Origin of the sequence: Pararhizobium polonicum (genome assembly GCF_001687365.1) — a bacterium.
Classification (GTDB): Bacteria; Pseudomonadota; Alphaproteobacteria; order Rhizobiales; family Rhizobiaceae; genus Pararhizobium; species Pararhizobium polonicum.
Genome location: NZ_LGLV01000009.1, coordinates 114,252 through 171,922, shown reverse-complemented (window position 1 = coordinate 171,922; position 57,671 = coordinate 114,252). Strand labels below are relative to the sequence as shown.

The window sequence follows — 57,671 nt, the reverse complement described above, 5'->3', positions numbered from 1 at the left end:
GAAGCGACATAGCCGCCGATCTTGTCCGGCGCCGTGCCCGGAGTGCGGATCAGCTCCAGCGACTTTCCGTGCAGCTTCGCAAAACCATCCGGGTCCTTCATATAGGGCCGCAGGTCGGCCGTGTATCTGAGAAGATCGGTGGCCGTTATCTTCGCCACGTCCGGGCCCTTGCCGACGGACAGCTGAAGCGGCAGCTGCTCCATCATCTGGGCGTAGCCCGCCGTGACGAAATTGACGGTGATATCCTTGTTCTCCGCCTCGAACTGGTCGACCAGCTTCTCCATCGTGGCGATATAATTCGGATCGTCGTCACTGAAGGCAAAGGTGATCGTTTCGGCGAATGCCGGCACGGCAGCCGTGCTCAAAGCGAGCGCAAAGGCGGTAATTTTCAGGGTTTTCAAGATCATGCATTCCTCCCGTTTTGGATATTTCCCGCTTCAATGAAATAATTTTCATAATCATGACCATTAAATTTCATTGCCTCTGTCGGATTTAATGGCTATTTCTGCCGATAAGTCAATAAAAATGAAATGAGAAATGAGGAGGTCGCAGGGAGTGATGAAAAGAATTTCATTAGAATTTCCTGAAGACGAAATCGAGCATGACGGGCTTGCGGCCGGAGCGACGCTCTGGCCGGTTGCGCCCGGCGAAGCGCTGAACCGCTGGCATGTCAGCGCAGCGGAGACCGAGTATTTCCCGGGAACGGCCCGGCCGATGCCGGACGCGATCGATTATCGCTTTATCAACGGATGGGTTGCCACCGGTGACCTGCCCTGCCGCGAAGCCTTGCGTGCACGGCTTCTGACCCGCGATATCCGGCTGCCGTCGTCCATCGATTTTTCCAATATCTATCTCGGGGGCGAAGACCCCCGCGTCGATTTTTCCACCTTCTGTTTCCGCCCGCTTCTCATTCGCCGCTGGATGCGCTGCATCGTCACCGCGCCGGCGGCACAGACTATCCGCCTTGCCGCCGAAACCTGCGGCGGCCTGCATGTCTGGCTCAACGGGACGAAAGTGCTGGCGCACGAGCCCTATGATCGCAACATCGCCCATTCCGCAACGTTTTCCGCCGATCTGCCGCAGGGCGAAAGCATTCTCACCGTATTTCTCGAAGACCTGCACGAGCGCGATACCAGCTGCTTCTTCAAACTGACGCTGCTGGACGGAACGGGCATCACCGCCGGCATCGAGGCCGAGATCGACAGTCATTCCATGCGCGAGGTCGAGGCCACGCTGAACGGCCTGCGGACCGACCGGCTGTTCTATGAAAAGGGCACGGTGCGGGTGATTGCCGACTATCTGCCCGATCGTCCGGTGGACATCGAGCTCGGACCCGATTGGCATCCGTCCGAAACGGTGACGATGAACGTGCTGCCGGATGGCGTGGGCAAGACGGCCGAGCCGATCCGCTTCACGATTTCCAAGGACAGCCCGGTGGCGGACCTGTTCAACGTCGACGGTCTGAGGGCCGGCTGCATCTCGCTGACATTCGTCGTTCAGATCGCCGGCGTGCGGATCGAGCGCGGGCTCGGCACCTCCATCCTGCCGCCACCGCTGTCGCTCGATCAGGGCCATATCGCTGATCGCAAACGGGCGGCACTCGACGTCATGGCCGCCGGCGGCAAGAACGAGCCGTCGCGAGCCCTTGTCCTGCTGGCGCTTGAAAAAGCGCCGGAGCAGGCATTGCAGTTGATCGAGGCCGCACTGCCGCCGGTGATCGAGCGCCATGATTGCGCCGATTTCTGGCTACTGCCGCTGCTGTGGGCCTACCGCAAGCATGCCGGCACCCAGTTGCCGGACGAAACATGGCAGAGACTGCGCGGCATCATCCTCGATTTCCGCTACTGGCTGGATGAGCCGGGCAACGACGTGATGTGGTACTGGAGCGAGAACCATGTCCTCTGCTTCCATATTGCCCAATACCTGGCGGGCGACCTGTTTCCCGACGATGTCTTTCCCAACAGCGGCAAGACCGGTGCCCAGCACCGGGCGCAGGCCGAGGCACGGCTGCATCGCTGGTTCGATGCGGTCGACGCGCACGGTCTGGCCGAATGGAACTCCGCCGCCTATTACCCGATCGACTTCCTCGGCCTGTTCACGCTGTTCGAAAACACCGACGATCCAAAACTGAAGGAACGGACCCGCGGCTTGCTGGACGAGATTTTCGTCATGACCGCGCTGCATACGCTGGAAAGCGTTCCGTCCGGATCTCAGGGACGCGTTTACGAAAAGGAACTGTTCGCCGGACCGGCAACCGAGCTTGCCTCGGTCGCTGCAATCGCCTTTGGCGGCCGCTGGTATGCCGGGCACGACCGCGCGGCCGCGCTCTTTGCCCTGTCGGACTACGAGCCGCCAGCGCTTGCCACCGGCCTTGCCTTCCCGCCCAAAGGCAAGCGGCTTACGGCGCGCTATACCCAGGGCCTGAACATGAATGCCAAGCTGTCGCTCTGGAAATGCGCCGACGCGCAATTGTCCAGCGTCGCGGAATACAAGACCGGCGAGCTCGGACATCAGCAGCATATGGCCGATATTCAGCTTTCCGGGCACATGCTGGCGCGCTTCTTCGTCAATCATCCGGGCGACCTCAAGGTCTGGGGCGGCAGCCGTCCGTCCTACTGGGCCGGCAACGGCATCAATCCGCGCGTCGCCCAATATGACAATGTGGCGATGATGCTGTTCGACCTGACGTGCCAGCCCCATTCCATCCGGTTTACCCATGTCTTCGTCCCCGTCGAACTGTGCGACGAGGTCATCGTCGACACGCACTGGATTTTTGCGCGGGTTGCGGACGGCTATGTCTGCATCCACGGGACCTCGGCGCTGGAACGGCTCGATCAGGGCCTGTTCGCCGGTATGGAATGGCGCATGCATGCGGAAAAAGCCGGCTGGCTGATGATTGCCGGCAGCGCGCAGACGCATGGCGGCTTTTCCGCCTTCCGGGAAAGCTGCCTTTCCCTTGCGCCGCATTTCGACGCGGACGCGGTGAGCCTGACGCTCGACCATCCGGATGGTGCCCTGGTGCTGCCGTTCGGGGGGGACCTGCGATGCGCCGGCACCCCCATGCCTTTCGAGCCGCTTTCCATCGTGCCGCAGATCGGCATCGATGGTGGTGCGCTTCATTCCTGGACGAAATTGAAGGAGCTTTCCGCATGATCCCGGCCGCGGATATCACATCAGCCATTTCGCAGATTTCCCGAGGCTTTCGCCGCCTGAAGGGTATCGGCGACACAGCCGGCGCCGATACCGGCGAGATCGTCTTCGACGAATGGGACTGGGAGGTCGGCGTCGGGCTCTACGGCTATTTCCGCGATGCCGAGGAGCGCGACGATCAGGCCGCCTTCGACAGACTGATCCGCTGGTACGAAAACCAGCTCGCCCGCGGTCTGCCGCGCCGCCAGGTCAATTCCACCTCGCCGATGCTGGTGTTTTCGCTGCTGGCCGAAAAGTTCGGGCGCGAGGATTGGAAGGCGATCGTCCACGACTGGGCGCTGTGGATTTTCGAGGAGATGCCCCGCACCGAAGAGGGCGGCTACCAGCACCTCGTCAAGGAACGCGACAATGAGGGACAGCTCTGGGACGACACCCTGTTCATGGCGGTGCTGTTCATGACGACGGCCGGCCGGCTGTGCGGACGGCCCGACTGGATCGAGGATGCGCATTACCAATATCTCTGCCACATCCGCTTTCTGGGCGATCCGCCGAGCGGGCTGTTCTTTCACGGCTGGACTTTTCTTGGGCGGCACAATTATGCGCGCGCGCTGTGGGCAAGGGGCAATGCCTGGATCACCATCGCCATTCCGGAACTCTTCCGCATCGCCCCGCCGCAGGGTGCGGTTGCGCGCTATCTGAAAGAGGTCTACCGCACGCAGGTTCGTGTCCTGCAGACGCTGCAGAACGAGCAAGGCATGTTCCATACGCTGCTGGACGATGCGGGCAGCCCGATCGAGGCCTCCGCCACCGCCGGTATCGGCTACGGCATCCTTGCCGGCATCCGCGAAGGGTTGATCGACGAGAGCTTCCGGGTCACGGCCGAGCGTTCGCTCAGCGCCATCCTGTCGCGGATCGACGAAACCGGCCTTTTGATGGATGTTTCGGACGGCACGCCGATGGGCGAGGATCTCGACTTCTACCGTCGCATCAAAAATCTGCCGACGCCTTATGGTCAGGCGCTCGGAGGATTGTTCCTGATGGAATCGAGACGGCAGGCGTGCTGACGGAGAGGACGCGCGCGATCACGGCAGCGCGTCCATCACGGAAATTGGGAGGAAAGAACAATGACCGCAATATCCATGAAGGATCTGCGCAAATCCTACGGATCGCTGGAAGTCATCCATGGCATCGATATCGAGGTGCAGTCCGGCGAGTTCATCGCTCTTGTCGGTCCGTCGGGCTGCGGCAAATCCACATTGCTCCGGATGATCTCCGGCCTTGAGCCGATCTCGGCCGGGCAGATGAGCTTTGACGACCAGCGCGTCAACGATCTTTCGCCGGCCCAGCGCCAGATCGCCATGGTGTTCCAGTCCTATGCGCTCTACCCGCATATGAGCGTGCGCAAGAACCTGTCCTTCGGGCTGGAAAACCTGCGGATGGAAAAGGCGGAGATCAATCGCCGGGTGGACGCCGCGGCCAAAATGCTGGCGATCGACGGCTATCTCGACCGCAAGCCCAAGGCGCTCTCCGGCGGACAGCGCCAGCGTGTCGCGATCGGCCGGGCGATCGTGCGCCAACCGCGCGTCTTCCTGTTCGACGAGCCGCTCTCCAATCTCGATGCGAAGCTGCGCGTCCAGACCCGCTCGGAAATCACCAAGCTGCACAAGCAGCTGAAGACGACGATGATCTACGTCACCCATGATCAGGTCGAAGCGATGACCATGGCGCAGAAAATCGTCGTTCTCAACAAGGGCAAGGTCGAGCAGATCGGCCGGCCGCTCGATCTCTTCGAAAGACCCGCCAATCTCTTCGTCGCCGGCTTCATCGGCTCGCCGCGCATGAATATCTATCCGGGCAAGGTCGTTTCGTCCGGTGGCGATGGCGTGACGCTCGACAGCCCCCATCTCGGCCGCTTCACCGTACCGGGCATGGACGCCGACGTTCAGGCCGGCAGCGATGTCGCGATCGGCCTGCGGCCGTCCCATCTCAAGCTCAGGCCCACGACACCCGGCACAGGTGGCGGCACCATGGTGGTCGAACAGGTCGAAAGCATGGGGCACGAAACCTTCGTCTATGGCCGCACCAGCCAGAGCGATGAATTGACGATCGTCCACGTGCCGGGCCATTTCGAAGCGGAAACAGGTACAACCCTTGCCTTCACATTCGATCCCGCCTTCGCCCATCTCTTCTCCGCCGCAGATGGCCGGTCGCTCAAGGGAGCGCGGATATGAGTGCGCCGGCCAGCGTCGCACCTCCCGCCGTTGCGCGCAGCGAGCGTGTCGGGGACGGGCTCGACGCGGTGATGCGGGTGGTGGAAATGCCGATGGCGGCGCTGCAGCGGCTCCTCGGTGCGGCACGCATGCCCTATGTCTTCATCTTGCCGAACATGGTGCTGTTCACCATTTTCGTCTTCGTGCCCGTTGGGCTGGCCATCGCCTACGCGTTCACCGGCGGCACCAATCTGCTGATCTGGGACCGGCCTTTCGTCGGGCTTGAGAACTTCAAGGCGCTGCTCGATTGCGGCAGCTATCTGACCCCCTCCACCTGCCGCTACAATCTGTTCTGGACCGCCGTCCACAATACCTGGTGGTACACCCTCCTCAATACGCTCGGCACCCTGTTCTTCGCCCTGGTGACGGCGCTGGTGCTCAACCGGCTGACGCGCGGGCGCGGTTTTTTCCGGGCGGTCTTTTTCTATCCGGTGCTCCTGTCACCCGTCGTCGTCGGCCTCATCTGGCAATGGTTTTTGGCGCGTGAAGGCCTGCTCAACAGCTTCCTGATGGAATGGTTCGATACGCGGATCATCTTTCTGCTGGAAGTCGCCTGGTCGCGCATCTGGGTCGTGTATGTCTCCATCTGGTTCCACATGGGCTTCTTCATGCTGATTATCCTTGCCGGATTGCAGGCGATCCCGCGCGATATCTACGAGGCGGCCGAGATCGACGGAACCTCGCAATGGCGGCAGTTCTGGTGCCTGACCCTGCCGCTGCTGATGCCCAATCTCCTCGTCGTCACCGTGCTGCTGCTCATCCGCTCGGTCCAGGTCTTCGACGAAGCCTGGGTGCTGACCAATGGCGGCGGACCGGGAACCGCGAATACCTTCATCGTGCAGTTCATCTACCAGACGGCCTTCTCCCCGGACCTGCGGCTTTACGGCCTGGCGTCCGCCGCTTCCGTCCTGATGGGGATCGCCCTGCTCCTCCTCACACTCTCGCAGCTCTGGCTCGCCAAGAAAGCGCAGGTCTGACATGATTGCCTTTCTCACCCGCACCCGCCATCCCGGCCGGTTTGACCTCTCCGACTGGCTCGCCTGGGGCTGGGCCATTCTCGGCACGCTGGTCGTTGCCATCCCCATCGCCTGGGCCGTCATCTCCTCGCTGAAGACGGAAGCGGAGATCAATTCCTTTCCGCCGGCACTTGTGCCGCGTGCCGCCCAGACAATCACCGTCGAAGGCCAGGCAAAGCCCTTGTCGGTATGGATCAGGACGGCGCCCGATGGCAGCGAACAGACAGTCGCGCTGGTGCGCCGTGTCGGGCTGTCGGCGACGGTGCTCGATCCCACCAAACCGGAAGAGACCTTCCGCGTTCCGGTCGCCGAGCTGCGCCAGCTCAAGGAATTCCACTTGCAATTCTCGAATTATACCGAGCCGATGAAGCAGTTCAATTTCCTGCGCTATCTCTGGAACACCGTGTTCGTCACCGTGGTCGCCACGATCCTGACGCTGCTTCTCAATTCGATGGCGGCTTTCGCGCTGTCGAAATACCGCTTTGCCGGCCGCAACGCCATGTTCGCGCTCATCCTGTCGACCATGATGATCCCGCTGTCGGTGATCATGGTGCCGGCCTTCATGGTGATCGTCGGCTTGAACCTCGCCGACAATCTGTGGGGCGTGATCCTGTCGACCGTCTCGACGCCCACCGGCGTGTTCCTGCTGCGGCAATATATGCTGACCATTCCGGACGACCTGATCGAGGCCGCCCGGGTGGATGCGGCATCGGAGTTCCGCATCTACCGGCGGATCGTGCTGCCGCTCTGCGCGCCGGCGCTCGCTGTGCTCGCCATCTTCTCGGTCATCTGGCGCTGGAACGATTTCCTCTGGCCGCTGATCGTTCTGTCCAGCCCGGAAAACTACACGCTGCAGATCGGATTGAGCGCTCTGCAAGGTCAGTTCAACGTGCAATGGCACTATATTCTGGCGATGACGGTCGTTACCTTGCTGCCGGTAACCGTGGTATTCCTCTTCCTGCAGAAATATATCACCGAAGGCGTTGCCAGCAGCGGAGTGAAATGACCTCGTGAGCATCAAGAAGATAGCCGAACAGAGCGGCGTTTCCCTGAGCACGGTCAGCCACGTGCTGAACGGCACGGCGAAGATCTCCGACGCGGTGCGCGACCGCGTCATGACGATCGCACGCGAAAGCGGCTATCTCGATTCGCGCCTGCGCCGCGCCATGCAGCCGACGCTGAAATCCGTCATGCTGGTGGCGTCGGCCGACAGGCTGCCGCAGAACGACACCAACTATGTCTCCTGGACCATTCTGGAAAGCCTGCGCAAGGAATGCGCCGCGCGCGGCATCCAGATCAAGCCGCTGGTGACGGAGGGAAGCCGGCTGATGCCGGGGCCGGTGCTGAGCCGGATCAAGGAGACCCCGTCCGATGGGATCATCGTCTATTTCGACGAAAACCCGGAACTGCTCGAAGCCGTGTCGCGGCTTGACCGTCCGGCCCTGCTCCTTGCGGGACAGGACCCGACCATGCGGGTCGGCTCCGTCGGTATCGGCAACCGTTATGGTGCGCGGCTCGGCGTCCAGCACCTGCTCGATCTTGGACACCGCAATATCGCGCTGGTCGGATGGACGGGGCGATACACGATCCGCCAGCGGCAGGACGGCTATAACGAGGCGATCCGCGACCACGAGGCGATCGGCGCGCGCGGCTCCATCATCATGATCGACAGTTTCGAGCCGGAAGAAGCAGCGCGCAGCATGCGCCGCTGGCTGGAGGAAAACGGCGGCCTCGGAGACCTGACGGCGATGTTCTGTCTTGCCGACAACATCGCCATCGGGGTGATCCAGGCCTTGAAGGAGCGCGGCTACCGGGTCCCGCAGGATGTCTCGGTGCTTGGTTTCGACGATATCCTGCGCGGCCAGATGATGGACCCGCCGCTTTCCACCGTCCATGCACCACTCGCCCAGATCGGCCGCATGGCGCTCGATGAAATGGAATATTGCCTGCGGACCCTCGGCGAGCATCTGCCCGCGCGCCGCGTGGAACTGGGCTGCACCATCGTCGAGCGGGGATCGTGCGCACCGATCGGCACGGCCCGGTAACCGCCGACCGACATGAAGCCGTCACCTCAGCCATCCGGCCATGATCTCCCGCGTGATAAATCTGTGGAACAATGGGACCAGTCCGGCCGGTCACACTCCAGAGAGGAACGCTGCCCGCTACACTTCGGATCGGTAAATCAGGATGGCCGATGGCCCCGGCATAACACCCGGAGCTGAGGAGGAGTTTCATGCAGAGCGCACTGACAATATTTGCAGGCAGGTGTGGCGATCGCAATCCACGCGCGATGGCCGGTGCGTCCGTCATCGGGGAACGGATAGCGGAGCGGCTGGGGATTGCTCCTGCGCTGATCGGCACTCCGGAACCGCCGCTGGCAACGGGCTGGCGCGAAGAACTCGATGCCGCCCTTCCTGCCCTGCACCGCTTCGCGCAGCATCTGGATTCCGTCATCGGCAAGGGCCTGCGTCCCGTTACGACAGCGGGGCGGTGCGCCGCGTCGCTGGCAACATTGCCGGTCATTGCCCGGCACTTCCCGGATGCCGCCGTGGTGTGGTTCGACGCCCACGCCGACAGCAATGTTCCGGAATCCTCCGATACCGGCTATCTGGGAGGACTGGTTCTCACCGGCGCCGCCGGCCTGTGGCCAACCGGCCTGGGTGACGCATTGAGACTGGACAACGTGATCCTGGTCGGCACCCGGGATCTCGATCCGTTCGAGCGGAATCTGATGGAACGCGGAACACTGAAGCTCGTTCCTCCCGGCAAGACCCTGCCGGACGCCCTTCGCAAAGCCATCGGTGAGCGCCCCGTCTACATCCATCTCGACTGCGACGTTCTGATGCCCGGCCTGGTGCCAAGCGACTATCAGGTCGAGGGAGGCCTGTCGCTTGCGGAATTGCGCAATGCCTTCGAGATTCTCGCCGGAAACGACGTCGTCGGTCTTGAGATTGCCGAATATGAAGACCGATGGGCAGCAACCGGCAAGCCAGGCCATCCCGACGGTTTGATGGACGCGATCGATCCCGTCTTGCAGCAGTTTCGGAATTCCGAACAGACGTCGCCAGCCGAATTGCCGGAGCCAGGCGCATCGGCCGGGACAGACACCTAGCCGCCTTCCGTTCTGGAAGGGACGCCTCATCCATCGCTTCGAATGACAAGCCCGCGGCACACCATGCGCCGCGGGCTTGCCGGTGATCGGATACGCCTCAGTAGATCGTCAGCGCGGGAATGTAGCTGACGGCGATCAGCAGCAGCATGGCCATCGCGAAGAACGGCCAGAGTTCGCGGGTGGTCGCCCCAAGCGGCGCTTTGGCAATGGACGTCGAGATGAACAGGGTCGTTCCGATCGGTGGCGTATAAAGGCCGATGCCGAGGTTGATGACCATGATGATGCCGAGCTGTACCCGGTCCAGCCCGATCGCATCGGCCAGCGGCACGAAGATCGGCCCCAGCAGCAGGATGGACGGCGGCAGGTCCAGAGGCATGCCGACGATCAGCATCAGGATGTTCATCATCAGGATGATGACGATCGGATTGGAGATGTTGTCCGCAACCCATGTCGCCACATGTTGCGGCGTCTGGTCGAAGGTCAGGACCCAGCCGACGGCAGCACTTCCCATGATCACGAGCATGACCACCCCGGTGGCCGTACCCGCCTCCACGAAGTTGTCGCAGAAACGCTTCCAGGTGAGATCGCGGTAGAAAAACAGGCTGAGGATCAGCGAATAGACCACCGAGAGTACCGCCACTTCCGTTGGCGTGGCAAAGCCGAAGCGCAGGCCGAGAATGATCAGCACCGGCAAAAGCAGGGCCGGCATGCTCTTCATCGCAAGCCCGGCCAGATCGCGCTTGCGGACACGTTCATCCTTTGTCGCATAGCCGCGCTTCACCGAGATCGCCCAGCAGACGAAGACAAAGCCGATTGCCATGAGGATGCCGGGCAAGATCCCCGCAAGGAACAGATTGGCGACGCTGACGCCGCTGACCAGCGAATAGAGGATCAGCGGAATGGACGGCGGAATCAGCACGTCGATCACCGCGGATGTCGCATTGTTGGCGGCACAGAGCGGGGCGGGATAGCCCTGCCGCTTCTGCCAGGGGATAAGCACGGAACCGAGCGCACTGGCATTGGCGACGGCCGACCCGGAAACGCCGCCGAACACCACGGAAGAGATGACGGTTGTCGAAAGCGCCCCGCCCCGCCAGCGCTGCATGGATTTCGACGCCAGCTCCAGCAACTGTTGACCGAGCGTGCCGCCCAGCATCAACGTTCCAGCCAGCATGAAGAACGGCAGGGCGAGCATCGGAAAGGACTGGGTCTGATCATAGACCTGCTGGGCGACGATCGACAGCGGCACGTAGCCGTTGAAGAGAATGCCCGCACCGGCAGCGATGATCAGGCCATAGCCCACCGGCACGGCCAGCATCATGAGGACACAGAAGGTGACGACCATAATGAGGGTCATAGCGGCATCTCCTGAGTATCGGCAGCGGGGCGGGCAGCCCAACCGTTGACGGCGACGCGCAGCACGGCCGTGGCGGTCACGATGGCGACGAGCAGGCCGCCGGTGGCGATCGAATAATAGCCGATGCTGTTGGGCAGCCCGAGGACCGGACTGTGCTCGATCCCGGCGATGTCGGCAACGATCAGCGCCTGTCGTGCCAGCACCAGAAAGGATGCAAGCGTGATCAGGTTTGCCAGAAGGAAGACCTTCACCTTGCCCGGCTCGTCGACCTTGCCATAGATCCACTCGACGGCCATGTGAGAGCCCAGTTGAGCCGCCAGAACAATGCCCGCGATGATGAACCACGGAAAGATCAACGTCGGCAGTTCCTGGGCGAAATCGAACCCGCCGGACGCGAAGGTGTAGCGCGCCACGACATTGGCAGTCATCACGACGGTCAGCACGATGCCGGACAGGATGATCGCCCACCTGCATAGCCGTGATACCAGTCCATCAATCCGATCCGCTGCTGAAAGCAATCCCCCGGTCATCGTTCCTCCTCCAAAATCACGCATTCCCCATGCCGCCCGGTCAAGCAGCCTACTCGCATTGGCATGGTTTCATGGAAACCGGAATGGCGCATTGCCGGCATGCGGCGATGCGCCATTCCCTGTGGGTCAGCTTTGAGCCGCAGCCTCGATTTGCGACACGAATTCGCCAAAGGGCTTCTGCTTCCAGTTTTCGAGAACCGGGCGGGTGGCCGCGACAAAGGCGGCACGGTCCACGTCGGCGATCTCGATTGCAGCGTTCGACTTGAAGGCCGCCAAGGTGTCGGTCGCTTTCTGGGCGGAGAGGCTGCGCTGCAGATCGCCTGCCTCCTGCGCCGCCGCCTTCACGGCCTCGAGATCGGCGCCGAGACGCGCTTCGGCGATCTTCGACATCAGGAAAGGCGTGGACTCCCACTTGTGCGCGGTCAGGCTGATATACTTGTTGACCTCGTAGAGCTTGGAGCTCTCGATATTGGCAAGCGGATTTTCCTGTCCGTCCACGACGCCCTGCTGGAGTGCGATATAGAGTTCGCCAAAGGCGATCTGCTCGGTGCTGGCACCCAGCGCGCGAAAGATGTCGATGGTCATCGGATCGGCCGGTGTGCGGATCTTCAGCCCGTTGAGATCGGCCGGCGTGATGACCGCCTTCTTCGAATTGGACAGGTGCCGGATGCCGTTGTCCCACCAGTTCAGCGCAACGATGCCGACGGCGGCGAACCGTTCGTCAAGCGCCTTGCCGACATCCCCGCCCAGAACCTTGATCGCGTGATCGGCGCTCTCGAACATGAAAGGCAGGCCGAGCGCCGCGATCTCCGGCACAACCGCGGAGACGGGGCCCTGGCTATTGGCGGTAAAGTCAAGCGCACCGGTGCGCAGGCTGGTGAGCATGGCGGCGTCGCTGCCGAGCGTTTCGGAGCCCGCGACATTGACCGCAACGCGGCCCTCGGTTTTGGCCGCGACCAGCTCGGCGAACTTCGCCGCCGCAAGCGTGCGCGGATTGCCGGGCGCAGCACCGTGGCCAAGGGTCAGCGTGGTTGCGGCGCGCGCATGCCGGATGCCGCTGAGAACGGCAGGCGCGGCAAGCGCCACGCCGGTCATCGTCAGGAACGTCCGCCTTTTCAAGGATAGTGTCATGTCTTCCTCCCGTTGATCGAATGTGCCCGAAGGCAGCTGGTTCAGTCCGGTGCCCGGCGATCGTCTCCTCTTGATCGACCGGATACCGCTCGTCTCGTTCACACAGGATCGTTTCACGGATCCGATGCGTTCAATCTCAATCCTCGTTCAGCCACCCCTTGGTGCGCTCGCAAATCCGCTCCACGGAAATCCCGTAGCGATCGTGAAGCGTCGGCAGGGCGCCCGCGTCGAGGAAAGCATCGGGCAGAGCCACGTGCCGCAGGCGCGGCGCGCGGCCGTTTTTCAGCAGTGCCAGCGCGACCGCCTCGCCGAGACCGCCGATTTCCGAATGATTTTCCGCGACGATCAGCAGCCGGTCCATCCGATCGGCTTCGGCCAGGATGGTCTCGACATCAAGGGGCTTGATGGTCGGCGAATGCAGGACCGCACAGGAAATTCCGTCCTTGTCCAGGCGTTTTGCGGCTTCGAGAACGCGCATGGTGAGAATGCCCGAGGAAATGAAGAGAACATCTGCACCATCGCGAAGGCGCTTCGCCTTGCCGAGTTCGAACTGGTAGTCGTATTCGTCGAGCACCACCGGGACCTGGCCACGCAGCAGCCGCAGATAAACCGGGCCCGGATATTCGGCAATAGCCGGTACTGCGCCTTCGATGTCGATCGCGTCGCATGGATCGATGATCGTCATGTTTGGCATGGCACGGAATATGGCGATGTCGTCGGTCGCCTGATGGCTGGGGCCATAGCCGGTCGTCAGCCCGGGCAGGGCGCAGACAATCTTCACCGGCAGGTTTTCCTCGGCGATCGCCATCGCGATGAAATCATAGGCGCGGCGGGCGGCGAAAACCGCATAGGTGGTGGCAAATGGCATGAAACCTTCGCGCGCCAGACCGGCTGCCGTGCTCATGAGCAGCTGCTCGGCCATGCCCATCTGATAGAAGCGGTCCGGATAGGCCTTGGCGAAAATATGGAGGTCCGTGTACTTGCCGAGATCGGCAGTGAGCCCGACGATGTCAGGCCGGCTTTCTGCAAGCTTGACCAGGCCATGACCGAACGGCGCAGGGCGGGTCGCCTGCCCCTCCGCGGCGATCGAGGCGATCATGGCCGAGGTGGTCAGCCGCTTCTTCGGCGCATCGGCGGTGACAGGGGTCGGTTTCGTACTCATGTGGGTCGTCCTGCTTCCAAGGCGTCCAGCGCCAGCGTCCATTCATGGGGCTCGACGCGGATGAAGTGCGTAACCTCCCGGCTTTCGAGGAAGGGAACGCCGCTGCCCATGCGGGTATCGAAGATGATCGCCCGCGGCCGGTCGTCCTCGATCGCCATGGCGATATCGAAGGCGTTGCGAACGGCATCGATATCGTTGCCGTCGACACGCTGCACATGCCAGCCAAAGGCTGAAAACTTGTCCGTTACCGGCTCCGACGACAGCATCTCGCGCGACGGACCGTCTGCCTGCTGGTTGTTGAAGTCGACGAGGTTGATGAGGTTGCCGAGACGATGATGGGCAGCCCCCATCGCGGCTTCCCAGGTCGATCCCTCGCCCAGTTCCCCATCCGACATCAGGTTGAAGATGAAGCGGTCCGATTGCTTCCGCTTCAGCCCTAGCGCCATGCCGACGGCGATACCGAGGCCGTGGCCGAGAGAGCCGCCGGTGATCTCCATGCCGGGCGTATAGGACGCCATTCCGGACATCGGCAGACGGGAATCGTCGCAGCCATAGGTCTCCAGCTCGTCCTCCGGCACGATACCGGCCTCGATCAGCGCAGCGTAGAGGGCGATCGCATAATGCCCGATGGAGAGCAGGAAGCGATCGCGCCCTTCCCAGTGCGGATCGTCCGCCCGGTAGCGCATGGCGTGAAAATACGAAACAGCCAGAACGTCGGCGATGCCGAGCGCCTGACCGACATAACCCTGCCCCTGGACCTCGCCCATCAGCACGGCATTGCGCCGGATGCGGTAAGCGCGGTCCGCGAGGGACATGTTGGCCTTGAGCGCCGTGTCGGGCGTCGGTGTCATGATGCGTTTCCCTGTGAGATCCGGAATGGCGGCGTCAGTGGATGAGCATGCCGCCATTCACGTCGATGACCGCGCCGGTGACATAGCCGGAAAGATCGGAGGCGAGGAACAGATAGATGTTCGCCACATCGCGGGCATCGCCGAGACGATTGAGCGGAATACCCTTGAGGATGTCCGTGCGCATCTCGTCGGTGAGCTTGCCGCCGGTGATATCGGTCTGGATCAGGCCCGGGGTCACCGCATTGACGCGGATGCCATCGACGCCGAACTCGCGGGCCATGGCCTTTGAGAGACCGAGAACGCCCGCCTTGGCAGCCGAATAATGCGGGCCGCCGAAGATGCCGCCGCCGCGCTGCGCGGAAACCGAGGACATGCAGGCGATCGAGCCGCCGCCAGCGGCCTTCATGCCGGGGATGATCGCCTGGCTGAGATAGAGAACGCCGGTCATGTTGACGGCAACGATCCGCTCCCAGTCGGCACCCGAAATCTCAAGCGTCTTGACTGGCTGGGTGATGCCGGCATTGTTGATGAGGATGTCGATCTTGCCGAATTTTTCGATGATCCTGGCAGCGGCTGCGCCGCAGGAGGCGCGATCGGTCACGTCGCAGGCGATGCCGAGATGAGCGCCGCCTTCGACGGTGGCAAGGGATGCGGCAGCATCCGCGCTCGCGCCCTCGTCGAGATCGAGAATGGCGACGCGGGCGCCATGCTCCGCGAAAAGTTCAGCCGTGGCGCGGCCGATACCGCGCCTGCTCGCCGCCCCGGAAATGACGGCGGTCTTGCCCTTCAGCAACATGTATTCTCTCCTCCCCGGACATGATCGTGTCCGGCTCATGTCTGGCCGGCGCCTTCCCGGCGTGTCGGCCGCAGCGCCGATGTGGCGGTTGCAGGCGGCATATTGCAAAGTCGGCCCGGGTGCTTCAAACGCGAAGTTTACACGTGTCGGTGAATCTGTTTCACTAATCCCATGTTGAATGGAATTTCACTCTCCTCGATTCGCGCCTTTGAATCCGCTGCCCGCCTGGGGTCGTTCCGCGCCGCGGCCGATGAACTTCATCTGTCCGCCAGCGCCGTCAGTCACGCGATCGTCAAGCTCGAGCGGGCGTTGGGCAATCCGCTGTTTGAGCGGACATCGCGAACCGTCCGGCTGACGATCGCCGGACAGACGTTCCTGTCCTATGCATCCAGCGCCTTCGAGGATCTGCGCCGCGGGATCGAGGTCGTCTCCTCCAACCGGTCGCACCTGCTGCGCCTGCACTGCGCACCAAGCTTCGCAGCCCAGGTGCTGTCGCCCTGCCTCCCGCATTTCTTCGCGGCCAATCCGGGGATCGAGGTGCGTATCGCCGCCAGCACGAATTACGTCCGCTTTGTCGATGGTGAATTTGACGCCGACATCATCTACGGGGAGCCGCAGGGAGATGATCTTGTCGTCATTCCGCTCGGGCGTGAAACCGTGACGCCGCTTTGCGCGCCGGAACTGGCAGAACGGATCAGATCGCCGCGCGATCTTCTCGGGCTTGTCCTGATCCGCAGCGACAACAAGCGTCTGCGCTGGCCGGACTGGTTCGAGGCGAACGGCCTCGGTGCTCCCCCATTGCAGAGCATGAGCTTCGACAGAAGCTTCCTGGCGATCGACGCCGCCGCCAATGGCATGGGCGTGACGCTCGAATCGACCCGCCTTGCCCATCGCGAGCTGAAATCCGGCAGGCTCGTTGCCCCGCTGACCGGCGTCGCGCAGGACCTCTCGTATATCGGTCATTACCTGGCCTTCCCGAAATCGGGCAGCCAGAGACGCCTGGCGCGGCGGTTTGCGGACTGGCTTCTCGGCGAACTCGGCGAAGCTGCAGCGGAGACCTCTGCTCTCGCCCAGGTAAAATCATGAAATTCATTCACCGGTTCTTTAGTTTTTTCCGCTTGTCGTCCTGCCCGTTCCCGTAACATCTGGAGACAGGAAAGAGGCTGCGCTTCCCCGGTCGGAAAACGCAGCGGGAGGAAGACAAGACATGACAGAGCGGATCATTTCCGCGTCCGGCGCGCCCTATGACGGGCATGGCCGCGACATCATGCTGGACAGCATGGCCCGGGTTGGATTCACCCATATCGAGCCGGCCTTCATCGTCGGCTATACCGAGACCTTCGACGAAACCGCCTTCACGCCGGCAGAGGCGAGAGCCTGGCGAAACGCGATTGCCGCGGCGGGCCTGAGCTGTCACGCCCTGTCGTCCCATATCGATCTCGGGGCGGACAACGCTGTTAAGATTTTCACCGGCCGAATGGAATTCGCCGCCGCCATCGGCGCGAAGGTGATCGCCACCAACGCCGCACCCAGGGCACGCGCCGCCAGTTTCCTGCGCAACATCGAAGCGCTGCTGAAGCGGGCGCAAGCGCTCGACATCCTGATCGCGCTGGAAAACCCCGGTGACGGCAGCAGCAACCTCATCGATACCGCGGCCGACGGCGCCGCACTCGTCGCCCGGATCGGATCGCCCCATCTCGGCCTCAACTACGATGCAGCCAATACCGCCTCGCATCGTCCGTCGCTCGGCGACTTCGCCGCGGATGGCATCTTGGCCATTCCGGCTTGCGTGCACGCCCATATCAAGGACGTTCGAAGAACGCCGGAAGGCTGGTTCTTCACGCCGATCGGCGAAGGCGACATCGGCTGCGCCCGGATTCTGGCAGCCATGGCCGCGCGTCCGGATCTGCCTGTCAGCATCGAACTGCCCATGAGGCTTCATCGCGACAGCCGGGCGCAACCCGTGCGGCGCTCCGCTCCGGTTCCACTCCATGACATCGAAGACGGGTTGCGGCGCTCATTGGGCGCCGTCAAGGCGGGGCTTGCCAGCGGAAGCCAGCATTGAACCGCGGGAAGGTGGAAGGGCAGTTGTCATGCAACGTTTCGTCCACAATCCGGACGAAGTGGTGGAAGACACGCTCGCACGCGTGCTCATCCGGACAGCATCCAGCTCCGCGCCAAAAGCGGGCAAATTTCCGCCTTTTTGACGGAACAGAGCTTGTCTTTGCCAAATCGCTCGCTCACCGCTAGAAGCGGGGCAAGAGCAACCGGGACGCCGCCTTGAAGACCATTGCCATCGATTTCGAAACTGCCAACGAACAGCGTGGCAGCGCCTGCTCCGTGGGGCTGGCCTGGATCGAGGACGGCCGGGTCGTTCGGGTCGAGGAGCGGCTGATCCGTCCGAGCAACATGCGCTTTTCATCCTTCAACATCGCCATCCACGGTATCCGCCCGGAGCATGTCGAGGATGCCGGTGAGTTTCCCGAGGTGATGGACGAATTTACCGACGACTTTCGCGGCGCCACCATGATCGCCCACAATGCCGCCTTCGACTTCAGCGTCTGGCGCTCCTGTCTCGATCTCTACCGGCAGGCCTATCCGGAGCTTTCCTATCTCTGCTCGGTGAAGATGGCGCAAAAGGTCTGGCCCCATCTCGGATCGCACAAGCTCAATGTTCTCGCCAGCCATCTCGGCCTGACCTTCGCGCATCACAACGCCGCCGAGGACGCGGCGATCTGTGCCGAGGCGGCGATTGCGATGTCCCGCTCGCTACGCGTTTCGCATGTCCGCGACATTCCGCTGATGATCGGCATGCGGCCCGGCCGGCTGTTTTCCGGCGGCTATGACGCCTGCACCTGCCGAAAGGCATGAGGAAGTAGCAAGAGCGGCATCATACGGCGCCCCGCACCACATCGCCCATTTCGGCCAGTTCGTCGATCCAGGACCCGAGGGCTGATGCCGCCGCATGGGTCTGCGCGACGATCTCCGGCACCAAATCTATATCCGGAAGGCTGCCCAGCCCCAGCGGCCCCATGGCGAACAGTCCCTGAAACAGATCCGGCGCGGCCAGGGCGCGGCCGAAGCGATCGACGAGAATCCCAAGCTCGACTTCGTCGCGCCGCGCAAGGCCAGTGCGCAGCACCGAACGGAACAGGGGAGAATCAATGTCCGTCGGCCGGAAGCGGCAGTCTATCGTGCGATCGGCGGGGAGAACCTCAAGACCGGCGGCAGTCGCAAGAAGCACGCCGTTGATTGCGATGCGTTCGACTTTTCCCTTGCGCACCGTAATGGCGCCGCTGGCGAGCGCCTCATGCAGACGCCGGTAATGCTCCGGCGGCAGGCGATTGCGATGGCTGTCGTAGATGGCTTTCACATGCCGCTTGAACCGGCGGCGCTCTTCCGGCGTCAATCCTTCCCACAGATCGCGGGCGCGCAGGCGAAAACCGTTCATGATGCCCTGCCAGCCGGACCCTTCGGCATCGGCCGTATTGGCAGCCTCACGCAGGAAACGGAACGCGCCGCGAAGCGTGCCCGGCAGCGGCCGATCCGACGTGACGGGCCCGACGGCCGCGCGCGCATGCGACTGCGGCAGGAAACCGGATGCGGAGATCAGCGTGACATGAGACGCTTCGCCCGCCGCCAGCAGCCGGAGCGCCCGGTCGACGGCGTGAACCCCGCCACCGATCACCACCGTATCGCGAACCGCGCTCAGCGTCGACGGCTCGTCCGCCCCGTCGCGCAACCCGTAGCCGGTCGCCAGAAAGACGGCATCGAAGCGCGTTCGCTGCTGATCACCGAAGAAAATCGAAAGGCCGCGGCCCGGGTGCCTGTCGATCGCCGTGACGCTTTCCGGGCAGACCTGGACGATGACATCCGTCCGCCTTCTCAGGACCTCGGAGAAACGCTGATAGACATAGGCGCTGAAGATCTCTCCCGGCACGAACGACTGTTCGACGTTCAGCTCCGCCGGGTCCTGGCGATTGCGCCATGCCTCATCCGTTTCCAGCCATTGACGGAAATCATCCCGCGCCTGCGGATCGACGGAAAGGTCCCGCACCCGGCTGTTGAGGACCGTCGTTGCGGACTGGCTGACGCTCTCACCGCCATCGATCTTCGGCTGTGGATCGAACATCACCAGATGGAAAGGCCGGTCGAAGCCCTTGAGCAGAGCGATCGCCGTCATGATGCCGGTGAACCCACGGCCGACGATCGCGATCTTTGCAAGAGGGCCGGTATCCGCGCGTTGCGACGAATCGGAAAGATGGGGCGGGAAAAGCGTCATGCGTCGGTTCCTTTCTTGCGGGAAGCCAGGCGGTGTTGCATCAGCCGAACGAACCGGTTCGGCCATGACGGCATAATTCTCTACTAAAATAATAGAAATTAGCGTCCCGAAAGCAAGGGCTATTTTTCGAGCCGAATTTCGCCCGCTGCCGGCGGGAGCGTCTTATCCTCACCGCCGTGACCTCAGATCGGCAGACCTGCCGGCCGCCGCACTTTCGAGCATGGCCGGGATCTGTCAAACGATGCTGATGTGCCTGTCGATGGTTGCGATCGCCGTCCTGATCGGGGCTCAAGGCCTTGGCGAGGAGGTCGTGAAATCACTTCAATACGCAGCCCGGAGCCAAGGCCTGCTGGCCGGTTTTGCGCCCCTCACCTGCGCCATCGTGCTTGACCGTATCGTTCAGGGGGCAACAGAAAAATCCGGACAATGTTTGGGCTCAGGCCCCTATTCATCAAACCCCGTCAAATTGGAAAAAGGATTGATCAACAGGGCCTGAGCCTAGAAAGGTGAACTGAACAACGTCGATCGGCGAGCGGTCATCTCGACATCAGCGCCAGTGGCCACAGCACGATTTGCGGGAAGATCACGAGCAGGACAAGGACCGCAATCTGGGCGACCATGAAGGGCACAACCCCCTTGATGACACCGGTCATCGGAACCCGTGCCACGCCGCAGACGACGTTCAGCACCGTGCCGACTGGAGGTGTTACCAGCCCGATCGCATTGTTCATGATGAACAGCACGCCGAAATAGACGGGATCTATTCCTGCCTCCCGGACGATCGGCATCAACACCGGGGTCAGGATCAGCACCGTTGGCGTGAAGTCCATTGCCGTACCAACGATCAGTACGATCACCATGAGGATTGTCATCAGGAGGATCTTGTTCTCCATGAACGGCTGAACCATGTCGGCCAGTTGCTGCGGGATGTTCGCGGTGGTGATGAGCCAGGCGGAAACACCGGCGGCGGCGACGAGGAACATGACGACAGCCGTGGTTTCCGCTGCGCGATACATAAGTCCGAACAGATCGGACAGCTTGATCTCGCGATAGACAAAGACACCGACGAACAGTGAATAGACCGCCGCGATCACCGCCGCTTCGGTCGGCGTAAACGCGCCGATCTTCAAGCCGCCGATGACGACCACGGGCATGACAAGCGCCCACAACGCCTTGCGCGTCTCGCTCAGCCGCTCGGCAAGGGTTCGCCTGGGCTCAACTCTCGGCTTGTCCCGCCCGATACTCCAGCGCCAGGCCAGCATGATGGCAAGACCCATCAGCAGTCCCGGCACGATGCCGGCCAGGAAGAGTTTGGTGATCGATACGCCGCCGGCGACGCCAAAGATGATCATGCCGACCGACGGCGGGAGCACCGGAGCGATGATACCGCCGCACGAGATGAGCCCGCACGAACGATTGATATCGTAGCCCGCATTCCGCATCAGCGGGATCAGGACTGATGCAAGCGCCGCCGCGTCGGCGACCGCCGAGCCCGAAAGCGATGCCATGACGATCGCGGCCAGGACCGCAACATAACCGAGGCCGCCACGAATATGACCGATCCACGCCATGGCCATCGTAATGATGCGCCGGGTCATTCCACCGGCATTCATCAATTCGCCGGCCAGCATGAAGAAGGGAACGGCGAGCAGCGGGAAGCTGTTGGCGCCGTCCCACATGTTCTGGATGACGATCTGCGGGTCGGGAATGCCCATGTAGAACATCATCACAAGTCCGCATCCGATCAGTGCGAACGCAATGGGCATGCCCAGCGCCATCAGGCCCAGAAGCGACCCTATGAAGACAAAAACGATCATGATCAGCGTCCCTTTTGCTCGTCGGCCGCGCGTGCTGCCTGTAGCCCCTCGTCAAGGCCTTCCTCGTGAACGTCGATCAGTTCTTCATCGGCAATATCCCCCATGGCCAGCCGCACGAGGTTCGACAGGCAGATCAAAGCGATCGCCGCACCGGTGACGTAGCTGACCCCATAGACCCACAGCATGCTGATCTGCGCGACCGGAGATTCCGTGATTTTCAGGATGTCGTGCTGAAGCCAGGTGCCGTAGAAGATGAAAACGGCACAGACGAGCATCACCACCTGGCTGATTGCCCAGCACACCTTTCGTCCAAGGACCGGCAGTGCCTGCACGACGATGTCGACACCCAGATGGCTACGCCTGTGCAGGCCGATGATTCCTCCGAGAAAAGTCATCCACACGAACGCAAATCGTGGAAGCTCCTCCGAGATGTCGATCCCGGTATTGAAAAACAAACGCAGGACGACATTGCCAAAAACCATCACAAGCATCGTCGCCATGCAGAGTACAAGGATGACCTCAATGGCGCGGTAGAACCCGCCGACTCCTGCATCCAGAAATGCGCGCATTTTCCTCTCCCCAGCGAGACCGGTTGCCGCATTCGATGCGCGGCTCCCCTCGCAGATTTCACAGGCCTCGCTCAGAACACTGCGGCGACGAGCCGGCATTCGGCCGGCTCGTTGCTGACAACAACGTTTATTTTCTGTGCTTCGCGATCTCGGCATAGAACTGATCGACGAATTCATTGCCAATCACGTCCTTGTTCTTGGCGACGACCGGTTCGATCGCCTTGCGGATCGCATCGAGTTCCGCCGGCGGCATCACCGTCGCCTCCATGCCCTCGGCCTCGAGCTTCTTGAGAGCTTCGGCGGCATCACGCAATTCGGCCTCCCGCTGGAAGGTGCGCGTCTTCTCCGCTGCAGCCTGGATGGCGTTCTGCTGGTCCGGCGTCAGCGAGTCATAGAACCTCTTGGAAGCCAGTAGCGCCACGGGCGTGTAGACGTGGTTGGATGCGGTAAGGTACTTCTGCACCTCGAACATCTTGTTCGCATACATGTCCACGAAAGGGTGCTCGTAGCCGTCGAGAGCCCGTGTCTCGAGCGCCGTATAGACCTCGGTGAACGCCATGGGCACGGCGTTCATGCCAAGTGCCTTGAAGCTTGCGAGAGCCATGGGGCTTTGCATCACCCGGACTTTCAGTCCCTTCATGTCGGCAAGCGATGCCACCGGGTGTTTGCTGTTCGACAGATTGCGGAACGCTCCACCGGCCCAGACAAGGCCATGAATATTCATATCGGCAAGGTTGTCGAGCAGACGCTTTCCTTGCGGACTATCGAGCACTTCCGCAGCCTCGGCGTCGGTCGCAAACAGGAAAGGAACGTCAAAAATCTGAAGTTCCTTCTCGTGGGTCGCGATCGGAGCAAGCGCGCCCATGTAAAGGTCGATGGTTCCCGACTGAAGCGCCATCAGCATCTTCTCTTCGGATCCGATCGCGGAATTGCCGAAGACGTCGACTTTCACGCTGCCACCGGTTGCCTTCGCCACTTCCTCGGCGAAGTATTTCATCGCTGCCGAGCGCGGATGGGTATCGGCAAACCCATGGCCGAGTTTTGCCACCTTGGCGTCCTCAGCCAAAGTCGGTGTAGCCGGCACGACGGCCAGTGCGATCGCCGCGCATATGCCGAAACCGATTGCACGACGCGTCATGCGCGGCGTGTCTCCCGCGCCGACGCGCAGCGCCAGATATTGTTTTCCCGCGCGAAATGCGCGCTTCATCGATCCGAGTTTCATGTCATTCCTCCCTTGGTTTCGTTGGAACTTGTCATGCTCCCCCGAAGCGCGACAAAGTGATTTCGTAGGCGCGCTCCTCGCGCGCCTACAACACGGAAATCATCCCGCCATCGGCATAGACGATCTGGCCATTGACGTAGTCGGATGCGGCGGACGCGAAATAGATGACGGTTCCCGCCAGTTCCTCCGGCCGGCCCCAGCGCCGGGCCGGCGTGCGTGCCTTGACCCAAGCGTCGAATTCCGGGTTGGCGAGCAAGGCCTCGTTCATGTCCGTGATCATGTAACCGGGGCCGATCGCGTTGGCCTGGATGCCCTTTTCGGCCCATTCGGCCGCCATGGCCTTGGTCAGCATCTTGATACCGCCTTTGGCGACCGTGTAGGGCGCGACCGTCGCCCGGGCGAGTTCGGAGGTCAGCGATCCGATATTGATGATCTTGCCGGAACCACGTTCCGCCATCCGCTTTGCCGCCTCCCGGCCGACGAGGAAAGCCGAGGTGAGATTGGTATCGATCACGCGACGCCAGTCGGCGGTCGCCAGCTCAAGCATCGGCTTGCGAAACTGGATCCCGGCATTGTTGACGAGGATGTCCACCCGGATGCCATCCCGATCGAACGTCTCGAAGGCCGCAACGACGGCGGCTTCGTCGGTCACGTCGAATGCTAAGGTCAACACATCGCGGCCGGCCAATCGCATTGCTGCGGCGGCCTCTTCGAGGCGCGTGGTATCGACACCGTTGAGGATCACCCGGGCGCCGGCATCTGCCAGCCCCTCTGCAAAGGCCCGCCCCAGCCCGCGAGACGAACCCGTCACCAGAGCAGTCTTGCCGCTGAGATCGAATAGTGAAACGCTCATAACGATTTCCCTCCTCAGAGTTCGGTCACACGGACCGTGAGATCCGCGCGTTCGAAGAAGGAAGGCTGCAGCTCCGTACCGAGACCGGGGCCTTCCATCGGATAGACGAAGCCGCCTTCGATGCGCGGCACCTCCGTTACAAGCTCGCGATACCAGCCCTTGTAGAAGGCGCGCACGCTTTCCTGAATGAGCGTGTTGGGTTGCGAGAAGCTCATGTGGATGGCGGCAGCGAAGCCGACCGGGCCGATGCAGTCATGCGGCGCGAAGGGCCGGTGATAGGTCTCCGCCATGGCCGCGATCTTGCGGCCTTCGGTCAGTCCGCCCGTCCAGCAGAGGTCGGCCATGACGACATGGGCGGCGTCCCGGTCGAGATAATCCTTGTAGGCAAAACGGGTACCGAGCGTTTCGGAAGCGCAGGTCCACACGTCGGTGGAATGCGCGTATTCGGCGAGCGCCTGCGGCGAGTTCATCCGGATCGGATCTTCGTACCAGGTCGGCTTGAAGGGTTCGAGCGCCCGCGCAATCTGCTTGGCGACCGGCAGGTTCCAGAGCGAATGGAACTCGACCATGATATCCATCTGGTCGCCGACGGCCTTGCGGATCAACTCGAACGGCCGGATCGCCGTCCTCATCTGATCCGCCGTGATGAACAGGCCGCGGTTTTCCATCGCCGGCGGATCGAACGGCCAGATCTTCATCGCCCGGATACCGTTCGACAGGAGATCCTCCGCAAGTTCGCCCGCCCGGTTCATGAAGCCGTCGAGATCCTCGTAAGGCCCCGCTTCCCCGCCGAGGTTCCAGGTGTCCACGGGCTTGATCTTCTTCGTCCGGACATAGCGGCTTCCGGCGCACGTATTGTAGACGCGCATCTTCTCCACGCAGAGGCCGCCCAGCATCTGGTGGACCGGTTGTCCGCACACCTTGCCGAACAGATCCCACAGCGCGATATCGATTGCGGAAGCCGCCCGATGTTCGGCCCCCGTCGAGGCATGCCCCATCGGGAGGTTCAGCATTTCCCTGTGAAGGGCCTCGATGTGAAGCGGGTTGCGGCCCACGAGCCGGCTCGCCAGCGTATCGTGAATATGGGCTTCTACCGCGGCTGCCCCATAAAAAGTCTCTCCCAGACCGGTGATGCCCTGATCCGTCTCGACATGCACCCAGAGAACATTGGAGAACTCATCGGCACGAAAAGTCTTGATTGCAGTAATCTTCATCGTCGCTTCCGTTCGATCGGCCGGGCTTTCGCCAGGCGCCGCCACTACGGTCGGAAAGATGCGAGGACAAAAGAAAGCCATCGACCGCATGCCCAGGCATGCAGCCCTGTGACCTCCATCAAAGTCCTGCTGACGGCTCCTCCCAGCCGATTTTTCTGGCGGAACTTCTGACAACCTTTTATAATGGTGTCAACTGAAATTGTGAAAGTAGTGCCCTGAAATGGATAAAGCTGTAGTACAGGTTGACGAGCAAGATGCAGGCCTCGTCGAACGGGCCATCGCCGGCATCCGTGCGTACATGCGTGAAAACCAGCTCCGGCCGGGCAGCCTCATGCCGAGCGAAACCGCCATGGCCGCCAAGCTCGACGTTTCGAGGACCGTGGCACGGGAAGCCTTTCGCGCGCTTGCCGCGCTCGGAATTATTGAGGTCAGCATAGGGCGCCGCGCGCGTGTCGCCGCACCGGATGCAGTGCCGCTCAGCATGATTCTCGATCATACCGTAACGATGAAGCAGCTCAGCGTTCAGCAGGTACTGGATGTTCGCCGTACACTTGAGCTTCGTACGGTAAACCTCGCGTCTCTGCGCAGGACGGATGCACAGGCGCTGGAACTTCTCCGGATAGTGGAAGATATGTTCCACACACTCGAAGCGCCGGAAACGCTCATGGAACTCGACATCCGTTTCCATGAACTGATCGCCCAGGCTTCGGGCAACTCCCTCTACGGGATCATCGTCGGTTCGTTCCGCGTCATTACGCAACAAACCTGGCATATCGGTTGGCGCAGCCGCGCCACTTTGGAGAACCGCACTGAAAACATCCGCTGCCACCAGAGGATCGCCGAGGCGATCAGCCTCCAAAATCCGGAGATGGCGGAGACTGCCATGGCCGAACATTTCGACTCGGCCATCAGCGTCCTGCTTCGGGCAGGCGTTAATTGACGCAGGCAAGATACGCGTATTGTCTGCCGCCCAGCCCCGACGCCGTCCGTCTCGGGATTGCTTCATCCTGGCCCCGCTTGCAAAGCAAGGGTGCCTATGCGCCGGCTGCCGCTCGGCAATCACCCCATGCTGTTCCGGCCCCGATCAGACATGGTTTTATGATCATGCAACGGTGGAAGCTTTCCATCAACGGAGCCTCGCGTTGAGATCCCGCGGCCCACTTTCGAAATGAGTTTTCAGGATGACGTCACGCAGATCGTCGCCGGTAATGGGCTTGTGGAGCAGGCGATAACCACTCGCGGAGACTTCGCTCAGGCGTGAGGGCGAAGTGTCGCCTGTCACGATGATGGCCGGGACGGAACGACCCAGATAGTCACAAAGCGCGCGGATCGCCTCCAAACCCGTCGTTCCGTCTTCGAGGCGATAGTCTGCGATCACCAGGTCGACCCGCGCTTTCCCTGCCTCTTGCGCAGCGCTGTGAACGCGGCACGCTTCGGCGGCCGAGCGGCCGGCATAGATCCGGTGACCTTCGAGGGCAAGAAGCTGACGGATCGCGTCCAGGATATCCAGTTCGTCGTCTACGACCATGATACCCAGCGAAACCCCGGCAGGGGATGTTTCGTGTGCCGCCGCCTTCGGCTCTGTTCTCTTCGTCAAGGGAACGGTGATGGAGAACATCGATCCGCGCCCTTCCACCGAGACCAGTTTCAATGGGTGACCGAGCAATTCGGCCGTTCGGCGAACGATTGCAAGACCCAGGCCAAGACCCTGTGTTCGGTCCCGCGCCGGGTTTTTCAATTGGACGAATTCCTCAAAGACGGCTTTCTGCTGACCGGACGGAATACCGATCCCCGTATCCCAAACCTGAATTTCGACCGAGCTTCCGCGCCGACGGCAGCCAAGCAGAACCCGCCCATCCCTGGTGTATCGAAAGGCATTCGACAGAAGATTGTCGAGAATGCGTTTCAGCATCATGGGATCGCTATCGACCCAATGATCGCTTTCCACCACAGACCATTCGAGACCTTGCCCCTTCGCCGCGGCGGCAAACTCGCCGTGAAAATTGCGGAACAGTTCGTCAAGCGAGACCGGTTCCCTTGCAACCGTTACGACACCGGCATCAAGCCGCGACATGTCGAGGAGTGCATTCAGAAGGCCGCTCAGGTTGGCGACAATCGACTTGGCGCGGCTTGCGAGATCGCGGGCATCCTTGGCTGGAACATTTCCGCGCTGCCCGAGGACTGCAAGCGCGGAGATGAACAGGCTGAGCGCATGGATGGGCTGGCGCAAATCGTGGCTGGCGGCAGCAAGGAACCGCGTTTTGGCGTGGTCCGCAGCCTGCGCCCGATCGCGTTCCTGTTCCAGACGGCCGATCAGTGAGACATTTTCCGAACGCAGCCTCACCGTTTCGGACAGCATGCGGTATGTGACACGGCCGTAGTAGAGGTTAACGCCAGCAAGGCAGGCAAGGAAGAAAAGATAGATATTATATATTTCTCCTTCCGCGGTGAAGCAGCGCAAGGCGACCGGAACCAGCATGGCCGCGAGAGAGCCTGGAAGAGCTGGCGGAAATGCCGCAAGCGAAGATACCGATCCGCAGGCAAGGCCCGTCAGCACGATCATCGTGAACGAAAACAGATGAGGCTCACCGGGCAAAAAGCCCATCAAACCGAGCGAGCCCCAAAGCAGGCCCGATACCCATGAGAACGCCGTTGCACGCCAAGCCCATCGCGAGGCGGAAGCCATCTCATCCGCCCGCTTGAAAAAAAGAAACGCGAGTACGGCCCGCCCCGCCGTCACCACGTACATCACACCGATCCATGCAAGCAGCCAGCCCGCAGGCACGGCGTCGCGGAAGATGTAGACGACGGGAAGGGGAATTATGAAATTGACGAACAGCACCGCATAGGACTGGCGGTACAAGAGGTCAACGAGAGCTTCCTGTATTTTATCGTCCTGCATCACGCCCCTCAAAGCTCGGATAGATGTCGCTCACCCCACGCCGATGCATAACAGCTTGAATTCCCGGCGGCACGCTTCTCATAACCGGCGGCACGCTTCTCATAAAAGGATCATCGAAGAATCGCCGTCGATACAGTAATGGTGAAAGCATGAAACGCCCACTGACCGCCATTCTTGCCGACGACCATGCCATTATCCGCGAAGGCCTGAAGCTGCTCATCTCGGTGATGGAAAATGTGTCTGTTATCGCCGAGGCAGCGGATGGCGAGGCTCTGCTGGGGCATGTGCGCGGCACGCGCGCCGACCTGCTGATCCTCGATCTCGGCATGCCCGGAGTTGCCGGAATCCAGTTCATCTCCGATATAAGGGCCCTTGCGCCTCGATTGAAAATTCTGGTGCTGACGGCCAATATCGAGCCGAGAACGGTGCGGGCTGCGCTGGAGGCCGGCGCCAGCGCCTATCTGACCAAGGACGGCGACCCGGAGGAACTTGGCGCGGCCATCGAAGCGGTGAAGAACGGCGGAACCTATCTGGCTCAGACCGTCCGCTTCGCGATCAGCGAACCGGCCCGAAACAGCAGGCCGCCAGCGGCGCAGGACATGCTGTCGCCCATCCCGCTGACGCGGCGCGAGCATCAAATCCTGGCACTGGTGGCGCAAGGCATGACCGCGCGGGACATTGCCGAGCGGCTGGGCATCAGTCCCCTGACCGCCCGCAAGCATCGGGAAAACCTGATGCGCAAGCTCAATCTCCATAGTGCCGCCGAACTGACCGCCTACGCGGTTCGCCTGGGATTGCCCGCCGGCTGACAGGACCGTTCAGGGCGCGCAGTTCCGGGTAATATTCTCTTAACCATCAACTGATTATCGAAGCGCGGCGGCCGTTCAAATACGGCATCTGCCGTATGTCTTCCTCCCGGAGCCGCGCCTATCCCTCCCACGGCTGAAACATCTGGGAGGACCCATCATGCCGTCGCTGGAACTGTGGATTCCATTTGCCATCGCAACGCTTGCCTTCGCTTGCGTGCCAGGGCCTGCAATACTCTATATGACCGCGCAGACCGTTGCCCATGGCCGCCAGGCAGGCTTGATGGCGGCACTTGGTGTTCATCTTGGCTGTTACGTGCATATCATCGCCGCAGCAGTGGGGCTCGCCGCGCTGATGGAGCATGCGCCGGTCGTTTTTTCGATGATCCGATTTGCGGGGGCTGCCTACCTCATCACGCTCGGCCTTGCCATGCTCCTGGGCTGGAACCGCACCGGCAAGGACGGTGCCCAGCCGGCGCCGAACACATTTCGTGACAGCATGGTCGTTGAAATCCTCAATCCCAAGACTGCGCTGTTCTTCCTGACCTTCCTGCCGCAATTCGTGGATTCGTCGGCCGCCATTCCCGTGGGACTGCAGTTCCTCATCCTCGGCCTCATCGTCAATCTCATCTTCTCGATGGCCGATCTCACCGCGGTCGGCATCGCCTCGCTCGCCGTTGGACGCTTGATGGGCGGCGGAGGCGGATGGATGGTCCCGAAAACCTGCGGCACCATCCTCATCGGATTGGGCGTGGCGCTTGTCAGCCACCATGTCTGATCGCGCAAATGCCGGGCTTTCCGGCCCGAAATACGGCATCTGCCGTATTGTTCGGACGCGCGGCGTGCATGCTGCCACCGACGTCGACATCGGCAGCCTCGGTGTCACCGCCCGTGGCATGCTGGGCTGGCGGCATGCCTTCGGCGATACCGTGCCGACCTCCAGATCGCGAAATCCGCAACGCTTGGCTTCGCCTATGCCGGCCAGGTCGCCAGCAAGGCACAGGATCACAGCTTCAAGCTCGACCTTGCCGTGAGGTTCTGACGGGCTTGCCGCAAAAGTATTCGCGGCCGGCAACTCCCCCTGAACGGGTGCGTTTCACGCGGAAATGGTCGCTCTCGGCGTCTTGCAGGAGATGCTTGGTAACGCAATGCCCGCAATCGGGACGCAGGAGCCGATCATCGAATGACGTCCTGATCGCCGAGAGAAAGGTGCTGGTGTCAGCGATGCCGACCTTTTCGGGCGAGAGCAAGGGCTTCGTCCTGTCGACAATATACGGCTAAGGGCCAGAATTTGCGACAAGCCTCCGTTGACCCACCAGGTGCGCCAAACGTTTTTCGACTTCGTGACGGCACGCGGCGATGATACAGACTTGGTGGTTTTGCTGGCACGGTTAAGAGCGGGGATGACAATGGCTGAGGACGACAAGGGCGGGCGGCGTCTGCGCTCACAGGACTGGTTCGACAATCCCGATCATCTCGATATGACGGCGCTCTATCTCGAGCGCTTCATGAATTACGGAACGACGCCGGAAGAACTGCGCGCCGGCAAGCCGATCATCGGCATTGCCCAGAGCGGCAGCGATATCAATCCCTGCAACCGCCACCATATCGAACTTGCCAAGCGCATCCGCGATGGCATTCGCGATGCCGGCGGCATCCCGATCGAGTTTCCGACGCATCCGCTGTTTGAGAACTGCAAGCGGCCGACCGCGGCGCTCGACCGAAACCTTGCCTATCTCGGCCTGGTCGAAATCCTCTACGGGTATCCTCTCGACGGCGTGGTGCTGACCACCGGTTGCGACAAGACCACGCCCTCGGCGCTGATGGCAGCCTCTACCGTCGATATTCCGGCGATCGTCTTTTCCGGCGGCCCGATGCTCGACGGCTGGCACGATGGCGACCTGGTCGGATCCGGCACCGTGATCTGGCGGTCGCGCCGCAAATATGCGGCGGGCGAAATGACGCGCGAGGAATTCCTGCAGTCGGCGCTCGATTCCGCGCCGTCGATCGGCCATTGCAACACAATGGGCACCGCCTCGACCATGAATGCCATGGCCGAAGCGCTCGGCATGTCGCTGACAGGCTGCGCCGCCATTCCGGCAGCCTATCGCGAACGCGGCCAGATGGCCTATCGCACCGGGCGCAGGGCGGTCGAACTGGTCCTGCAGAATATCAAGCCCTCGAATATCCTGACGCGCGCGGCGTTCCTCAACGCGATCCGGGTGAATTCGGCGATTGGCGGTTCGACCAATGCGCAGCCGCATCTGGCCGCCATGGCCAAGCATGCCGGCGTCGAATTGCATCCCGACGACTGGCAGATCCACGGCTTCGACATCCCCCTGCTGGCCAATGTGCAGCCGGCCGGCGCCTACCTCGGCGAGCGGTTCCACCGGGCCGGCGGCGTTCCCGCCATCATGTGGGAACTGCTGCAGGCCGGCAAACTGGAGGGCGGCTGTCCGACGGTGACCGGCAAGACCATGGCAGAAAATCTTCAAGCCCGTGAAGCGACCGACCGCGAGGTAATCCTGCCTTTCGACGCGCCATTGAAGGAGCGCGCCGGCTTTCTGGTGCTGAAGGGCAATCTGTTCGATTTCGCGATCATGAAGATGAGCGTCGTCTCCGCCGGCTTCCGAGAACGCTATCTGAGCGAACCGGGAAAGGAAGGCGTCTTCGACGGCAAGGCGGTGGTGTTCGATGGCTCCGAGGATTATCACAAGCGCATCAACGACCCCACGCTGGATATCGACGAGCGGACCATCCTGGTGATCCGCGGCGCCGGCCCGCTCGGCTGGCCGGGGTCGGCCGAAGTGGTCAACATGCAGCCGCCGGATCACCTGATCAAAAAGGGCATCCTCAGCCTGCCGACGATCGGCGACGGCCGCCAGTCGGGCACTGCCGACAGCCCGTCGATCCTCAATGCCTCTCCGGAGAGTGCAGCCGGCGGCGGCCTTGCCTATGTGCGTAGCGGCGACATCATCCGGATTGATTTCAACCACGGCCGTTGCGATATGCTGGTCGAACCGGCGGAAATCGAACGGCGCAAGGCGGAGGGTATTCCCGCCGTTCCGGGCGATGCCACGCCATGGCAGATGCTGTACCGCCGTACCGTGACGCAACTGTCCGACGGCGCCGTCATTGAAGGCGCTCCGGAGTTCCGCAAGCTGGCTGAAAAACTACCGCGACATAACCACTGAAGAGGCAGCAGGCGCCCCTCCCCCGGCGCCGGGCGCGCCGCTGTCGTTACCGGCCGTTCATTGCGAGCTGCTGTCGGCGCGACGAGAACACAAGTTGTGCTTCAAGCGCATTCGATGAGGGGCGGGGCAATGCTCGCCGCTAAGCGAACATCCTCACCTTCTCCGTGGTGGAGGTCTGGATGTCCGTCCGGTGGCTCGCGTTGAGCCGCTGAGCGACGATGTCGTGGTTGAGCCACAGAACCGGGCCTGTTGGGGCGGAGGTTTCCGCAAAAATGAGCTTTCCGGTAGCCTCAACGACCAGGCTGCTGAGAAGATCGCTGATCAGAACCTTGCTGTCCCTGTGCATCTGCGTGATTTCACTCGAGGTGCCGATGGTCAGATCGGACTGTCCCTGACTGTTGGGCATGGGCCACAGGGAAAAATCGTAGAAAGGCTGCATGACGTCGTCGGCCTGAAGATCAATGATCTTTTGCAGGACATCATCCACCGAAAAACCGTCTGCCAGCTGATCCTGGCAGGCCTGCCATAGTTCGTCGGCCCACTGGCCGCCGCCTTCCTTTTTCAACGCGAGCAGGAGAGGTATCAGTGGCAGCTCAATACCCGCGAAGACGTCGGACGAATTGGTTCGGATTTCCGGGCAGTTGTAGACCGTTGCCTTGACGCCGGCTGCCCAGGCCTCTTGGGCAATGGCCTCAAGCCGCATCTTCGCGTAGCCCTGAGTGTAGTTGGTATAGGTCTGCCAGCGGTACGCGTCGCCGATGAGAATGCCCGTTCCGTGATATCCGTAGGCCGTATAGCGAACCTGTCCACCTGAAGCCTCGATCCGTGCCCGGATCGGCGCGCTCAGATTGATGAGATGCTGGAAAGTGTTTGCGGAAACCTCATCGAAGTTCTGCAGGATGAGCTTGCCCATGTCGCTGTCGAGCAGGGTCTGGGACGACATGTGCCGCGCGCCGCGGCCTTTGTAAATCCGGTTCGCGATGACGAGGAATGCCTTGGCTTTCGGGATTCCGCCGGCCATCGTGTGAGCGAAGAAGACATTCTTGCCGTCCGCGATGATCCCATCGAGAATTTCCATCACCTGGGATAGCGAATGTCTGAAGCGCTCCACGCCGACATTTCGACATTGAGCGATGTACGGCCAATCAAGCTTGTCGGTCTGCCAGCTTTCCAGCGTCATGCCTGCCAGAAGATCGGTGGGAGTAGGCTCGCCCGCAGGAGCATCAAGATCGAATCCGGCCATGAGCGGCACATTGATGATTTTCCCGCCGAGCTGCTGTTCGGCAGCTTCCAGTTCTTCCTCTGTTAGCGGTCTCAGGGCATTGTTCTCATCGCGCCGCCCGACCGTGATGCCCACAATCTGCATGCCGGCACGTCTCGCCTCTTCGAGCAGCCCGGTCGCATAACCGCGTCCGAACAGCTCGCCGAATAGAACGAAAATATCGCCTTTTCGAAAGACGGTGTTCTGGGACATGTGTTGCAGGGCGGTCGGATTTTTCATGGTGCAAACTCTTTCAGAAAGGGTCGCGGTCAACCCTTCGGATATTGTTGAAGCTTACTGCACTACATTGGCGGGTAATGGGAACTCATAATAAGTGACCAAGTATGTCAGTTCGTGAACTGCCGGGCCGACCAAGCCCTCGCTTTTTGGCCAAGCCCTCCCCTTTTGGACGGCGAGCCCACGTGTTTGAGCGACGGCTCGCCTTTTGCAACCGCCGGCGCCGTTTGCATTGCAGACTTCGGCTGGGGTTCACGCCGCCCAAAAAGCGCAGCGTTCAAATTTCATTTGTCGACATAAAATATGCTGTTTGAGGCCATGACCGGAATCCGTTACGAGGAGAGCTGGAAATGCCCGGATCCGGGGCGTTGCAGGGGAGAACACGCTTGGCGGAACCAGACGACAAGGAAAGGCAGCCGGCGCACAAGCGCGGCTATGGCGTATCGACGGTTTACGAGACGCTGCGCAACGAAATCATCGAATTGAAACTTGCGCCCGGCAGTCCGGTGGACGAGCAGCAACTGTCCGACCGGTTCTCGCTCTCCCGGACACCGATCCGCGAGGCGCTTGTCAGGCTGGCAGCCGAGGGCCTGATCACCACGCTGACCAACAGGACGACGATCGTTTCCAATATCGACTTCCTCGGTCTGCCGGCATTCTTCGATGCCCTGACGCTGATGTACCGGGTGACCACGCGCCTTGCGGCTGCCAATCATGCTGCCGGCGACATCGACGGCATAAGGGCGCTGCAGAAAAGCTTCGAGACCGCCGTTGAGCAGCGCGATGTTCTGGGCATGATCTCGACCAACCGCGATTTCCATATCGCCATCGCCCAGGCAGGCCGGAACCGCTATTATACCGAGCTTTTCACGCGGCTGCTGGATGAAGGCCGCAGGATTCTCCGGCTCTACTATTCCTCCTTCAACGATGTTCTGCCCCGGCAATATGTGCGCGAGCACGAGGATCTGATCCAGGCGATCATCGATCGCGACATTGATGGCGCCGATGCATTGGCGGTTGCCCATGCCGACCAGATCGTCACCCAGATCCGCTCCTACATCACAGCCGATACGCGCCAGGCCGCACGCCTGAACCTGTGAGGCGCTTCATGGGTGCGTGACGTGCCCGGTACGGATGCTGGATGGATCGCGGGGGAAACGCGGAGCCGAAGTGCTTTGTATTTTTATTGTCGACAACAACTCGGTGAACTGCTAGTCCAGTCGCAAATGGGCCGACATCGGCAAAGACGCTGATGAGGCAGGCCCGATATGTGTGGTGATGACGAGGAGCAGTTGAATGGCATATTCAGTTTTCAAAGGATGTATTCCGGCTCTGATGACGCCGTGCAATCCGGATCGCAGCCCCGACTTCGATGCGCTTGTCGAGAAGGGAAAGGAACTCGTATCCCTCGGCATGTCCGGCGTTGTGTATTGCGGCTCCATGGGCGACTGGCCGCTGCTCACCGATCAGCAGCGGCAGGAAGGCGTCAAGCGCCTTGCGCAGGCAGGCGTTCCCGTTGTTGTCGGAACCGGCGCAGTCAATACCCACTCAGCTGCCGACCATGCGGCCCATGCCGCCCAGGTGGGCGCCAAGGGCCTGATGGTCATTCCGCGCGTGCTGTCGCGCGGTTCCTCCGTCGCTGCCCAGCGGGACCATTTCTCGGCCGTTCTCGCAGCTGGCAAGGACCTGCCCGCCGTCATCTACAACAGCCCGTACTACGGCTTTGCGACGCGCGCAGACCTGTTCTTCGATCTTAGGTCGCGCTTTTCCAACCTCGTTGGCTTCAAGGAATTCGGCGGCAAGCAGGACATGACCTATGCTGCGGAGAACATCACCGCTGGTGACGACGACCTGACACTGATGGTCGGCGTCGACACCGGTGTCTATCACGGCTTCGTCAACTGCGGGGCCGGCGGCGCCATCACCGGCATCGGCAATGCGCTTCCCAAGGAAGTGCTCCACCTCGTTGCACTCTGCGAGCTGGCAGCCAAGGGCGATACCGAAGCGCGCCGCCAAGCGCGCGAACTCGAAGAAGCCCTGATGGTGCTTTCGACCTATGACGAAGGCCCGGATCTCGTCCTGCATTACAAATATCTGATGGTGCTCAACGGCGACGACAGATACGCGCTGCATTTCAACGAGACAGACAAGCTCAGCGCCTCCCAGCGCCGCCATCTCGAAAAGCAGTACGATCTCTTCCGCACGTGGTACGCATCGCGATATCCAGAGGCCGCTTGAGGCGGCGCAGCCTCGAACGGTTTCAAGCGCGTCCCATGACGATCGCTCCGGGACGAGGAGCATTGCCGTCGCTTGCTGAAATGAAGAGCTGGGTGCGAAAAGACCGGCGGATCTTGCGGTCCGCCGGTCTTTTCATAAGAACAATCGCGCCGTTCAGCTTTGCCGCATGAACTTTTGGATCCGGCTGTCAGCCGGTGATTTTTCCAGCTCTTCCGCCGTCATGTCGACGACGACGTAACCGTTTTCCATCATCACGACCCGGTTGCTGATGCGGCTGACGAAGCGCATTTCATGGGTCACGATGACCATCGTCATACCCTCGCTGGCAAGGCCCTCAATGACCTGAAGCACTTCGCCGACCAGCTCTGGATCGAGCGCCGAGGTCGGCTCGTCGAACAGCATGATCTCCGGATCCATGGCGAGTGCACGTGCGATCGCGACACGTTGCTTCTGTCCGCCCGAAAGCTGATGTGGGTACTTGTTGGCGTGCGCCGCCAACCCTACCCGCGCAAGATGGCTCATCGCAACCGCGCGCACGGCTTGCCTGTCGCGATTGCCGTGATAACGAGGCCCGAAAGTCACGTTCTGCAGCGCCGTCATATGCGGAAACAGATTGAATGATTGAAACACCATGCCAAGACAGGTAACGCGGTCATGGAAATCGGGCACCATGCGATAGCCCTTGGCGTCAGCGGTGATCCAGTCATTTCCATCCAGCGTGATGCGGCCCTTGTCGATATCCTGAAGCGCATTGATCGTGCGAATAAGCGTGGTCTTCCCGGAACCGGACGGCCCGATAATGCTGAGAACCTCGCCCTTGCGGACTTTGAGCGAGACGTCTGCGAGCGCTCGCTTGTCGCCGAAACTCTTGTCAACATGAGCGAGTTCCACCACGATTTCTTCGCCAATGCGGCGCTGATTGCTTGTCGCACCGATCGGCGCATTCGCCGCGGGAATGGCTATTTCGGCGCCTGTCATGCGTGAGATGTCGAGGCGCCCTTCAAGCCGCGAAAGGAAGAAGGTGAAGACCGAGACCACCAGCACATAATAGAACGAAACCGCGACGAGCGTTTCCAGGACCATGAAGTTGCGGGTATAGAGCCGCTGGCCGACCAGCAGGATTTCCGCAAGCGAGATCACCGAGACGAGAGAGGTCAGTTTGACGATGGTGATGAACTCGTTACCGAGCGAGGGCAGCGCAACACGCACCGCCTGCGGCAGGATGATATGCCGGTACTTGCCGACAGGACGAACACCCAGCGCATGCGCCGCCTCGTGCTGCCCCGGATCGACCGCGATAAGGCCAGCACGATGGATTTCCGCCAGATAGGCGGTTTCGGATACGACAAGCGCGATCAATCCCGCCCAGAAAGGCACGGAAAGCACAGGCCCGAGCGCCGGCATGAACTGCGGCAGGTTATAAACGAAAATCAGCAACACCAGCAAAGGCAGGCTGCGGAAAAGCCAGATATAGGTTTTCGCAAACCAGCGCACGGGTCGAAGGCTGGATTGTCGGGCGAGCGCCAGCAGGAAACCGAGCACTGTCCCGATAACCCAGGTCAGCACCCCGAGCCAGGCGACGAGAGCCGTCGCGCGCCAGAAGTCAGGATAGAGCGCGAGGCTGAAGAGGTAATTCCAGTCGAAGTTCATGGGCCGGATATCCCGAAGAGTAACGACACCGAAGCGCCGCGAATGCCTGTGCTGATTGGCCAGGCAGGCGTCTCACGGGCGCCTGCCTGAAGCGCCTATTCCCCGATTGCCGCCTTGAACTCGGCATCCGTCGATTTGGCAACACCGTACTTGCTGAACAGGGCCTCGTAGTCGGCATCGCCATCAAGCTTGGCGAGCGTATCGCGCAGGAAGGTTGCAACCTCCGTATTGCCCTTCTTCACGCCGAAACCGACGATGACGGGGTAAAGCTGCTCGCTGGAGGTGACCTTCAGGCGGCCGTTAAGCTTCTTGGCAGCGTCAGCGAGCACAGCGGAGTTCTCCAACTGCGCGTCTACGCCACCGGACATCAGGGCCTGGGTCGTTTCAGGGGACGTCGGGAACTCGCGTGAATCAATCGGATTGGCGGAGCACACCGACGTGTTCAGCTTTTCGAGTTCCGGAATCCACGCCGCTCCCTTGATGGAGCCGACGCGCTTGCCGCACAGCTCTTCGGGCCGGGTGAAGTTTTCACCGCTGCTTGCGGAGACCGCGATGGAGACCCCCGTCTTCATGTAGGGAATATAGTCGATCTGCTTGGCACGAGCCGGGGTCACGTAAAGCGTCGACGCGATGACGTTGAACTGATCGCTGGATACGCCGAGGATCAGGTTTTCAAAGCGTGTGTCGTTGAAGGAAACCTCGCTTCCGGTCTTTTGACCGATCAGCTTGACCAGTTCGACATCGAAGCCAGCAGGCTGGTTGGCGTCATCGAAATAGTTGTAGGGCGGATAGGTGAGATCGACGCCGATTTTGAGCGTTTCCGCCTGGGCCGCCGTCAGCGGCGCCAGCAACAGGATGATGCCGGCTACGAGTTTCTTCATGGACTGTTCCTCTCAGTTGATGGCTCATTTTTGTTGAACAATTATGATATTGCAATCCCCTCCCGTGCATAAAGTTTCATCAGAGGGCGTATTTCAGGCAGATCGCGCGATTACGCCGCCTTGGCACAGTTGGCCAGGACGCCCATAAAACATTGTATTTTCTTGAAAATCTGTCTTTGTTGAACACTATCAGCAAAACATGCCAAGAAACCCACTCTGACTGACGTCCACGGACGATCTCGATCCATGCACCGGAGCGAGGCGCCATGATTACGCATGCTCTCGGCAACATTCTTTCTTATTGCCCCTCATGTTGGCGGGCCCTCTCTTGACATGCGCTAGTTGTTCAACAAAAATCGCACACCAAGGAGACCATATTGACCAACCAGAATTCCTCGGATCGTCCACTTGTCTTGACCCAGACGGTGGCCGGCTTGCTGCGCGACAAGATCCTGCGCGGCGAACTGGCGCCGGGGACTCCGCTGCGTGAGGTTGTCTGGGCGGAGGCGCTGAGCGTATCGCGCAACACTTTGCGCGAGGCGCTGCGGGACCTGGTTGCGGAAGGGTTGATCGAGCATAGGGTGCATTACGGTGCGACGGTGCGGGCGCTCAATGCCACGGAGATCAGCGAAATTTATGCAATCCGCATGACGCTCGAACTGCGCGGCGTCACTTGCAGCGCCTATGCGTCGCAGGACGCCATGTCCGAACTGGTCGAACGCGTTGAAGCCGTGCAGCGGGCCGCACTCGACAAGGACTGGCAGCAATGCGGCACCGCCTCCCTCGAGTTTCACCGGCAGATCGTCAATTTCATCGGCAGCCCCAGACTGAACGATGTCTTCGCCACCGTCGCCGCACAGGCCCGCCTGGCCTTCTCGATGGCCCCCGACGCTCGCCGGTTCCAGGAGCCATGGGTCGCTCGCGATGTCGAGATCTGCGGGTTGCTCTGCGATGGCGACCGCACGGCCGCCAGCAGGGCGCTCGAACTCTACCTGCAGGAATCTGAACGCGTGGTGCTGGAAGCCGCCCGCGCGCAGACCCTTCCCCGCCCCGGCAAGAAATTGGCGGCGCCCGCCGACGAACGCGGCACCCCGCCCAGCACATGAGGAGAAGAATAGGGATGAAACCCCAACCGATTACGCGCGCGCCGGAAGATGCGTTGAGCCGCAAGGCAATCAAGCCTGTCATCTGCTATCCCGTCGACACCCTGCCCCGGCCTGATCTGACAGCCTATCGCGCGTTGCGCAACGATCTGGAGTTCGTCGAGCGGGTGATCGTTCCCGCCCGCGACGCGGCCTGCTGGCAGGTTCCCGCCGGACATTTCTGCCGCATTCTCTGCGCCGACGGCGCGCAGGTCGGCGATCTCAACCTGTTCAACGCCAACAATCTCGAGGAGCGGCTCTTTACGGGCAAGACCCGTGCGCTCAACGGAACGCATGTGGGCCTGGGGGATCAGCTCTTCTCGAACATGCCCTATCTGCGTCCGATCGCGACGATCACGCACGACACCCTCGATTGGTACGGCTTCGATGAGTTCGGCGGCTCGGTGCATGACGTGATCGGTACCCGTTGCGATCCGTACACGCACAATTTGCTGAGCAACGGCGGCCAGTATCACCACTGCTGCCATTCCAATCTGACGCGGGCTTTCGCCGCGCAGACAGGAAAATCGCCACAGGAAGCCGGCACCTACATCCATGATGTGCTGAACGTCTTCATGTGCACAGGCTTTACGCGCGACACGGGCCAATATTTCATGAAGGCAAGCCCGGTCCGTCCCGGCGATTATCTCGAATTTTTCGCTGAGATCGACCTTCTGGGCTGCATGTCCGCCTGCCCCGGCGGTGACTGCTCGTCCGAGCACTCTTCGGACGCAGTCGCCTGCTATCCGCTTGTGGTTGAGATCTACAAACCCTCCCGTCCGCCAGAGGGCTGGAGCGCGCCCAAGCTCAACGGCTATGACGGCACACACGGCCTCTGAGGCGCGCAGAGCTCCGTTCGACGATCAAGCTCCCGTGGTCTCTCTGCGGGAGCTTTGTTGTTCAGTATCCGGGTGGCCGGTCAATCGTGCCGGGCCCGCAAGCGACCAGAAGCACGAATGGTTCCATATGCCGGCGCCTGGGCTTGGCCGGCAGAATTGGCCTGGCTGATCAATGTGCCGGATAGCGCCAACGGCATTCACTGTCACGAAGTGGCAGTTCGCCAGGCGAAGCGCAGTAATTTTAGGGCGTAATGGGTGATGCCGGCGCACAGCCCTACGATCGAAGCGTAGTTGACGAAGAACCCCAGCGTCGATTCATTGAAATCCCACATATCGAGCGAGTAGGTCAGCATAAGCTTCGAGCCGAAGGCCATTTCGAAACAGCTTCTGATCCCCCATATGGCGATCGCGACCGCGGCGCCTCTGACGACAATGGTTCGCGCAAGGTTTTGGCTGGCGATCCCGAACATGCCCCGGCAGGCGTTCATGACGATGCCCCATCGGGTTCCCAGGTGCACGGCGATGATGAGGAGGACCCAATAGCCCGCGAACATATGGATTTCGCGGATCGCGAAACCTCCCTCGAGCGCCATGAATGCGAAGAGATCGCGCGAGATCAGGATGCTGGTCACCAGCATGACCAGCATGGCCAGCGCGAGACCGGCAATGGTTGCAATATTGAACACCCTTGTCGCATCTCGCCTGCCTTTCGATACCGAACCGTACCAGCGGCGGTTGAAGACGTTATGGACGATGACGAGGACGAACAGCGCCGTGCCGAACAGCTCGTGCGACAGGTTGTCGAGCCACCAGTAGGCAAGACACGCGATGATCAGCCCGATCGCGGTAAAATCGAGGAAAAGCCGGATGCGGAAGACCCTGCTCACCGGCCCGCCACCCCATAATTGCTCAAGGCTTGAGCCTGCTTTGCCGTTCTGAAGGCCCTCATTCAAACTCGAACCTTCGCATTTCGTTGAACGAATAGAGGAAGTCCCGATCCGCCCTGGACGTGTGGCATGACTGACAGCGGGCGGTGTTCTCTGCCGTGTTGATGGTCATATCCGGCTTGAACCACTGGAACTGCCAATCGCCGGTCCGGCGGCGCTCATCGTAGTCGGCACCCCAGTCCGGACCTTTCTCCATGACAAAGTAACGAAACACTTCGCCGTCGCGGTAATCCACCAGAACGACATGTGAACCCGGCGGAACCGGTTCTCCCTTCTTGACGGCTTCGATCGCTTCACGTGTCGTCATCAGGTGTTCGGTCACCTCGCCCCGCGTCACCGTCGTGTAGTGTATAAGCTTGTCGATGTCCGGCATCGTCGTTCGGTTCGGTTCGGCATGGGCCTGCCATCCGACGAGCAGGACACCACAGCCCGCCAGGACCGAAGCAGAGATAGCACCCAGGATTTTCTTCATACGCGGCCCTCAATTGAAGTGATTTTGTAGAGGCGACCCCGGCCGGAAGCCGGCCTATCGCGCGTATTGCGCGTCGGAGACCTGTTCCATCCAGTCCGTCGTTTTCCCATCGAGCGATTCGGCGATGGCTATGTGCGACATGCCGGTTTTGGCGGTCGCCCCGTGCCAATGCTTGACACCCGGCGGTATCCAGACGACGTCGCCGGGCCTGATCTCCTGCGCGTCGCCTTCCCAGTGCTGAACCAGGCCAACGCCTGCGGTTACGATGAGGGTCTGACCGAGAGGGTGCGCATGCCAGGCCGTTCGAGCACCGGGATCGAAGGTAACGGTTCCCCCGCCGACACGGGCGGGTGCGGTGGTCTGAAAACGGGAATAGACACGTACCGCCCCGGTGAAATTCTCGGGCGGGCCCGCCGTCGAGGCGTGGGCACCGGCGGGTGTGACAGTGATCGTCTTGTCCGGCTCGGCGAATGCAGCCGTCGCGCTCATCATCAAGGTTATGGGGATCAGGGATTTCGCGTTCACGGGATGGTTCCTTTAATTCGTGCGGGCATCGGCGGCGTCAGTTTTCGGCGAAGACATCCTTGGCGATTGCCACGGCCGAAACGGCACTTGGCCAGCCGGAATAGAAGGCCATGTGGGTGATCGTTTCCACCAGCTCCGCCTCGGTCAGCCCGTTGTCGCGGGCACGGATCAGGTGAGAGCGGAGTTGATCCGGTCTGTTCAGGGCGATCAGCGCACTGACCGTCACGAGGCTTCGATCCCGCTTGGAAAGTTCAGGACGCTCCCAGATGTCGGCGTAAAGGACATCGTCGGTCAGGTCCGCGAGCTTCGGAGCGATACCGCCCATCAATTGCTGGGTTCGGGACTTCGCGGACTCGAGGTTTGCCGATGGCTGATCCTGCGCGGAGACAGAAGAATGAGCGGTGCCTGCGACAACGATTGCCATGGTGATGATCGACAGTTTCAAGCTCATTGGGCCAGTGCCTCCTGCGTAAGGGTCGTCGCGTAGAATGAGGTCAGCCTGTTCATGGCGGCGTCCACGTACTCGGGTACCCAATAGGTGTCGATGTGGGTCGCGCCCTCAATCTTGAACATCTCTTTGTTGCGGGTGCCGGTGGCTTTTGCGAACGCATCTTCCGTCATGTAAAGACTGTCGGCCTTGCTCCCCGCGATCATCAGAAGAGGCTGATCGATCAGCTCGATCTGGTCGGTTGCGTCGAACCGCATCAGTTCCACGAGGCTGCTCGTGGTATATTTGAAGGTCGAGTTCGGGTGCGCGTGCGTCTTCCAGTAATATTCGTAGCCTTGACGATAGAGGTCGAACGGAAGCGCCGCGATCTGCTCGTCTGTCAGGTTGGCATCGCCGGAATACAGGACCTCGCCGCCGGCGGCTTCCTGAGCCCGGGCCAGGGACGCCTGCTTCATCCGCGCCTGTACGGTGGCGAACTGGGTGTCGTTGTAACCGTTGCGGCGAACGCGTCCGGAATTGAACATGCTCACCGTCGCGATCGACTTGAACCGCTTGTCGGTCTCCGCAGCCGCCAGGGAGTAGCCACCACCCCCGCAGATGCCCAGAAGTCCGAGGCGCTCTGCATCGACCCCGGCATAACGGGTGATGAAGTCCGCCATGCCATGAATGTCTTCGATGCGGTTCGCGGGCTTGTCGACGTTGCGGGGCTCACCGCCGCTCGCGCCCTGATAGGCGGCGTCGGCGGCGATCGTGATATAGCCCTGTTCGGCCAGACGCTGGGCGTACAATCCAGCAACCTGTTCCTTCACGCCACCATTCGGATGCGCCACCATGATAGCGGGGTACCTCCTGGCGGGATCGTAACCGGCGGGCGTGTAGACGTTCGCGGCAATATCTAGGCCGTTCAGCGTGTACTGGACCGGATGGATATTGACCTTGCCGGGCTCGTTTGCCGTAAGCGCACCGGCGTATGCAAGGGTGAACGGATTTTTCCTGAAGTCCGCGGCTATCGCTTCACCAGCTGTGAAAGCCATCATCGCGGCCATCAGCGTGGCCTTGGTCGGGGACTGTTTCATGTCCGTACTCCTGTAAGGACCGGGACGTTCCGATGGTGGAACGGCCGCCTTCCTGATTGCATTGGGATCGTCAAAATCTTTTGCCTGGGTTTCAGTCGAGCTTCTTCTCGGCCAGGAATTTTACGACCTGGTCGGCGATCTCGGCATTGTTCAGATCCGACATCAGGAAATGGGTGTTGCCTTTGATGCCGATCTCCGGGAGATGCACCAGGCGGGCATCGCCGCCGTGCTTGTTGACTGCGGCGACCCAGAGCTTCGCCATCGCGAGACGGACACGCCAGTTGTCCTGCCCGCGCTCCCTGGTCGGTTCGACCGGAAAGTTGTCGCCGTAGTAGATAACGATCGGAATGCGCGTCAGCTTCTCGAAATCAGCCACGGATACCGCATCCGGCTTCAAGGTTCCGGCAGCACTTGGCATGGCTTCCGGCAGTTCGCCTTCCGGAAAGAGGAAACCACTTCCCGGCTCGAAAGCGACGATCGCCTTGACCTTCGGGTTTTCGATTGCCGTCAGCCACCCTGGGCCGCCCGCCTGGGAATGGGTGAACAGAATGGCGTCGCCGATCCTGTCGAACAGCGCCGACATCGAGCTAGCGATCACGTTGGCATCGAAGGGCCCGGTATTCGGCGTGACCGAACGTAGGAACTGGTCAAGCGCCTCGGGGTCGCGGTCGAACTGGACATTGTCGAAATAGTCCGGCCATTTGCCTATGCGGAACTGGTCGAAGAAGAGCTGGTCGTAAGGCGTCGGTTCGATCGTCATGGCGACGGGGCTGTTGCCTGCGCGACCACGGCGCGGCTGGTCGACGAGATAGGTGGAATAGCCCTTGCGCAGAAAGATGTTCTGAAATCCCTCGCGGCCGTCCGGCGTCGTTTCCCAGCTTCTTGCGGACTGGTAGGCCCCGTGCAGCATGACAATGGGAAGCGGCTTTGGCTTCTCCGGCACCTGATAGAAGACGTAGGCGTGATCCCCGTGCAGGCTTTGGCCTTCGTCCGAGGGCGCGTTGTTGTTGTAGGCTCCCGGCGTGGACGTCACGCTTCCGCCAACGGCGAAGCTTCCCTGCTCCGCGATAACGAGCGGTTCCGGTTTCGATCCGGTCTGCGCAAAGGCCGATCCGGCGGCGAGTTGCGTCGAAAACATCAGAGCAAGCGCGAAGGTCTTCATCAGAGACGTCATGTTCATCCTTCTCGTGGTCGAGTGGATGAAGCCTATGCGAAGCTCTTTATCAGCATTAGCCACCTATTTTCGATTGAAGCCATTAGCCTGGCTTCTTAATCACAAACGGTTGATGAGCACGTCATCCCTTAAAGCGAAGGGCCTCCAGGACAAGGGCGAAGGCTGGAGAGGCGTGCCGCCGGTTCGGGTAATAGAGATGATAACCCGGAAACGGCTCGCACCAGTCCTCCAGCACGCGGATGAGTTTGTTGCCCTTGATCAGGTCCTGGACCTGGTCTTCCGGCATGTAGGCAAGGCCGAGACCTCTCAAAGCCGCATCACGTCGCATCGCCAGGCTGTTGAAGACAAGCTGGCCGTCGACCCTGACCTTGAGTTCGTATCCATCCTTTTCAAATTCCCAGGGGAAGATGTTTCCATAGGTCGGCATGCGAATCTGGATGCAGTTATGCGCGGTCAGGTCCTGCGGTTTTTCGGGCCATGGATTGAGACGAAAATAGGACGGCGAACCGACAACGGCCATGCGCATCGGCGGCCCTATTCGAAGCGCGATCATGTCCTTCGCGACCTGCTCCCCGAGACGGACACCTGCATCATATCGCTCGGCGACGATGTCCGTCAGACCATAATCGACGGTGATCTCGACATTGACGTCAGGGTTGTCGGGTAGGAACTTGTCGAGGGCGGGGGCAAGGACGGAGATCGCCGCATGCTCGCCGGCCGTGATGCGGATCGTGCCGGCGGGCTTGTCGCGCATCTCGCTCAGAGCCGACAGTTCCGCCCTGATTTCCTCGAACCGCGGACCAGCCGTGTGAAGGAGCCGCTCGCCCGCCGGAGTGGGCGATACACGCCGCGTCGTTCTCGTGAGCAATCTGATACCGAGCCTCTCTTCAAGGCTGCGCACCGTCTGGCTGAGTGCCGACTGCGAGACACCGAGCTTCACCGCCGCCCGCGTGAAACTCTCTTCGCGCGCAACCGTGATGAAGGCAACGAGATCATTGAAATTGTCCTGTGCCATTCATTATCCCAGCTTATAGGTTCATGCTGATTATAGGCACTAATCGAAAGCGGCGGCAAACGCTAGATTGCAGTCAGTCAAACGGGTGATCGACAGCAGTCCCCGTCGCGTCTGAACTGGAATATGCATGACCCATGCAATCGAGCCCCCCAAACAAGCGGGCCATCTTCGCGATCGTCCTCGCCAGCAACGTGATGATCGTCCCCGGCATCTCCATCGTGCCGACGGGTCTCCCGAAGATCCACGTCGAACCCGGCTTCACCGATGCCGGGCTGTCATGGGTCTCCACCGCCTGCGCGCTGGCTTTCGGCGGCTGCCTTCTGGCTCACTGTCGGGATCTGGCCGCGGAAACAGGAACATTCCCGATCGCTCTGACGTTGATCCCCGCCCTCGCCTTCATCGTTGCCAAGTGCCCCGAGACCGCCCCCGTTACGGCAACTGAAGCGCAATGACCCACCAGATGCATTCCTATGAACGGAGATACGACCATGAAAAAACGAAAACTTGGAAACGAGCTTGAAGTTTCGGCACTCGGCCTTGGCTGCATGGGCATGAGCGCCGCCTATGGCCCCGCTGCCGATAGCGGCGAAATGATCAAGCTCATGCGCCTTGCCCACGAGCGCGGCGTCACGCTGTTCGATACGGCTGAAGCCTATGGTCCATTCGTCAATGAGGACCTTGTCGGTGACGCTCTCGCACCGATCCGAAACGATGTGGTCATCGCCACCAAGTTCGGTTTCGACATCGATCTCGAAACAGGCGCGCGCACCGGCGGCACGAACAGCAGACCCGAACACATCAAGGCTGTGGCCGAGGCCAGCCTCAGGAGGCTGAAGACCGATCGCATCGATCTGTTCTACCAGCACCGTGTCGATCCCGCTGTTCCGATCGAAGATGTCGCGGGTGCGGTCAAGGACCTGATCGACGCTGGCAAGGTGAAGCACTTCGGTCTTTCGGAGGCGGGTATCCAGACGATCCGCCGCGCTCACGCAGTCCAGAAGGTCACCGCCGTCCAGAGCGAGTATTCGCTGTTCTGGCGTGGCCCCGAAACGGAACTGCTTCCCGTGCTGGAAGAACTCGGTATCGGCTTCGTGCCGTTCAGCCCGCTCGGCGCAGGCTTCCTGACAGGCAAGATCGACGAGAACACGACATTCGATGCCACGGACTTCCGCAATCTGGTCCCGCGCTTCACGCCCGAGGCACGAAAGGCGAATTTCGCGCTCGTCGACCTGTTGAAGTCGATCGCGGAACGCAAGGCAGCAACGCCTGCCCAGATTGCCTTGGCGTGGCTGCTGGCGCAGAAGCCCTGGATCGTTCCGATCCCCGGCACCACCAAGTTGCACCGCCTTGAGGAAAACCTCGGCTCCGTCGACGCCGCTCTTTCAGATGCCGATCTGCAGGAAATCGGCACAGCACTCGCCGGGATCGAGATCGAAGGGGAGCGGCTTCCGGAGGCTGTCCTCAAGATGACGGGTTTATGAAGCGAGCATGCAACGGGCAAAGGACAGTTTCAAAACCGCGCTGATGGCGTTGCCGTTCTTGCTGGATTCCGCGCTGACGGATGCGGGGGAAACCCGACGAGCCGCATCCCGGATCAGAGACCATGACACACAGGTGACGGCGCAAAGCCGTCACCTGTCGGCGAGCAGCACGATCGGAGACGTTCTTTTGCATCCGACTTTCGCAGCGTTTGGTCGCCTGATCCTTCCGTGGGATGGTCGGGGATACGACGATCGCCAGCCACTCAGCGGTATTGCCAGCCTGTTGCCCTATCACAGCCACGTGGACACGCTGAGCGTTGTCGATGGACTGAATCGGATGATCGACGACGCAGCCGACGGCCGTAAAGTCTTCTACGACATCTACTCCGACGCAGAGAGGCGCGCAGACCCCACGAAGGAAAATACGGGACTGTTCTTTTTCCGGGGCAAATCCGGCGCGCCCTTCGCGATCGTCGCGCCCGGCGGTGGCTTCGCCTATGTCGGCTCTGTCCATGAGGGATTTCCCTATGCGACAGAGATCAGCAAGCTCGGCTTCAACGTCTTCGTCATACGGTACCGTGCCGGGCAAGGCGGAAAGGCTCCAGCCGCAGACCTCGCCACGGCGATCTCCTATATCTTTGAGAACGCCGGGTCGCTCGATGTCGCAACCGACGGATACTCCCTTTGGGGTAGCTCGGCCGGCGCGAGGATGGTGGCGGCTGTCGGATCGCATGGGGTCGCCGCATTCGGAGGTGCCATGCTGCCGAAGCCTGCAGCGCTGGTCATGGCCTACACCGCGCACTCCGATGTCTCGAACGACGAACCACCGACATTCGTCGTTGTCGGCGCCGACGACGCCATCGCCCCGCCTGCCAGCATGGAGAAGCGCATCGCCGCTCTGCGCCAAATGGGCACACCGGTCGCATACAGAAAATACCCCGCGCTTGGCCACGGTTTCGGCCTTGGCATCGGCACCAGCGCGCAAGGCTGGATAACCGATGCGACCGAATTCTGGGAACAGTCAAGGGAGCCCCGCAGCACTCCCCCGTGAGCACAGGTGCCGTTACGAGGCAGCCGGGCCGACCACATCATATTTTCACAACGAGAGGATCACCAATAGCCAGCGCGAGTTTAATCGCGTACCTCGCCTACATGTCGAAGACTGGACCGCGGCGGCACCGTGAATTGATCACGACAGCCAGTCACGATGCGCCTGAACGAATTCAACCCCACGACCGCGCAGATCGCAGCTTCTGCAGATCATTGAAAATCCTAGCATTCAACGCTCCAGCTCACTTTCGATCAATCTTCAACATCGAGCCAGCCCGGCAAGGCGCTGGACGTCGCCAGCCATTTTGCAACTCTCAGGAGTCGACGCGGTGTGGAGCATATCGCGGGCTCGGCAGCACTCCTTCAAGATCGGCGCATTGCCGCTGGACCATATCCTTTGATCTGCTAAGCTGAGGGACGACATCGTCTGCCCGATCATCGCGTTGCGGCTGGACCGCGTTTTCTGATCTGCTAAGCTCGGATCCGCCGCGACCTTTTTGCCGCGTGCGTTGCGGCTGGACCGCGTTTTCTGATCTGCTAAGCTAACGCCCAGAACCTTTTGTTGTCATTCGCCGTTGCGGCTGGACCGCGTTTTCTGATCTGCTAAGCTCCTCAGAGGAACAGTAACCGAGTCGACTTAGTTGCGGCTGGACCGCGTTTTCTGATCTGCTAAGCTAGAACGGAACAGGCCTTACCGGCCCGTCGTGTTGCAGCTGGACCGCGTTTTCTGATCTGCTAAGCTGCCACACGACCATATACTGGTGTGCGGCATGTTGCGGCTGGACCGCGTTTTCTGATCTGCTAAGCTCACCTGGAGCATGACAAGACCGTCCTGAACGTTGCGGCTGGACCGCGTTTTCTGATCTGCTAAGCTACCCTGAAGGGCTTCGGCAAGCAGATGCAGGTTGCGGCTGGACCGCGTTTTCTGATCTGCTAAGCTGGACCGAGATGCAGTTCTGGCGATCTTTTCGTTGCGGCTGGACCGCGTTTTCTGATCTGCTAAGCTAACCCGGAACACGCCTACGAGGCGTACTTCGTTGCGGCTGGACCGCGTTTTCTGATCTGCTAAGCTCTCTACGGTGGCATGGTTGCTGCACGGCTTGTTGCGGCTGGACCGCGTTTTCTGATCTGCTAAGCTCGGTGGATGTTCATTCCTCTTGAGCGCCGGGTTGCGGCTGGACCGCGTTTTCTGATCTGCTAAGCTACATGGCGCGCACAACAACTGCAGGTTTTCGTTGCGGCTGGACCGCGTTTTCTGATCTGCTAAGCTCGCTTGCCGCCAGCAAACGAGCCTTCACCCGTTGCGGCTGGACCGCGTTTTCTGATCTGCTAAGCTTATTGGGGAAAATATATCCGGGCGATCTTGGTTGCGGCTGGACCGCGTTTTCTGATCTGCTAAGCTGATCTGGCTGGCGTTCTTGCTGATGCGTTCGTTGCGGCTGGACCGCGTTTTCTGATCTGCTAAGCTGATCTGGCTGGCGTTCTTGCTGATGCGTTCGTTGCGGCTGGACCGCGTTTTCTGATCTGCTAAGCTCTCCCATCCAAACAGGTTCGGGGGAAAGTAGTTGCGGCTGGACCGCGTTTTCTGATCTGCTAAGCTATAAACACATCACGGGTTGCTTTGCCTTCAGTTGCGGCTGGACCGCGTTTTCTGATCTGCTAAGCTACGCTCACGGAGCCTACCCTGCTCATCTCCGTTGCGGCTGGACCGCGTTTTCTGATCTGCTAAGCTAGAACCTTGAAAGCAAATGGCGTCGCCACGGTTGCGGCTGGACCGCGTTTTCTGATCTGCTAAGCTAGATGTAGCGCGGCGCATGGTGCGCTATCTGTTGCGGCTGGACCGCGTTTTCTGATCTGCTAAGCTGAAGCTATTCGATGAGATGATGAGCAAGGCGTTGCGGCTGGACCGCGTTTTCTGATCTGCTAAGCTGTACGGAAAAACGTCCTCGTCATCCAAAGAGTTGCGGCTGGACCGCGTTTTCTGATCTGCTAAGCTCATTCGTCGTCTTTCAAGACGCCGCCGCCGGGTTGCGGCTGGACCGCGTTTTCTGATCTGCTAAGCTCGCCAAGCATCTGCACCTCGGTGGACGATCGTTGCGGCTGGACCGCGTTTTCTGATCTGCTAAGCTTTCTGGCTTGTTCAAGCCGTTTGGCGGCGTGTTGCGGCTGGACCGCGTTTTCTGATCTGCTAAGCTCGCACGGGTGGTCATGACGGGTGGCCGCTTGTTGCGGCTGGACCGCGTTTTCTGATCTGCTAAGCTCAAGGACGGTGGTGATCGCACTGATGACCAGTTGCGGCTGGACCGCGTTTTCTGATCTGCTAAGCTGGGAAGCTCTCCGTTCATGGGCAGTAGCTAGTTGCGGCTGGACCGCGTTTTCTGATCTGCTAAGCTCGATCCTCGGTTAATCTTCTGATTTCAAAGGAAGATTGGCCGGGGTGACGGCAGCGGAAATGGCGGCTGGCGCTAGAAAAGCGCCAGTTGGTCGGGATTTTTCTTCCGCCGTTTTCTGGCTTGGTCTGAAAAACGGATGATATTTTCGTATTGCCGGTCGGTGAACTGGAAGATGTATATGTCACCCCATTCCGGCAGGATGCTCTCGATCTGACGGGCATAGCTTTCAAACTGCTCCTTGCCGCTGCAAAAGCGAAGATAGTTGGAAAGCTGGCTCATTTCAAAGCCTATGTCGAGCAGCCGCTGCCGGAATCTCGTGGCTGCATAACGCTGCGTCTTGGTTTCGACCGGAAGATCGAATGTCACGAGCATCCACATGATTCTATACCCGCTCAAATGTCGTGGCCCGCTATTGGCCTTGTGAAGAGCCGCCGTCATGCCTCTTCCTGCTCCACGGGCTGTTTTCCGAGCGCCGCCAGATGCAAGGCCGATGGCGGGACTGGCAGATCGAGCCGCGCCTCACCGGTCTCGAAACCGACCGCAACCGAATGAACGAACCGTCCGATCTGAACGGAGAGCGGCGAAACGCCGATGTCCGTATCGAGATCGAAGGTGGTGATGGATGTCAGCGCCCGTTTCGTCTCCGGCGACAGATCCGTTTTCCCGGCCGCGGCAAGATTGCGGACCAGTTGATCCACGAGGGGCCGGTACGGCTCCATGAGGTCGTCGGCAAGGGCGAAGGCGTTGGCCCTGTTGGAATGGAAAACGCCGATGGTGGGATGCAGGCCGGAGGCACAGATCGCCCGCGCGACAATGGCGCGCAATACCGTATAGCCGTAGTTCAGAAGGACATTGAGGCCCTCTGCTTCCCGGTCGCGATAAAAGTCAGGGCCCAAAAGCGCCTTCCAGTAGCGCCGCGCGGCCTGCGCCTCGATATTGTCGGGATCGCCCGAGCGAACCTTGCGGGCAAGCATATCGAAAGCGCCGGCCTCCAGCCCATTGGCCGCAAGCACATGCCCCTGCATTCTCACCTTGGCAGAAACGATCTTTCGCCAGACCTGCTTTTGCAGCGGTTTGGAAGCGTCTATCTGCGCGCGCAGCCTTGCGCCCTGGGCATGATGGCCCTCAAGCGGCCAGACGACCGCCACTGGCGCATGATTGGCAGCACATAATACGACCGGCACGCCGCGTTCGGACATTTTGACGAAGACATGATTGGACCATGTGGTGCCGTGAGCGTGGACAATCAGCGCGCCGATATCATCGAGCGCGATGCGCCCAACCTCGTCCCCACCGTTTTTCGATACGGTGAGAAAACCCCTGTAGACGGCCAGGTGCAGGCCATCCGTCGATATATCAACAATCCGGTCCATCCGGCCAGAGTGGCGCAAAGAAATGAAACAATCATAAAGGGAATTTTTTCCCTACACACCCTTATTCGCCTGCCGCGTCTCCCTGTCCTGGGGGCCGGGGTCGAAGATCCGGCCAGCCGCGTCGATCCGCACCTGCCGGCATTTGATGTCCCGCAACCCGTTGTTTGCCTTGGCGAAGTAGCTGAAGGGGTCGCCCTTGTCCGCGTCGCGCGCCTTCAGGCTGCCACTCTCGCGATGGGAGGCGAAATAGATCCGTTTGTCGTTCGAGAATTTCACCACGCGCGCAATGGTGTATCCATCAGCCGGATGCTCATAGGCCACCATGTCGTTCTGCTGAAGTTTAAGAACACGGCGTGCTGCCGGGTTTTGCTTGTGGAAAGGCGATTGCCAGCCCGGCTGATGCGCATCGAACATCGACACGACCTCCGTATGCCACTTGCCATCCAGTGTCTCCCAGACCTCGTAGCGATAGTTGGCGTCGCCCTTGTAGCCCTTGTAGGCCTTGCCGTCCCTATCAACGATCGGGATAACCGAAAGCGTTTCCAGCACCCGCACCCGCCTGATCCCCTTGAATTGCGGATGCGTGTCGCGAAAACGGATGAGCGCTTCCTGCAGCGCCTTCTTTTCCGTCAGGCTGCCGATGGCGCCGTACAATGCCGACTGCAGCTCCGTATCGCGGATCGAGGCGATGTCCTTGACCTCCAGGGCCATGAACGGCTTGCGCCGCACAACCAGCGGACTGCCCTTTGCATCCACCAGCCCGGTGAGGCCATAGGCGGTGTCGTTGTGGAGCTTGCCGGCAGTCTGACCTTTCCCTTGCGCATAGGCCGCCCGCGACACTGTGCCGTGATCCGGTTTGTGACTGACCGTGACGCGGCCGATGGCCGCGAGCAATTCCTCCCGAAAGCCCGGCCATGGCGGGTTGTCCTTGACAACCGTGCGGACGAGATCGTCGAAAGCCACATCGTCCAGCCGTGCCGCTGCACCGGACATGCGCTGCAGGAGGGAGCGGCTGGTCGTGCCGATGACAGCCGCGTCGATCGCATGGTGACGGTGATCCCTGCGGTTCTTCTCCTGCGCCATCTCACCCAGATTGTGATCCGGCAACAGAGTGTTGAGGCCCCAGTTGCGGCGCAGCAGCTCCGTCAGCCGGCCGGGCACCACATGAACCCGCTTGCGTTGGCGCAACTCCCCCGATTTATCGGCTTCCTCGGACGGATAGAGCGCAGACAGATATTCGAGCGCCATGCGCGACAGGTACTGCGTATCCGTCAACTGCCGCGCCAGAAAGCCGCCTTCCGCCTCGAATTGCTGCATGGCATCGGCGGCAAAGCGCCACCGCTTGTTCCTCGGCAAGCGCGCCGCGCGCGCAAGAACCTCGTCATAGCGGTCGCGCCATTCCGGCACGTCGGACGGTGTGCGATTGCGTTTCTGACGATTGGCGGATTTCAGGCACAGCAGCTTGTTCGCCTGGCTGTCGTCGAGCGTTTTCGACCAGGGAAGGATATGATCGACGTCCACCTCGCCGGAAAACAACATGGCGATACCAATCGGCTTGCCGGAATAGATGCAGACCCGATCCTCCGGCTTGTCCAGGTTCAGCTCCTCCCAGAGTTTCAGAAGCAACCGGTTGTAACCGGTGTCGAGCTGACCCATTTCGATCAGCTTCTGCGAACGCCCCTCGGCCTCGCGGGTATTTTTCGCAATCCGGCGATTGACATCGTCCTTCTGCTTTTCCGAAAGCTGCAGGTCGCGTGCCAGTTCCACGACGATGCGCTGCGGCCTGCCGAACCGGTGGATCAATGCATTGACGACGCGTCGAAGCTGGTTCAACCCGATATGCACCGTCGGATTGGTGATGCGGCCCTTGCGCAGATCGTAGATATCATCGGGATCGCCGGTGCCCGGAGGAATGTGCCGCTCCAGGATTTCCTGGTATTCCGGCAGGGTGTCCAGCCCTTCGTCCTGCTCTTTCGCAAGATTGCTATGATCGTAACCGCAGAGCCGCGCCGCCTCGGATTCGGGGATCACCGCCGTCTTCAGCTCCTCCAGCATGGAAGCAAGCGCCGTCTCTCCGAGCCGGCCATATCCATCCGGCAGAGATGCGTTGGCAATCGCGGTGACGCGTTCATCATCAAGGCCGAATTCACTCTTCAGCCAGCTGGAAAGGCTTGCAGGGTCCTCCTCCTCCTTCAGGCGCGTGATGATCTCCCACTGCCGCGCGCGCGAAAAACCGCCCCATCGCGCACCGAACATCTTCGCGTCGGCCAATACCGAATAGATCTCGTCGCCGAGGAGCTCTTTACGGGCCTCCGATTCCTTGTTGAAAACAAGGTCCGGCGTCAGTTTCAGCGTTTTGCGCAATGCCGAAAAGCTGGCCTTTCTTGACGTTTTCAGCTTGGCCACCAGCGCATTGCGCTCATCAAGCGTCAGCTTGCGGTGGCTCTGATCCGGCAGAACGACCTCCAGGTCGTTGATTTCCTTGTAGAGCCGGAACTCCTGAAACAGCGGATGCGCTCGGGAAAGCCGAAACTCCGCCGGATTGAAGGAGCAGCGGCCGACAAGCGGTTTCTTCAGCGGCCGCTGATAGAACATCACCCGAAAAAGGTGCGCGCGGCGTTCCGGCGTCAATATGTCGGGATGATGCACCGCCTGAGCGTCCCATATCTGGCGGAACTCATCCTCCAGCAGCGATCGTTCGGGATAGAAGGCATAGCCCTCCGCATCGAACACCTCGGAACCGGCCCGCAGCCGCACCGAATGCCCCTCCGCCCGGCGCATCGCCAGCCAGGCGCCAAGGGTCGGAGATCCGGAACGGTGCATCGCCGCCGTCAGCTCGTCGATGCCGAGCGCGATCTTGCCCTTGTCGTTGTCCTTGCGGTCGGTCTTGCGGTTCGACTTGAAGCCGCGCCTCTGGCCGAGATGGAAAAGCACCCGGCCGATATAGGCGGGCGGCAGCTTTTCGCTGAGTGCGCGGGCCCGCAAAGCATAGGGATTGAAGCTTTCGTCGCCGCCCTCCCGATCGCCGGTTTCACGCAACACCGCCTCCTGCCCCGCCTTGTCGCCCGGCATCAGGCCGTACTCGATCATCGTGCGCAGCGTCGCCTTGCGCCGCCGCAGATAGCGGTCGCGCCGGCGCGACATGGCGCGTGCTTCACGGCGGGCAACGGCCAGCGAGGTTTTCGACTGCGGATCACGGCCATCCGCATAGATGCGGGCTCCGAGATCGACGATACGGTAAGGCTCCCCCGCCTCATCCAGCGCGAACACGCACCAGCCGATCGAGTTGGTGCCGATATCAAATGAAAAAAGAAGATTGCTATACATAAAAAAGAATAAACCTTGGCCCTGCATGGCTGATCAGAAAACGCGGCCCAGCCGCCACCTCCAGCGCATATTTTCTGCGCTTTGCGTGAGTTTAACAGATCAGAAAACGCGGTCCAGCCGTCTGCAACCATCAGCGGACAGGCTGAAAAAAATATGCGATGATGTAAGGAGCATATTGCAATCGCGCGAGAACTCCGCCATAGTCACCATTAGAGTGATAGCGAGATACATGACGGAGGGAGTCCAAACTCGTCGGATAGGCGTCTATTAGCTGGCGTTATAAAAGCTATCACATGCAGGAGAGCGGGTCCACACCGGTTTCCGCCCACAACCGTTGAGACTGAAGCTTATAGTCAGTACGCGATGATGTAGTTGCAGTTGGACCGCTTGACGCGCATCGCCAGATTTGGCAGAAATGCAGATCAGAAAACGCGGTCTGGCCGTTAACAAGCCTCGACCAGCACCAGATAAGGCGGCCCCTCCGGGGGCCGTTTTTGGTTTTGGGTATGAGCCAAAGACGAACGGCAAACCATCGTTGATCCTGCCGAACATGTTCTCGATGCGGTATCGCTGTTTGTAGAGAGTTTTGTCGTAGTCGGCGGGGTGCCACCGCTTCTTGCGTGGCGGGATGCAAGGCCGTCCGCCGGGAAGCGGCAAACTTTCGGCCTGTCTGCCTTTCCTGATCGCCGAGGTCGAGCACAGGCCCGACATCACCATGCCGGAACTGGCTGACAAGCTTGACGGGGCGCATGGCGTCCGGGTCCCGCCCTCGTCGTTGTCGCGTGTCCTGGTGGCCCAAGGGTTCCCATATAAAAAAGCCCTGACGGCATCGGAACGCACGCGCGCGACGGTACGGCTGGAACCACATCGTCTTGTCTTCATTGACGAAACTTCCGTGAACACGAAGATGGTCCGGCTGCGTGGCCGCTGCCCGCGTGGCGAATGTTTGCGCCGTTCAGCACTTATGTCCAGACCCAGCTTGCGCCAACACTTAAACCTGGTGACATCGTCATCCTCGACAATCTCGCGGTTCACAAAAGCACCAAAGCGGCACAGGCCTTGAAAGACAGAGGCGCCTGGTTCCTGTTCCTGCCGCCTTGAGGCGACCTTCTACAAATACAAGGCGAAGTTTGGCGGCATGGAGGTTTCCGATGCCGTGCAAGCGGGCGGCTCGCAAAGCCGGGATAAACGCCTTCGGCTCCGGCGAGGATTCGGTCCACACCGCCGGTCTATCTCGTCGCCCTTGGCCAACCGGGGATTCGGCTGACCGACGGCCTCACCGATGGTCATGCGCGGGTTGAGGCTGGCATCCCGGATCTCCCCTGCTGCCCGCATGGCCGCGTGCCTCCAAGCGACCACAGTTGCGAACCTTTCGTAACAAAACAGCACACACAGCAATTTCGCAGCGGCTAGTTTTACCTGGCTGGGTCACTGCTTCTCCCACAATCGATCGCCAAGCCAACCGGCGGCGCGCGGGGTGAGACAAGCAGCCGAACCGGCCTGGATGAAACATGTTCCCGGATTGACGTCCCCGGACGATGGTCGCTTGCGACTGTCCGGGTTCGCGGAAATTCGGCTCGACAGGAGACAAGAATGAACAGAAACCTGGCCGCTCTGGCTTGCGCCGCATTGCTGATGACCGGTGTCCTCTCCCCCGCCCTGGCCCAGGACGGCTATTACAGAGACGGTGCCCGCGAGCGGTATCTGGAGGACGGCCTGGCGAACGGACATCGGGCCCAGGAACGCAATCGATACGCCCGCGAGCGGCACGAGCAGTTTGGCCAGCGCGATGTCATCAGCCTGCTCGAACGGCGCGGATACCGCGTCCGGGACGTGCGGCTGGAACGTGGCCGGTATTTTGTAAGGGCCTCCCGCCGGGATGAAAGGCTTCTTGTTATCGTCTCCCGC

At 60.9% G+C, this 57,671-nt stretch carries 50 protein-coding genes, 1 pseudogene and 1 CRISPR repeat array (2 of these 52 cut by a window edge); of the genes and pseudogenes, 24 read left to right on the top strand and 27 right to left on the bottom strand.

The window, feature by feature from the left end; translation table 11 throughout:
* Positions 1-407, bottom strand: partial view of an ABC transporter substrate-binding protein gene (locus ADU59_RS15625; protein ID WP_083198287.1) — the beginning only. Its footprint begins 877 nt before the window's first position; the window shows 407 of its 1,284 coding nt (coding positions 1-407); its start codon is at positions 405-407; its stop codon lies beyond the left edge, outside the window.
* A 148-nt stretch (positions 408-555) separates the two neighbouring features.
* On the opposite strand from ADU59_RS15625, the gene ADU59_RS15620 reads away from it, so the two are divergent.
* The 7 genes from ADU59_RS15620 (at position 556) to ADU59_RS15590 (ending at position 9,548) form a co-directional block, all read left to right on the top strand.
* Positions 556-3,153 (top strand): hypothetical protein, encoded by a 2,598-nt coding sequence (locus ADU59_RS15620; RefSeq protein WP_139093181.1) that lies wholly within the window; start codon positions 556-558, stop codon positions 3,151-3,153.
* Positions 3,150-4,214: a beta-galactosidase BglB gene (bglB, locus tag ADU59_RS15615; protein WP_068955060.1), complete on the top strand. Its 1,065-nt coding sequence runs from the start codon at positions 3,150-3,152 to the stop codon at positions 4,212-4,214. The genes ADU59_RS15620 and bglB overlap by 4 nt, the downstream gene beginning before the upstream one ends.
* A gap of 60 nt (positions 4,215-4,274) precedes the next feature.
* Positions 4,275-5,381 (top strand): ABC transporter ATP-binding protein, encoded by a 1,107-nt coding sequence (locus ADU59_RS15610; protein ID WP_068955059.1) that lies wholly within the window; start codon positions 4,275-4,277, stop codon positions 5,379-5,381.
* Complete coding sequence (locus ADU59_RS15605; RefSeq protein ID WP_099050837.1) at positions 5,378-6,397, top strand: carbohydrate ABC transporter permease; 1,020 nt, start codon at positions 5,378-5,380, stop codon at positions 6,395-6,397. Before ADU59_RS15610 ends, ADU59_RS15605 begins: the two co-directional genes overlap by 4 nt.
* A 1-nt stretch (position 6,398) precedes the next feature.
* Positions 6,399-7,442: a carbohydrate ABC transporter permease gene (locus ADU59_RS15600; RefSeq protein WP_068955058.1), complete on the top strand. Its 1,044-nt coding sequence runs from the start codon at positions 6,399-6,401 to the stop codon at positions 7,440-7,442.
* Between the two features lie 4 nt (positions 7,443-7,446).
* Complete coding sequence (locus ADU59_RS15595; RefSeq protein ID WP_068955057.1) at positions 7,447-8,481, top strand: LacI family DNA-binding transcriptional regulator; 1,035 nt, start codon at positions 7,447-7,449, stop codon at positions 8,479-8,481.
* A 188-nt stretch (positions 8,482-8,669) separates the two neighbouring features.
* Positions 8,670-9,548 carry an arginase family protein gene (locus ADU59_RS15590; protein ID WP_068955056.1) on the top strand — a complete coding sequence of 293 codons (879 nt, stop codon included), beginning with the start codon at positions 8,670-8,672 and terminating at the stop codon, positions 9,546-9,548.
* A gap of 97 nt (positions 9,549-9,645) precedes the next feature.
* On the opposite strand, the gene ADU59_RS15585 is transcribed toward ADU59_RS15590, so the two are convergent.
* The 6 genes from ADU59_RS15585 to ADU59_RS15560 form a co-directional block, all read right to left on the bottom strand.
* Positions 9,646-10,905, bottom strand: a complete 1,260-nt coding sequence (locus ADU59_RS15585; RefSeq protein WP_068955055.1) for a TRAP transporter large permease — start codon at positions 10,903-10,905, stop codon at positions 9,646-9,648.
* Positions 10,902-11,435, bottom strand: coding sequence for a TRAP transporter small permease (locus ADU59_RS15580; RefSeq protein WP_068955054.1), 534 nt, complete (start codon positions 11,433-11,435; stop codon positions 10,902-10,904). Before ADU59_RS15580 ends, ADU59_RS15585 begins: the two co-directional genes overlap by 4 nt.
* Before the next feature lie 126 nt (positions 11,436-11,561).
* On the bottom strand, positions 11,562-12,566 hold the full coding sequence (locus ADU59_RS15575; protein WP_068955053.1) for a TRAP transporter substrate-binding protein: 1,005 nt from the start codon (positions 12,564-12,566) through the stop codon (positions 11,562-11,564).
* A gap of 136 nt (positions 12,567-12,702) precedes the next feature.
* A complete protein-coding gene (locus ADU59_RS15570) occupies positions 12,703-13,728 on the bottom strand; it encodes a transketolase family protein (protein ID WP_068955052.1) in 1,026 nt (341 codons plus the stop codon).
* Entirely contained in the window at positions 13,725-14,579 is an 855-nt protein-coding gene (locus ADU59_RS15565) for a transketolase (RefSeq protein WP_068955051.1), read from the bottom strand. Before ADU59_RS15565 ends, ADU59_RS15570 begins: the two co-directional genes overlap by 4 nt.
* Positions 14,580-14,613: 34 nt before the next feature.
* Positions 14,614-15,375 (bottom strand): SDR family NAD(P)-dependent oxidoreductase, encoded by a 762-nt coding sequence (locus ADU59_RS15560; protein WP_068955050.1) that lies wholly within the window; start codon positions 15,373-15,375, stop codon positions 14,614-14,616.
* Between the two features lie 171 nt (positions 15,376-15,546).
* On the opposite strand from ADU59_RS15560, the gene ADU59_RS15555 reads away from it, so the two are divergent.
* From ADU59_RS15555 to ADU59_RS15545, 3 genes are all read left to right on the top strand, one after another.
* Complete coding sequence (locus tag ADU59_RS15555) at positions 15,547-16,461, top strand: LysR substrate-binding domain-containing protein (protein WP_068955049.1); 915 nt, start codon at positions 15,547-15,549, stop codon at positions 16,459-16,461.
* A gap of 121 nt (positions 16,462-16,582) precedes the next feature.
* The gene (locus ADU59_RS15550) at positions 16,583-17,440 is read left to right on the top strand and encodes a sugar phosphate isomerase/epimerase family protein (protein WP_068955048.1); all 858 of its coding nucleotides are present in this window, start codon (positions 16,583-16,585) and stop codon (positions 17,438-17,440) included.
* A 215-nt stretch (positions 17,441-17,655) separates the two neighbouring features.
* Positions 17,656-18,246: a 3'-5' exonuclease gene (locus ADU59_RS15545; RefSeq protein ID WP_068955047.1), complete on the top strand. Its 591-nt coding sequence runs from the start codon at positions 17,656-17,658 to the stop codon at positions 18,244-18,246.
* A 19-nt stretch (positions 18,247-18,265) separates the two neighbouring features.
* Here the strand turns inward: ADU59_RS15545 and ADU59_RS15540 are convergent, their stop codons facing one another.
* Positions 18,266-19,657: an FAD/NAD(P)-binding protein gene (locus tag ADU59_RS15540; RefSeq protein WP_068955046.1), complete on the bottom strand. Its 1,392-nt coding sequence runs from the start codon at positions 19,655-19,657 to the stop codon at positions 18,266-18,268.
* A gap of 241 nt (positions 19,658-19,898) precedes the next feature.
* Between ADU59_RS15540 and ADU59_RS15535 the strand changes: the two genes are divergently transcribed.
* On the top strand, positions 19,899-20,153 hold the full coding sequence (locus tag ADU59_RS15535) for a hypothetical protein (protein WP_139093180.1): 255 nt from the start codon (positions 19,899-19,901) through the stop codon (positions 20,151-20,153).
* Between the two features lie 40 nt (positions 20,154-20,193).
* Here the strand turns inward: ADU59_RS15535 and ADU59_RS15530 are convergent, their stop codons facing one another.
* The 5 genes from ADU59_RS15530 to ADU59_RS15510 all read right to left on the bottom strand — a co-directional run bounded on the left by ADU59_RS15530 (position 20,194) and on the right by ADU59_RS15510 (position 25,332).
* The gene (locus tag ADU59_RS15530) at positions 20,194-21,474 is read right to left on the bottom strand and encodes a TRAP transporter large permease (protein WP_068955044.1); all 1,281 of its coding nucleotides are present in this window, start codon (positions 21,472-21,474) and stop codon (positions 20,194-20,196) included.
* Between the two features lie 2 nt (positions 21,475-21,476).
* Positions 21,477-22,043 carry a TRAP transporter small permease gene (locus ADU59_RS15525; RefSeq protein ID WP_068955043.1) on the bottom strand — a complete coding sequence of 189 codons (567 nt, stop codon included), beginning with the start codon at positions 22,041-22,043 and terminating at the stop codon, positions 21,477-21,479.
* A 127-nt stretch (positions 22,044-22,170) separates the two neighbouring features.
* Positions 22,171-23,265, bottom strand: coding sequence for a DctP family TRAP transporter solute-binding subunit (locus ADU59_RS15520; RefSeq protein ID WP_202970078.1), 1,095 nt, complete (start codon positions 23,263-23,265; stop codon positions 22,171-22,173).
* Between the two features lie 85 nt (positions 23,266-23,350).
* Positions 23,351-24,118, bottom strand: coding sequence for an SDR family oxidoreductase (locus ADU59_RS15515; protein WP_068955042.1), 768 nt, complete (start codon positions 24,116-24,118; stop codon positions 23,351-23,353).
* Between the two features lie 14 nt (positions 24,119-24,132).
* A complete protein-coding gene (locus ADU59_RS15510; protein WP_068955041.1) occupies positions 24,133-25,332 on the bottom strand; it encodes a mandelate racemase/muconate lactonizing enzyme family protein in 1,200 nt (399 codons plus the stop codon).
* A 220-nt stretch (positions 25,333-25,552) separates the two neighbouring features.
* On the opposite strand from ADU59_RS15510, the gene ADU59_RS15505 reads away from it, so the two are divergent.
* Positions 25,553-26,272: a FadR/GntR family transcriptional regulator gene (locus ADU59_RS15505; protein WP_068955040.1), complete on the top strand. Its 720-nt coding sequence runs from the start codon at positions 25,553-25,555 to the stop codon at positions 26,270-26,272.
* Positions 26,273-26,458: 186 nt separating this feature from the next.
* On the opposite strand, the gene ADU59_RS15500 is transcribed toward ADU59_RS15505, so the two are convergent.
* On the bottom strand, positions 26,459-28,234 hold the full coding sequence (locus tag ADU59_RS15500; protein WP_068955039.1) for a hybrid sensor histidine kinase/response regulator: 1,776 nt from the start codon (positions 28,232-28,234) through the stop codon (positions 26,459-26,461).
* A 149-nt stretch (positions 28,235-28,383) separates the two neighbouring features.
* Here ADU59_RS15500 and ADU59_RS15495 point away from each other — a divergent pair, with 149 nt between their 5' ends.
* From ADU59_RS15495 to ADU59_RS15485, 3 genes are all read left to right on the top strand, one after another.
* Entirely contained in the window at positions 28,384-29,043 is a 660-nt protein-coding gene (locus ADU59_RS15495; protein WP_068955038.1) for a response regulator, read from the top strand.
* Between the two features lie 157 nt (positions 29,044-29,200).
* Positions 29,201-29,818, top strand: a complete 618-nt coding sequence (locus tag ADU59_RS15490) for a LysE family translocator (protein WP_068955037.1) — start codon at positions 29,201-29,203, stop codon at positions 29,816-29,818.
* 631 nt (positions 29,819-30,449) lie between these two features.
* Positions 30,450-32,234: an IlvD/Edd family dehydratase gene (locus ADU59_RS15485; RefSeq protein WP_068955036.1), complete on the top strand. Its 1,785-nt coding sequence runs from the start codon at positions 30,450-30,452 to the stop codon at positions 32,232-32,234.
* Positions 32,235-32,373: 139 nt separating this feature from the next.
* On the opposite strand, the gene ADU59_RS15480 is transcribed toward ADU59_RS15485, so the two are convergent.
* Positions 32,374-33,735 carry an enoyl ACP reductase FabMG family protein gene (locus ADU59_RS15480; RefSeq protein ID WP_068955035.1) on the bottom strand — a complete coding sequence of 454 codons (1,362 nt, stop codon included), beginning with the start codon at positions 33,733-33,735 and terminating at the stop codon, positions 32,374-32,376.
* Positions 33,736-34,082: 347 nt separating this feature from the next.
* Here ADU59_RS15480 and ADU59_RS15475 point away from each other — a divergent pair, with 347 nt between their 5' ends.
* Positions 34,083-34,832, top strand: a complete 750-nt coding sequence (locus ADU59_RS15475; RefSeq protein ID WP_083198286.1) for a GntR family transcriptional regulator — start codon at positions 34,083-34,085, stop codon at positions 34,830-34,832.
* Between the two features lie 196 nt (positions 34,833-35,028).
* A complete protein-coding gene (locus ADU59_RS15470) occupies positions 35,029-35,970 on the top strand; it encodes a dihydrodipicolinate synthase family protein (protein ID WP_068955033.1) in 942 nt (313 codons plus the stop codon).
* A gap of 153 nt (positions 35,971-36,123) precedes the next feature.
* Here the strand turns inward: ADU59_RS15470 and ADU59_RS15465 are convergent, their stop codons facing one another.
* Both ADU59_RS15465 and ADU59_RS15460 read right to left on the bottom strand, forming a co-directional pair.
* Positions 36,124-37,620 carry an amino acid ABC transporter permease/ATP-binding protein gene (locus ADU59_RS15465; RefSeq protein WP_068955032.1) on the bottom strand — a complete coding sequence of 499 codons (1,497 nt, stop codon included), beginning with the start codon at positions 37,618-37,620 and terminating at the stop codon, positions 36,124-36,126.
* Positions 37,621-37,715: 95 nt separating this feature from the next.
* Complete coding sequence (locus ADU59_RS15460) at positions 37,716-38,501, bottom strand: ABC transporter substrate-binding protein (protein ID WP_068955031.1); 786 nt, start codon at positions 38,499-38,501, stop codon at positions 37,716-37,718.
* A 377-nt stretch (positions 38,502-38,878) separates the two neighbouring features.
* Between ADU59_RS15460 and ADU59_RS15455 the strand changes: the two genes are divergently transcribed.
* Together ADU59_RS15455 and ADU59_RS15450 are read left to right on the top strand one after the other, a co-directional pair.
* Entirely contained in the window at positions 38,879-39,607 is a 729-nt protein-coding gene (locus ADU59_RS15455; RefSeq protein WP_202970077.1) for a GntR family transcriptional regulator, read from the top strand.
* Between the two features lie 14 nt (positions 39,608-39,621).
* Positions 39,622-40,482: an urea carboxylase-associated family protein gene (locus ADU59_RS15450; protein WP_068955030.1), complete on the top strand. Its 861-nt coding sequence runs from the start codon at positions 39,622-39,624 to the stop codon at positions 40,480-40,482.
* Between the two features lie 203 nt (positions 40,483-40,685).
* Here the strand turns inward: ADU59_RS15450 and ADU59_RS15445 are convergent, their stop codons facing one another.
* From ADU59_RS15445 to ADU59_RS15415, 7 genes are all read right to left on the bottom strand, one after another.
* Positions 40,686-41,369 carry a DUF4405 domain-containing protein gene (locus ADU59_RS15445; protein WP_068955029.1) on the bottom strand — a complete coding sequence of 228 codons (684 nt, stop codon included), beginning with the start codon at positions 41,367-41,369 and terminating at the stop codon, positions 40,686-40,688.
* A 58-nt stretch (positions 41,370-41,427) separates the two neighbouring features.
* The gene (locus tag ADU59_RS15440) at positions 41,428-41,901 is read right to left on the bottom strand and encodes a cytochrome P460 family protein (protein WP_068955028.1); all 474 of its coding nucleotides are present in this window, start codon (positions 41,899-41,901) and stop codon (positions 41,428-41,430) included.
* 54 nt (positions 41,902-41,955) lie between these two features.
* The gene (locus ADU59_RS15435) at positions 41,956-42,426 is read right to left on the bottom strand and encodes a (R)-mandelonitrile lyase (RefSeq protein WP_244506444.1); all 471 of its coding nucleotides are present in this window, start codon (positions 42,424-42,426) and stop codon (positions 41,956-41,958) included.
* Positions 42,427-42,463: 37 nt separating this feature from the next.
* The gene (locus ADU59_RS15430) at positions 42,464-42,877 is read right to left on the bottom strand and encodes a carboxymuconolactone decarboxylase family protein (protein WP_068955026.1); all 414 of its coding nucleotides are present in this window, start codon (positions 42,875-42,877) and stop codon (positions 42,464-42,466) included.
* Entirely contained in the window at positions 42,874-43,950 is a 1,077-nt protein-coding gene (locus ADU59_RS15425) for an alpha/beta hydrolase (RefSeq protein WP_068955025.1), read from the bottom strand. The genes ADU59_RS15430 and ADU59_RS15425 overlap by 4 nt, the downstream gene beginning before the upstream one ends.
* A 91-nt stretch (positions 43,951-44,041) precedes the next feature.
* Positions 44,042-45,124 carry an alpha/beta hydrolase gene (locus ADU59_RS15420; RefSeq protein ID WP_068955171.1) on the bottom strand — a complete coding sequence of 361 codons (1,083 nt, stop codon included), beginning with the start codon at positions 45,122-45,124 and terminating at the stop codon, positions 44,042-44,044.
* Between the two features lie 121 nt (positions 45,125-45,245).
* Complete coding sequence (locus ADU59_RS15415) at positions 45,246-46,139, bottom strand: LysR family transcriptional regulator (protein ID WP_068955024.1); 894 nt, start codon at positions 46,137-46,139, stop codon at positions 45,246-45,248.
* Positions 46,140-46,273: 134 nt separating this feature from the next.
* On the opposite strand from ADU59_RS15415, the gene ADU59_RS15410 reads away from it, so the two are divergent.
* The 3 genes from ADU59_RS15410 to ADU59_RS15400 are packed head-to-tail and all read left to right on the top strand — an operon-like array spanning position 46,274 to position 48,671.
* Positions 46,274-46,591 (top strand): hypothetical protein, encoded by a 318-nt coding sequence (locus ADU59_RS15410; protein ID WP_068955023.1) that lies wholly within the window; start codon positions 46,274-46,276, stop codon positions 46,589-46,591.
* A gap of 36 nt (positions 46,592-46,627) precedes the next feature.
* Positions 46,628-47,620: an aldo/keto reductase gene (locus ADU59_RS15405; protein WP_068955022.1), complete on the top strand. Its 993-nt coding sequence runs from the start codon at positions 46,628-46,630 to the stop codon at positions 47,618-47,620.
* A 43-nt stretch (positions 47,621-47,663) separates the two neighbouring features.
* Positions 47,664-48,671: an alpha/beta hydrolase gene (locus ADU59_RS15400; protein WP_139093179.1), complete on the top strand. Its 1,008-nt coding sequence runs from the start codon at positions 47,664-47,666 to the stop codon at positions 48,669-48,671.
* Between the two features lie 441 nt (positions 48,672-49,112).
* A CRISPR array of direct repeats spans positions 49,113-51,063; the repeat unit is 36 nt; unit sequence GTTGCGGCTGGACCGCGTTTTCTGATCTGCTAAGCT.
* Positions 51,064-51,135: 72 nt separating this feature from the next.
* Here the strand turns inward: ADU59_RS15400 and cas2 are convergent.
* The 3 genes from cas2 to cas9 are packed head-to-tail and all read right to left on the bottom strand — an operon-like array spanning position 51,136 to position 55,763.
* Positions 51,136-51,501 carry a CRISPR-associated endonuclease Cas2 gene (cas2, locus tag ADU59_RS15395; protein ID WP_244506443.1) on the bottom strand — a complete coding sequence of 122 codons (366 nt, stop codon included), beginning with the start codon at positions 51,499-51,501 and terminating at the stop codon, positions 51,136-51,138.
* Entirely contained in the window at positions 51,498-52,436 is a 939-nt protein-coding gene (gene cas1 / locus ADU59_RS15390) for a type II CRISPR-associated endonuclease Cas1 (protein ID WP_068955169.1), read from the bottom strand. The genes cas2 and cas1 overlap by 4 nt, the downstream gene beginning before the upstream one ends.
* Positions 52,437-52,487: 51 nt before the next feature.
* Positions 52,488-55,763: a type II CRISPR RNA-guided endonuclease Cas9 gene (cas9, locus tag ADU59_RS15385; protein ID WP_068955020.1), complete on the bottom strand. Its 3,276-nt coding sequence runs from the start codon at positions 55,761-55,763 to the stop codon at positions 52,488-52,490.
* Between the two features lie 631 nt (positions 55,764-56,394).
* On the opposite strand from cas9, the pseudogene ADU59_RS31465 reads away from it, so the two are divergent.
* Positions 56,395-56,858: pseudogene (locus tag ADU59_RS31465) on the top strand (transposase); the annotation flags it as partial.
* A gap of 498 nt (positions 56,859-57,356) precedes the next feature.
* Positions 57,357-57,671, top strand: partial view of a hypothetical protein gene (locus ADU59_RS31385; protein WP_068955019.1) — the 5' portion only. 48 nt of this gene lie beyond the right edge of the window; 315 of the gene's 363 nt are visible here — the first part of the coding sequence; its start codon is at positions 57,357-57,359; its stop codon lies off the right edge, out of view.

Excerpts from the sequence above, each read along its gene's own strand:
- bglB (WP_068955060.1), top strand. The coding sequence starts at position 3,150 with ATGATCCCGGCCGCGGATATCACATCAGCCATTTCGCAGATTTCCCGA.
- ADU59_RS15610 (WP_068955059.1), top strand. The coding sequence starts at position 4,275 with ATGACCGCAATATCCATGAAGGATCTGCGCAAATCCTACGGATCGCTG.
- ADU59_RS15605 (WP_099050837.1), top strand. The coding sequence starts at position 5,378 with ATGAGTGCGCCGGCCAGCGTCGCACCTCCCGCCGTTGCGCGCAGCGAG.
- ADU59_RS15600 (WP_068955058.1), top strand. The coding sequence starts at position 6,399 with ATGATTGCCTTTCTCACCCGCACCCGCCATCCCGGCCGGTTTGACCTC.
- ADU59_RS15590 (WP_068955056.1), top strand. The coding sequence starts at position 8,670 with ATGCAGAGCGCACTGACAATATTTGCAGGCAGGTGTGGCGATCGCAAT.
- ADU59_RS15585 (WP_068955055.1), bottom strand. The coding sequence starts at position 10,905 with ATGACCCTCATTATGGTCGTCACCTTCTGTGTCCTCATGATGCTGGCC.
- ADU59_RS15580 (WP_068955054.1), bottom strand. The coding sequence starts at position 11,435 with ATGACCGGGGGATTGCTTTCAGCAGCGGATCGGATTGATGGACTGGTA.
- ADU59_RS15575 (WP_068955053.1), bottom strand. The coding sequence starts at position 12,566 with ATGACACTATCCTTGAAAAGGCGGACGTTCCTGACGATGACCGGCGTG.
- ADU59_RS15570 (WP_068955052.1), bottom strand. The coding sequence starts at position 13,728 with ATGAGTACGAAACCGACCCCTGTCACCGCCGATGCGCCGAAGAAGCGG.
- ADU59_RS15565 (WP_068955051.1), bottom strand. The coding sequence starts at position 14,579 with ATGACACCGACGCCCGACACGGCGCTCAAGGCCAACATGTCCCTCGCG.
- ADU59_RS15560 (WP_068955050.1), bottom strand. The coding sequence starts at position 15,375 with ATGTTGCTGAAGGGCAAGACCGCCGTCATTTCCGGGGCGGCGAGCAGG.
- ADU59_RS15555 (WP_068955049.1), top strand. The coding sequence starts at position 15,547 with ATGTTGAATGGAATTTCACTCTCCTCGATTCGCGCCTTTGAATCCGCT.
- ADU59_RS15550 (WP_068955048.1), top strand. The coding sequence starts at position 16,583 with ATGACAGAGCGGATCATTTCCGCGTCCGGCGCGCCCTATGACGGGCAT.
- ADU59_RS15540 (WP_068955046.1), bottom strand. The coding sequence starts at position 19,657 with ATGACGCTTTTCCCGCCCCATCTTTCCGATTCGTCGCAACGCGCGGAT.
- ADU59_RS15535 (WP_139093180.1), top strand. The coding sequence starts at position 19,899 with ATGCTGATGTGCCTGTCGATGGTTGCGATCGCCGTCCTGATCGGGGCT.
- ADU59_RS15530 (WP_068955044.1), bottom strand. The coding sequence starts at position 21,474 with ATGATCGTTTTTGTCTTCATAGGGTCGCTTCTGGGCCTGATGGCGCTG.
- ADU59_RS15525 (WP_068955043.1), bottom strand. The coding sequence starts at position 22,043 with ATGCGCGCATTTCTGGATGCAGGAGTCGGCGGGTTCTACCGCGCCATT.
- ADU59_RS15520 (WP_202970078.1), bottom strand. The coding sequence starts at position 23,265 with ATGAAACTCGGATCGATGAAGCGCGCATTTCGCGCGGGAAAACAATAT.
- ADU59_RS15515 (WP_068955042.1), bottom strand. The coding sequence starts at position 24,118 with ATGAGCGTTTCACTATTCGATCTCAGCGGCAAGACTGCTCTGGTGACG.
- ADU59_RS15510 (WP_068955041.1), bottom strand. The coding sequence starts at position 25,332 with ATGAAGATTACTGCAATCAAGACTTTTCGTGCCGATGAGTTCTCCAAT.
- ADU59_RS15505 (WP_068955040.1), top strand. The coding sequence starts at position 25,553 with ATGGATAAAGCTGTAGTACAGGTTGACGAGCAAGATGCAGGCCTCGTC.
- ADU59_RS15500 (WP_068955039.1), bottom strand. The coding sequence starts at position 28,234 with ATGCAGGACGATAAAATACAGGAAGCTCTCGTTGACCTCTTGTACCGC.
- ADU59_RS15495 (WP_068955038.1), top strand. The coding sequence starts at position 28,384 with ATGAAACGCCCACTGACCGCCATTCTTGCCGACGACCATGCCATTATC.
- ADU59_RS15490 (WP_068955037.1), top strand. The coding sequence starts at position 29,201 with ATGCCGTCGCTGGAACTGTGGATTCCATTTGCCATCGCAACGCTTGCC.
- ADU59_RS15485 (WP_068955036.1), top strand. The coding sequence starts at position 30,450 with ATGGCTGAGGACGACAAGGGCGGGCGGCGTCTGCGCTCACAGGACTGG.
- ADU59_RS15480 (WP_068955035.1), bottom strand. The coding sequence starts at position 33,735 with ATGAAAAATCCGACCGCCCTGCAACACATGTCCCAGAACACCGTCTTT.
- ADU59_RS15475 (WP_083198286.1), top strand. The coding sequence starts at position 34,083 with ATGCCCGGATCCGGGGCGTTGCAGGGGAGAACACGCTTGGCGGAACCA.
- ADU59_RS15470 (WP_068955033.1), top strand. The coding sequence starts at position 35,029 with ATGGCATATTCAGTTTTCAAAGGATGTATTCCGGCTCTGATGACGCCG.
- ADU59_RS15465 (WP_068955032.1), bottom strand. The coding sequence starts at position 37,620 with ATGAACTTCGACTGGAATTACCTCTTCAGCCTCGCGCTCTATCCTGAC.
- ADU59_RS15460 (WP_068955031.1), bottom strand. The coding sequence starts at position 38,501 with ATGAAGAAACTCGTAGCCGGCATCATCCTGTTGCTGGCGCCGCTGACG.
- ADU59_RS15450 (WP_068955030.1), top strand. The coding sequence starts at position 39,622 with ATGAAACCCCAACCGATTACGCGCGCGCCGGAAGATGCGTTGAGCCGC.
- ADU59_RS15440 (WP_068955028.1), bottom strand. The coding sequence starts at position 41,901 with ATGAAGAAAATCCTGGGTGCTATCTCTGCTTCGGTCCTGGCGGGCTGT.
- ADU59_RS15430 (WP_068955026.1), bottom strand. The coding sequence starts at position 42,877 with ATGAGCTTGAAACTGTCGATCATCACCATGGCAATCGTTGTCGCAGGC.
- ADU59_RS15425 (WP_068955025.1), bottom strand. The coding sequence starts at position 43,950 with ATGAAACAGTCCCCGACCAAGGCCACGCTGATGGCCGCGATGATGGCT.
- ADU59_RS15420 (WP_068955171.1), bottom strand. The coding sequence starts at position 45,124 with ATGACGTCTCTGATGAAGACCTTCGCGCTTGCTCTGATGTTTTCGACG.
- ADU59_RS15415 (WP_068955024.1), bottom strand. The coding sequence starts at position 46,139 with ATGGCACAGGACAATTTCAATGATCTCGTTGCCTTCATCACGGTTGCG.
- ADU59_RS15410 (WP_068955023.1), top strand. The coding sequence starts at position 46,274 with ATGCAATCGAGCCCCCCAAACAAGCGGGCCATCTTCGCGATCGTCCTC.
- ADU59_RS15405 (WP_068955022.1), top strand. The coding sequence starts at position 46,628 with ATGAAAAAACGAAAACTTGGAAACGAGCTTGAAGTTTCGGCACTCGGC.
- ADU59_RS15400 (WP_139093179.1), top strand. The coding sequence starts at position 47,664 with ATGGCGTTGCCGTTCTTGCTGGATTCCGCGCTGACGGATGCGGGGGAA.
- cas2 (WP_244506443.1), bottom strand. The coding sequence starts at position 51,501 with ATGACGGCGGCTCTTCACAAGGCCAATAGCGGGCCACGACATTTGAGC.
- cas1 (WP_068955169.1), bottom strand. The coding sequence starts at position 52,436 with ATGGACCGGATTGTTGATATATCGACGGATGGCCTGCACCTGGCCGTC.
- cas9 (WP_068955020.1), bottom strand. The coding sequence starts at position 55,763 with ATGTATAGCAATCTTCTTTTTTCATTTGATATCGGCACCAACTCGATC.